47 protein-coding genes (1 of these 47 running past the window's edge) are annotated in these 56,804 nt (G+C 67.7%); 20 read left to right on the top strand and 27 right to left on the bottom strand.

What is annotated here, in order from left to right; genetic code table 11:
• Positions 1–205: 205 nt before the first annotated feature.
• From gshB to AC5I49_RS12660, 7 genes are all read right to left on the bottom strand, one after another.
• Complete coding sequence (gene gshB, locus AC5I49_RS12630; protein WP_074921134.1) at positions 206–1,156, bottom strand: glutathione synthase; 951 nt, start codon at positions 1,154–1,156, stop codon at positions 206–208.
• A gap of 79 nt (positions 1,157–1,235) precedes the next feature.
• Positions 1,236–2,417, bottom strand: a complete 1,182-nt coding sequence (locus tag AC5I49_RS12635; RefSeq protein ID WP_017404050.1) for a benzoate/H(+) symporter BenE family transporter — start codon at positions 2,415–2,417, stop codon at positions 1,236–1,238.
• Positions 2,418–2,467: 50 nt separating this feature from the next.
• On the bottom strand, positions 2,468–4,336 hold the full coding sequence (locus AC5I49_RS12640) for a potassium transporter Kup (protein WP_026062036.1): 1,869 nt from the start codon (positions 4,334–4,336) through the stop codon (positions 2,468–2,470).
• Between the two features lie 97 nt (positions 4,337–4,433).
• Positions 4,434–5,729 (bottom strand): glutamate--cysteine ligase, encoded by a 1,296-nt coding sequence (gene gshA / locus AC5I49_RS12645; protein ID WP_012207794.1) that lies wholly within the window; start codon positions 5,727–5,729, stop codon positions 4,434–4,436.
• Between the two features lie 81 nt (positions 5,730–5,810).
• Positions 5,811–7,277: a TrkH family potassium uptake protein gene (locus AC5I49_RS12650; protein ID WP_046238748.1), complete on the bottom strand. Its 1,467-nt coding sequence runs from the start codon at positions 7,275–7,277 to the stop codon at positions 5,811–5,813.
• Positions 7,278–7,286: 9 nt separating this feature from the next.
• A complete protein-coding gene (gene trkA / locus AC5I49_RS12655) occupies positions 7,287–8,744 on the bottom strand; it encodes a Trk system potassium transporter TrkA (protein WP_016454226.1) in 1,458 nt (485 codons plus the stop codon).
• Between the two features lie 59 nt (positions 8,745–8,803).
• On the bottom strand, positions 8,804–10,084 hold the full coding sequence (locus AC5I49_RS12660; protein ID WP_016454225.1) for a glutamate-5-semialdehyde dehydrogenase: 1,281 nt from the start codon (positions 10,082–10,084) through the stop codon (positions 8,804–8,806).
• 178 nt (positions 10,085–10,262) lie between these two features.
• Here AC5I49_RS12660 and AC5I49_RS12665 point away from each other — a divergent pair, with 178 nt between their 5' ends.
• Positions 10,263–10,565: a hypothetical protein gene (locus AC5I49_RS12665; protein ID WP_016454224.1), complete on the top strand. Its 303-nt coding sequence runs from the start codon at positions 10,263–10,265 to the stop codon at positions 10,563–10,565.
• A gap of 10 nt (positions 10,566–10,575) precedes the next feature.
• Here AC5I49_RS12665 and holA read toward each other — a convergent pair whose 3' ends face one another.
• From holA to leuS, 3 genes are all read right to left on the bottom strand, one after another.
• Positions 10,576–11,628, bottom strand: a complete 1,053-nt coding sequence (holA, locus tag AC5I49_RS12670) for a DNA polymerase III subunit delta (protein WP_495789454.1) — start codon at positions 11,626–11,628, stop codon at positions 10,576–10,578.
• Positions 11,629–11,633: 5 nt separating this feature from the next.
• Positions 11,634–12,140, bottom strand: a complete 507-nt coding sequence (locus tag AC5I49_RS12675) for an LPS-assembly lipoprotein LptE (RefSeq protein ID WP_016447206.1) — start codon at positions 12,138–12,140, stop codon at positions 11,634–11,636.
• Between the two features lie 157 nt (positions 12,141–12,297).
• A complete protein-coding gene (gene leuS, locus AC5I49_RS12680) occupies positions 12,298–15,033 on the bottom strand; it encodes a leucine--tRNA ligase (RefSeq protein ID WP_495789455.1) in 2,736 nt (911 codons plus the stop codon).
• 351 nt (positions 15,034–15,384) lie between these two features.
• On the opposite strand from leuS, the gene AC5I49_RS12685 reads away from it, so the two are divergent.
• Positions 15,385–16,599 (top strand): mechanosensitive ion channel family protein, encoded by a 1,215-nt coding sequence (locus tag AC5I49_RS12685; RefSeq protein ID WP_016447208.1) that lies wholly within the window; start codon positions 15,385–15,387, stop codon positions 16,597–16,599.
• A gap of 51 nt (positions 16,600–16,650) precedes the next feature.
• Here the strand turns inward: AC5I49_RS12685 and AC5I49_RS12690 are convergent, their stop codons facing one another.
• From AC5I49_RS12690 to AC5I49_RS12705, 4 genes are all read right to left on the bottom strand, one after another.
• Positions 16,651–17,130 (bottom strand): ExbD/TolR family protein, encoded by a 480-nt coding sequence (locus AC5I49_RS12690; RefSeq protein ID WP_016447209.1) that lies wholly within the window; start codon positions 17,128–17,130, stop codon positions 16,651–16,653.
• Positions 17,131–17,154: 24 nt separating this feature from the next.
• On the bottom strand, positions 17,155–17,886 hold the full coding sequence (locus tag AC5I49_RS12695; protein ID WP_495789456.1) for a MotA/TolQ/ExbB proton channel family protein: 732 nt from the start codon (positions 17,884–17,886) through the stop codon (positions 17,155–17,157).
• A 30-nt stretch (positions 17,887–17,916) separates the two neighbouring features.
• Positions 17,917–18,753, bottom strand: a complete 837-nt coding sequence (gene dapB, locus AC5I49_RS12700) for a 4-hydroxy-tetrahydrodipicolinate reductase (RefSeq protein ID WP_016454221.1) — start codon at positions 18,751–18,753, stop codon at positions 17,917–17,919.
• Between the two features lie 124 nt (positions 18,754–18,877).
• A complete protein-coding gene (locus AC5I49_RS12705) occupies positions 18,878–19,426 on the bottom strand; it encodes an outer membrane protein assembly factor BamE (protein ID WP_016447212.1) in 549 nt (182 codons plus the stop codon).
• Between the two features lie 156 nt (positions 19,427–19,582).
• Between AC5I49_RS12705 and fur the strand changes: the two genes are divergently transcribed.
• The 3 genes from fur (at position 19,583) to AC5I49_RS12720 (ending at position 22,959) form a co-directional block, all read left to right on the top strand.
• Complete coding sequence (fur, locus tag AC5I49_RS12710) at positions 19,583–20,008, top strand: ferric iron uptake transcriptional regulator (protein ID WP_013804774.1); 426 nt, start codon at positions 19,583–19,585, stop codon at positions 20,006–20,008.
• A 142-nt stretch (positions 20,009–20,150) separates the two neighbouring features.
• The gene (locus AC5I49_RS12715) at positions 20,151–21,728 is read left to right on the top strand and encodes a DUF1800 domain-containing protein (RefSeq protein WP_416820376.1); all 1,578 of its coding nucleotides are present in this window, start codon (positions 20,151–20,153) and stop codon (positions 21,726–21,728) included.
• A 16-nt stretch (positions 21,729–21,744) separates the two neighbouring features.
• Positions 21,745–22,959, top strand: a complete 1,215-nt coding sequence (locus AC5I49_RS12720; RefSeq protein ID WP_312841529.1) for a DUF1501 domain-containing protein — start codon at positions 21,745–21,747, stop codon at positions 22,957–22,959.
• Here the strand turns inward: AC5I49_RS12720 and sigJ are convergent, their stop codons facing one another.
• The 5 genes from sigJ to AC5I49_RS12745 all read right to left on the bottom strand — a co-directional run bounded on the left by sigJ (position 22,960) and on the right by AC5I49_RS12745 (position 29,971).
• The gene (sigJ, locus tag AC5I49_RS12725; RefSeq protein WP_016454217.1) at positions 22,960–23,883 is read right to left on the bottom strand and encodes an RNA polymerase sigma factor SigJ; all 924 of its coding nucleotides are present in this window, start codon (positions 23,881–23,883) and stop codon (positions 22,960–22,962) included.
• A 70-nt stretch (positions 23,884–23,953) separates the two neighbouring features.
• Entirely contained in the window at positions 23,954–24,454 is a 501-nt protein-coding gene (locus AC5I49_RS12730) for an NUDIX hydrolase (RefSeq protein ID WP_495789457.1), read from the bottom strand.
• Positions 24,455–24,566: 112 nt separating this feature from the next.
• On the bottom strand, positions 24,567–25,109 hold the full coding sequence (locus AC5I49_RS12735; RefSeq protein WP_026062867.1) for a GNAT family N-acetyltransferase: 543 nt from the start codon (positions 25,107–25,109) through the stop codon (positions 24,567–24,569).
• Between the two features lie 87 nt (positions 25,110–25,196).
• Entirely contained in the window at positions 25,197–26,198 is a 1,002-nt protein-coding gene (locus AC5I49_RS12740; RefSeq protein WP_016447218.1) for an HD-GYP domain-containing protein, read from the bottom strand.
• Positions 26,195–29,971: a PAS domain S-box protein gene (locus AC5I49_RS12745; RefSeq protein ID WP_495789458.1), complete on the bottom strand. Its 3,777-nt coding sequence runs from the start codon at positions 29,969–29,971 to the stop codon at positions 26,195–26,197. The genes AC5I49_RS12740 and AC5I49_RS12745 overlap by 4 nt, the downstream gene beginning before the upstream one ends.
• 138 nt (positions 29,972–30,109) lie before the next feature.
• Here AC5I49_RS12745 and AC5I49_RS12750 point away from each other — a divergent pair, with 138 nt between their 5' ends.
• Positions 30,110–30,382: a DUF2061 domain-containing protein gene (locus AC5I49_RS12750; protein WP_046238009.1), complete on the top strand. Its 273-nt coding sequence runs from the start codon at positions 30,110–30,112 to the stop codon at positions 30,380–30,382.
• 410 nt (positions 30,383–30,792) lie between these two features.
• Here the strand turns inward: AC5I49_RS12750 and AC5I49_RS12755 are convergent, their stop codons facing one another.
• Positions 30,793–31,761: a LysR family transcriptional regulator gene (locus AC5I49_RS12755; protein ID WP_046238008.1), complete on the bottom strand. Its 969-nt coding sequence runs from the start codon at positions 31,759–31,761 to the stop codon at positions 30,793–30,795.
• Between the two features lie 246 nt (positions 31,762–32,007).
• On the opposite strand from AC5I49_RS12755, the gene aptA reads away from it, so the two are divergent.
• A complete protein-coding gene (gene aptA, locus AC5I49_RS12760) occupies positions 32,008–33,366 on the top strand; it encodes an omega-aminotransferase AptA (protein WP_203400182.1) in 1,359 nt (452 codons plus the stop codon).
• Between the two features lie 79 nt (positions 33,367–33,445).
• Here the strand turns inward: aptA and AC5I49_RS12765 are convergent, their stop codons facing one another.
• Both AC5I49_RS12765 and AC5I49_RS12770 read right to left on the bottom strand, forming a co-directional pair.
• Positions 33,446–34,474, bottom strand: coding sequence for a Bug family tripartite tricarboxylate transporter substrate binding protein (locus tag AC5I49_RS12765; protein ID WP_495789459.1), 1,029 nt, complete (start codon positions 34,472–34,474; stop codon positions 33,446–33,448).
• A gap of 109 nt (positions 34,475–34,583) precedes the next feature.
• On the bottom strand, positions 34,584–35,600 hold the full coding sequence (locus AC5I49_RS12770) for a FadR/GntR family transcriptional regulator (protein WP_209670365.1): 1,017 nt from the start codon (positions 35,598–35,600) through the stop codon (positions 34,584–34,586).
• A gap of 244 nt (positions 35,601–35,844) precedes the next feature.
• On the opposite strand from AC5I49_RS12770, the gene AC5I49_RS12775 reads away from it, so the two are divergent.
• The 10 genes from AC5I49_RS12775 (at position 35,845) to AC5I49_RS12820 (ending at position 47,183) form a co-directional block, all read left to right on the top strand.
• The gene (locus tag AC5I49_RS12775; RefSeq protein WP_026062102.1) at positions 35,845–37,050 is read left to right on the top strand and encodes an ABC transporter substrate-binding protein; all 1,206 of its coding nucleotides are present in this window, start codon (positions 35,845–35,847) and stop codon (positions 37,048–37,050) included.
• A 172-nt stretch (positions 37,051–37,222) separates the two neighbouring features.
• Positions 37,223–38,083 carry a branched-chain amino acid ABC transporter permease gene (locus AC5I49_RS12780; protein ID WP_016447227.1) on the top strand — a complete coding sequence of 287 codons (861 nt, stop codon included), beginning with the start codon at positions 37,223–37,225 and terminating at the stop codon, positions 38,081–38,083.
• A 5-nt stretch (positions 38,084–38,088) separates the two neighbouring features.
• A complete protein-coding gene (locus AC5I49_RS12785; RefSeq protein ID WP_026062103.1) occupies positions 38,089–39,081 on the top strand; it encodes a branched-chain amino acid ABC transporter permease in 993 nt (330 codons plus the stop codon).
• Entirely contained in the window at positions 39,078–39,857 is a 780-nt protein-coding gene (locus AC5I49_RS12790; RefSeq protein WP_012207823.1) for an ABC transporter ATP-binding protein, read from the top strand. The genes AC5I49_RS12785 and AC5I49_RS12790 overlap by 4 nt, the downstream gene beginning before the upstream one ends.
• Entirely contained in the window at positions 39,854–40,564 is a 711-nt protein-coding gene (locus AC5I49_RS12795; protein ID WP_017404300.1) for an ABC transporter ATP-binding protein, read from the top strand. Before AC5I49_RS12790 ends, AC5I49_RS12795 begins: the two co-directional genes overlap by 4 nt.
• Before the next feature lie 32 nt (positions 40,565–40,596).
• Positions 40,597–41,892: a Zn-dependent hydrolase gene (locus AC5I49_RS12800; protein WP_495789460.1), complete on the top strand. Its 1,296-nt coding sequence runs from the start codon at positions 40,597–40,599 to the stop codon at positions 41,890–41,892.
• Positions 41,889–43,355, top strand: coding sequence for a M81 family metallopeptidase (locus AC5I49_RS12805; RefSeq protein ID WP_495789461.1), 1,467 nt, complete (start codon positions 41,889–41,891; stop codon positions 43,353–43,355). Before AC5I49_RS12800 ends, AC5I49_RS12805 begins: the two co-directional genes overlap by 4 nt.
• A 208-nt stretch (positions 43,356–43,563) precedes the next feature.
• Positions 43,564–45,873, top strand: coding sequence for an NADP-dependent malic enzyme (locus tag AC5I49_RS12810; RefSeq protein ID WP_016447231.1), 2,310 nt, complete (start codon positions 43,564–43,566; stop codon positions 45,871–45,873).
• Positions 45,874–46,188: 315 nt separating this feature from the next.
• Positions 46,189–46,608, top strand: a complete 420-nt coding sequence (locus AC5I49_RS12815; protein ID WP_047219257.1) for a guanyl-specific ribonuclease — start codon at positions 46,189–46,191, stop codon at positions 46,606–46,608.
• Between the two features lie 149 nt (positions 46,609–46,757).
• A complete protein-coding gene (locus tag AC5I49_RS12820) occupies positions 46,758–47,183 on the top strand; it encodes a barstar family protein (RefSeq protein ID WP_013804792.1) in 426 nt (141 codons plus the stop codon).
• Positions 47,184–47,269: 86 nt separating this feature from the next.
• Here the strand turns inward: AC5I49_RS12820 and rsmA are convergent, their stop codons facing one another.
• The 3 genes from rsmA to AC5I49_RS12835 form a co-directional block, all read right to left on the bottom strand.
• Positions 47,270–48,037, bottom strand: a complete 768-nt coding sequence (gene rsmA / locus AC5I49_RS12825; RefSeq protein WP_495789462.1) for a 16S rRNA (adenine(1518)-N(6)/adenine(1519)-N(6))-dimethyltransferase RsmA — start codon at positions 48,035–48,037, stop codon at positions 47,270–47,272.
• A gap of 76 nt (positions 48,038–48,113) precedes the next feature.
• The gene (locus AC5I49_RS12830; protein WP_016447234.1) at positions 48,114–49,541 is read right to left on the bottom strand and encodes a peptidylprolyl isomerase; all 1,428 of its coding nucleotides are present in this window, start codon (positions 49,539–49,541) and stop codon (positions 48,114–48,116) included.
• A gap of 41 nt (positions 49,542–49,582) precedes the next feature.
• Positions 49,583–52,018: an LPS-assembly protein LptD gene (locus AC5I49_RS12835; protein WP_424293379.1), complete on the bottom strand. Its 2,436-nt coding sequence runs from the start codon at positions 52,016–52,018 to the stop codon at positions 49,583–49,585.
• A 92-nt stretch (positions 52,019–52,110) separates the two neighbouring features.
• On the opposite strand from AC5I49_RS12835, the gene AC5I49_RS12840 reads away from it, so the two are divergent.
• Positions 52,111–53,208 carry an aminoglycoside phosphotransferase family protein gene (locus tag AC5I49_RS12840; protein ID WP_016447236.1) on the top strand — a complete coding sequence of 366 codons (1,098 nt, stop codon included), beginning with the start codon at positions 52,111–52,113 and terminating at the stop codon, positions 53,206–53,208.
• 13 nt (positions 53,209–53,221) lie between these two features.
• Positions 53,222–53,974: a 16S rRNA (uracil(1498)-N(3))-methyltransferase gene (locus AC5I49_RS12845; protein ID WP_016447237.1), complete on the top strand. Its 753-nt coding sequence runs from the start codon at positions 53,222–53,224 to the stop codon at positions 53,972–53,974.
• On the opposite strand, the gene AC5I49_RS12850 is transcribed toward AC5I49_RS12845, so the two are convergent.
• Both AC5I49_RS12850 and AC5I49_RS12855 read right to left on the bottom strand, forming a co-directional pair.
• Positions 53,961–54,827, bottom strand: a complete 867-nt coding sequence (locus AC5I49_RS12850) for an alpha/beta hydrolase (RefSeq protein ID WP_046241499.1) — start codon at positions 54,825–54,827, stop codon at positions 53,961–53,963. The genes AC5I49_RS12845 and AC5I49_RS12850 overlap by 14 nt on opposite strands.
• A complete protein-coding gene (locus AC5I49_RS12855) occupies positions 54,827–56,341 on the bottom strand; it encodes a M20 family metallopeptidase (protein ID WP_212645613.1) in 1,515 nt (504 codons plus the stop codon). The genes AC5I49_RS12850 and AC5I49_RS12855 overlap by 1 nt, the downstream gene beginning before the upstream one ends.
• 123 nt (positions 56,342–56,464) lie before the next feature.
• On the opposite strand from AC5I49_RS12855, the gene AC5I49_RS12860 reads away from it, so the two are divergent.
• Positions 56,465–56,804: the 5' portion of a MerR family transcriptional regulator gene (locus AC5I49_RS12860; protein ID WP_016447240.1), read on the top strand. Its footprint extends 50 nt past the window's final position; 340 of the gene's 390 nt are visible here — the first part of the coding sequence; the start codon lies at positions 56,465–56,467; its stop codon lies beyond the right edge, outside the window.

The raw sequence follows: 56,804 nt of genomic DNA on the forward strand, positions 1-56,804 counted from the left end.
CGTTGCAATCAAATTTCTTCGATTTTTTCAACACCAGCGATCTGCATCGCTCTCTTCAGCAGAGCCTTGCATTGTAGCACGTTTTTTAACGGTCTTGCAAAACTCTGGAAGCTTCACTTTTCAGACATTTGCGTGTCATCGAGTGCAGGGGCGCAATTCTAGCACCAAAACTTGGCGGATGACTGGCGTCATCCGCCAAGTTTTTTCAAGCCGCCGCCAAGGCCTGTTCCAGAGCGTCGATGAAGAGGCTGGCCACGTCGCAGCCGGTCTGGTCATGGATCTCCTGGAAGCAGGTGGGGCTGGTCACATTGATCTCGGTGATGCACTGGCCGATGACATCGACACCGGCCAGCAGCAGTCCACGCTCCATGAGGAGGGGACCGATCTCTTCGGCCATGGCCTTGTCGTGCTGGCTCAGAGGCTGGGCCACGCCCTTGCCGCCCGCTGCCAGGTTGCCGCGCACTTCGTTGCCCTGGGGAATGCGTGCCAGGCAATAGGGAACAGGTTTGCCGCCGATGACGAGCACACGCTTGTCGCCCTCGGTGATCTCGGGCAGGAATTTCTGCACCATGACGCTGCTGGCACCGCCCTGGTTCAGGGTTTCGATGATGCTGCCCAGGTTGCGGCCGTCGGCGCCCACGCGGAAGATGCCCATGCCGCCCATGCCGTCCAGCGGCTTGAGGATGATGTCCTGATGCTCTTCATGGAAGGCGCGGATGTCCTGCGCGCTGCGCGTGACCAGGGTCGGGCCGATGAATTGCGGGAATTCGAGGATGGCCAGCTTTTCCGGATGGTCTCGCAACGCCCTGGGCTTGTTGAAGACCTTTGCGCCTTCGCGCTCGGCCTGTTCCAGCAGGTGCGTGGAGTAGAAGTATTCGGAATCGAAGGGCGGGTCCTTGCGCATGAGGATGGCGTCGAAGCCCGCCAGCTCCTCCAGGCCTTCCTTGGAGATTTCAAACCACTGCCGGGCATCTCCCGTGAGCTGGATGTGCCGCACCTGGGCGACGACCTTGCCGCCGCGCTGCCAGGAAAGCTGCCTGGGTTCGCAGGCCACGATGGAGTGGCCGCGCCGCTGCGCCTCGCGCATCATGGCGAAGGTGGTGTCCTTGTAGGTCTGGAACGATTCGAGCGGATCGGCGACGAAGAGGATTTGCATGGGTTGTGTGCAGAAGGCGGCGGCCCGTGCCTCGCCTGTATAGGAGGCGGAAGTGGGGTGCCCGGGCCTGGGCCGCGTATCAGTCAGCCCGTGCACGTCGGTAATGTTGCACAAATAGCGCCAGGCTGCCCGCGACCACGCCCCAAAACGCCGAGCCGACTCCGGCTATCACCACGCCGCTGAGCGTCACCAGAAAGGTGATCAACGCAGCCTCCCTGTGTTCCTCCCCCTTGAGAGCTGTCGCCAGGCCGCTGCCTATGGAGCCCAGCAGGGCCAGTCCCGCTATGCAGACCACCAGTTCCTTGGGGAAGGCGGTGAGCAGTCCCGTGACCACGGCGCCGAAGATGCCGATGACTATATAGAAGAGGCCACAGATCGCCGCCGCCGTGTAGCGGCGGGATTTGTCCTCATGGGCCTCGGGGCCCATGCAGATGGCAGCGGTGATGGCACTGAGGTTGAGCGCGTAGCCACCGAAGGGGGCCAGCACCAGGGTGGCGATGCCCGTCATGCTGATGATGCGGGAGATGGGCAGGTCGTAGCCGGTGGCACGGATGACGGCCACGCCGGGCAGGTTCTGCGAGGCCATGGTGACGACGAACAGGGGCAAGGCCAGGCTCACCAGGGCGGGCACCGAGAACTGCGGCATGGTGAAGACTGGCCAGGCAAGGCCTGCATGCACGGCGGACCATTGCATTTGCCCGTTGAGCGCCACCCAGGCGATGGAGGCCACCAGCGTGGCGATGACCGCATAGCGCGGTGCCAGGCGGCGCGACAGCAGATAGGTCAGCAGCATGACCAGCACCAGGGGCAGCGCATCCCTGGCGGCGGCAAAGGCCTGCATGCCGAAGTTGGCCAGTACGCCCGCCAGGAGGGCGGCAGCGATTTCCATGGGGATGCGGTTCATGACGCGCTCGAACCAGCCTGTGGCTCCCACCAGGATGATCAGCCCCGCGCTGATGATGAAGGCGCCAACGGCCTCGCCCATGGAAAAGCCCCCGGCAAGCCCTGCCGTGGCAAGGACGGCTGCGCCTGGCGTGGACCAGGCGACCATGACCGGCATGCGCAGTATCAGCGAGGGCAGCAGAGAGCACAGGCCCATGCCCAGTCCCAGCGCCCAGATCCAGGACGTGATCTGCTCGGGCGTGGCATGGAAGGCCTGGGCGGCCTGAAAGACCAGGGCCACCGAGCTGGTGAAGCCCACGAGCACGGCCACGAAGCCGGCTGCGAAGGCAGAGGGACTCAAGTCACGGAAAAAGCGCATCGCGCGATTCTGTCACCACAGCCGCCGACCGTGCGATGCGCTGGCGACGCCTACAGCTCGATCTTGGAGCCCAGCTCCACCACGGAGTTGCTGGGCAGGTGCAGGAAGTCGGAGACACGGCTGGCGTTGCGGTGCATCTGGGCGAACAGCTTTTCGCGCCAGGGCGCCATGCGGTGGCTGATGCGCGGGATGATGACATCGCGCGACAGGAAGTAGCTGGTCTCCATGGCGTCGAGCTGGCAACCCCGGGGACGCAGCAGGGACAGTGCCGCCGGCACGTCCGGTTCGTTCTTGAAGCCGTAGTTGATGATGACCTGCCAGCAGTCGCTGCCCAGCGCCTCGATCTCGGTGCGCTTGTCCAGGCCCACCCAGGGAATTTCATGGTTGCGCACCGTGACGAAGATGTTCTGGTTGTGCAGCACCTTGTTGTGCTTGAGGTTGTGCAGCAGGGCGTTGGGTACGGTGCCCGGTTCGCCGGACAGGAAGACGGCCGTGCCCGTCACGCGCGCCGGCGGATGGCGCCAGACCGATTCGAGGAAGCTCTTGAGGTCGATGGCATCGGCCTGCAGCTTTTCGTGCAGCAGCTCGCGGCCCTTGCGCCAGGTCATCATCAGCGAGAACACCGTGCCGCCGATCAGCAGCGGGAACCAGCCGCCGTCGAACAGCTTGAGCAGGTTGGACGAGAAGAAGGCCAGGTCCACCAGGAAAAAGAATCCGGTGGCCGCGATGCACAGGGCCAGCGGGTAGTTCCAGCGGTAGCGGATCACGAAGAAGGTCAGCGTGGTGGTGATCAGCATGTCCAGCGTGACCGCAATGCCGTAGGCGGCCGCCAGGTTGCCGCTGGAGCGGAACAGCACCACGGCCAGCGCAATCGCCACGAACAGGCTCCAGTTGACCAGGGGCATGTAGATCTGGCCGGTCTCGCGCACGCTGGTGTGGCGCACTTCCAGGCGCGGCAGATAGCCCAGCTGTATGACCTGGCGCGTGACGCTGAAGGCGCCCGTGATCAGGGCCTGCGAAGCGATGACCGTGGCCATGGTGGCCATCAGCACCAGGGGCAGCAGCGCCCAGGCCGGGGCCATCATGTAGAAGGGATTCTTGACGGCGGCCGGGTTGGCCAGCAGCAGCGCACCCTGGCCGAAGTAATTGAGCGTGAGGGCAGGCATGGCCACGGAGAACCAGGCCAGGCGGATGGGCTTCTTGCCGAAGTGGCCCAGGTCGGCATAGAGCGCCTCCGCCCCGGTCACGCACAGCACGACGGCGCCCAGGATGATGAAGCTGGTGCCGGGGTTGTCCCAGATGAAGCGCACCGCGAAGTGCGGGCTGATGGCCGCCAGGATTTCGGGATGGCCCGCGATCTGGTGCACGCCCAGCGCTGCGATGGTGGCAAACCAGACCAGGGTGATGGGGCCGAAAAACCGACCGATCCCCGCCGTGCCGTGCTTCTGGAACCAGAAAAGCAGGAAGAGGATCACCAGGGTGAGCGGGATCACGGCCTTGGTGAAGTGCGGAGAGACCACTTCCAGGCCTTCGACGGCCGAGAGCACGGAGATGGCCGGCGTGATCACGCCATCACCATAGAACAGCGAAGTGCCGAAGATGCCGATGAGCAGCAGCACGTTGCGCAGGCGGGGCTTGTCCTTGACGGTCTGCGAGGCCAGGGCCAGCATGGCGACCAGGCCGCCTTCGCCGTTGTTGTCGGCACGCAGCACCAGGACCACGTACTTGAGCGAGACGATGACCGTCAGGGTCCAGAACAGCAGCGACAGGACGCCGTAGATGTTCTCCTGGGTGAACGGCACATGGCCGGAGCCGAAGACCTCCTTGACCGAATACAGCACGCTGGTGCCGATATCGCCATAGACCACGCCGATGGCGCCCAGGGTGAGCGCGGCCAACGAAGATTTGGTTTTCTGCACAGGTCTATGCGCCATCCCGTGGGGAGATGGCTTCAGTCAATTGAAATGCCGGCATTGTCCGCTGTCCTGATGACGAGCGCATCGGACAGCACCCCGATCAGTCGTAGATTTCCGCGTTGGGGTTGGTCGCCTCCAGCTCATAGCTGGCCGCCAGCATGGCGACCCGGGCCACCACGCCATACATGTAGAAGCGGTTGGGCATGCTGGCACCCGGGCGCGCGCCGATCTGGGGCAGCTGGGTGCTGTGCTGGAAGGCCAGCGGCACGAAGCCGGCTCCGGGCGCGTTGAGGTTTTCGTCCACATCGCGCTCGGGGTGCATGCGGTAGAAGCCGCCGACCACGTAGCGGTCCATCATGTAGACCACGGGCTCGGCCACGGCGTTGTTCATGCGCTCCTGGGTGAGCACGCCTTCCTGGATGATCACGTCGTGCACGGTCTGGCCGTCCTTGATCATGCCCATCTTGTTGCGGCTCTTGCGCGGCAGCTCGGCCAGCTCCTTGGCATCGCGCACGGTCATCACGCCCATGCCATAGGTGCCGTTGTCGGCCTTGACGATGGCAAACGGCTTTTCCTTGATGCCGTACTCCTTGTACTTGCGGCGCACCTTGGCCAGCAGCACATCGACCTGTTCGGCCAGGCCTTCCATGCCCACGCCATTGGCGAAGTCGATGCCTTCGCTGCGCCCGAACAGCGGGTTGATCAGCCAGGGATCGATGCCCAGCAGCTTGCCGAAGCGCTTGGCCACTTCCTCATAGCTCTGGAAATGGCGGCTCTTGCGGCGCACGCTCCAGCCTGCATGCAGGGGCGGCAGCAGGTATTGCTCGTACAGCTCCTCGACGATGCCCGGGACGCCGGACGACAGGTCGTTGTTGAGCAAGATGGTGCAGGGATCGAAATCCTTGAGACCGATGCGGCGCTTGCTGCGGATCACCGGCTCCAGCGTCACCGTGTCGCCATGCGGCAGGGTGACGGTGGTGGTCTTCTTCACATCGGGGCTGATGGAGCCGATGCGCACGTTCAGACCGGCCATGTTGAAGATGCGCTTGAGCTGCACCACGTTGGCCAAGTAGTGCGTGTTGCGCGTGTGGTTCTCGGGAATGATGAGCAGATTGCGCGCTTCGGGGCAGATCTTCTCGATCGCCGCCATGGCCGCCTGTACGGCCAGCGGCAGCATTTCGTCGGTCAGGTTGTTCCAGCCCCCGGGGAAGAGGTTGGTGTCCACGGGTGCGAGCTTGAAACCGGCGTTGCGGATGTCCACCGAGCAATAGAAAGGCGGCGTGTGTTCCATCCATTCGAGCCGGAACCAGCGCTCGATCGCCGGCATGGAGTCGAGGATGCGCTGCTCAAGCTCGTTGATCGGGCCGGTCAGGGCCGTGATGAGATGTGGAACCATAAAGACCCTCTGGGTACGACGGTGGGGGGCAATTGTAGAGATTGGACCATGGTCTAGGTGTTTTCCCCAGTCTTTGCAGCGTCAGCGGCGCCAGAAAGCCGGCGAAAGCAAGGCCATGAAGCTGAGGATTTCCAGGCGTCCCAGCAGCATGGCCAGGGTGCAGACCCAGGTCTGGAATTCGGTGAGCACAGCATAGTTGGAGGACGGGCCCACCGCGCCCAGGCCCGGCCCCATGCAGTGCACGCTGGCCAGCACGGCGGAGAAGGCGGTCACCGGGTCCAGGTCGGTGAGCAGCAGCACCATGCTGAGTGTGATCACGGTGGCGCCATAGACCAGCATGAAGGCCAGCACCGAGAAGATCATGCGGTTGTCCACCACGCCGGTGCCCAGCCGCACGGGCTGCAAGGCGCGCGGATGCGCGAGCCGCGTGAGTTCACGCCGCGCCTGCTTGAGCAGGATGAGCATGCGCACCATCTTGATGCCGCCGCCCGTGGAGCCCGCACTGGTGGCCACACCCGACATCAGCAGCATGAGCACGGGCGCAAAGACGGGCCAGGTCAGGTAGTCCACCGTGGTGAAGCCGGTCGTCGTGGCCACCGAGACCACATGGAAGAGACCGTAGCGCAGGGCCTCCACGGGCCCGTACACGCCCTTGGCCCATAGCAGCAGCGCCACGATCAGCCCGCCTCCCAGCAGCACGGCCAGCGTGGCGCGCATTTCCGGATCGCGCCAGAAGCCGTCCCAGCGGCCCTTGCGCATGGCCACGAAGTACAGCGCGAAGTTGCAGCTGGCCAGCAGCATGAAGACCAGGGCAGTCAGTTCGATCAACGGCGAGTCGAAATACGCAAAGCTGGCGTCATGCGAGGACAGGCCACCGAGGCTGACGGTGGCGAACATGTGCATCAGCGCATCCAGCGGCGACATGCCTGCCGCCCAGAAGGCCAGCAGACAGGCCAGCGAGAACACGCCGTACACGCCCCACAGGCCCTTGGCGGTCTCGGTCACGCGCGGCGTCAGCTTGGTGTCCTTGATGGGGCCAGCGGCTTCGGCACGGAACAGCTGGGCGCCCCCCACGCCCAGCAGGGGCAGGATGGCCACGGCCAGGATCAGGATGCCCATGCCGCCCAACCATTGCAGGAAGGTGCGCCAGACATTGATGGACACGGGCAGCGCATCCAGCCCCGTGAGCACGGTGGCGCCGGTGGTCGTCAGGCCCGAGACGGCCTCGAAATAGGCATGGGTGAAGCTGATGCTCAGCCCCACATGGCCCATGCCCAGCACCAGAGGGAGCATGGCGCACAGCGGCAAAACCACCCAGACCAGGGTGACGAGGATGACGCCGTGGCGCGGCTGCAGCTCGCGCCGGAAGTGGTCCAGGCCTATCCACAGCGACAGCCCCGCAGCCGCCGTGATGCCGATGGCCCAGGGGTAGATGCGCCAGATGCCGTCGTCAGTGAACCAGGACACTGCAAAGGGCAGCAGCATGGACAGCGCAAACATGACCATGAGCATGCCAAGCACGCGCAGGACGGGTAACAGGTCGCGCATGGTGTCGGCTCAGAAGAAGGTGGCGCTGACGCGAAACAGGTTCTCCACGTCCCGTACCAGCCGCTTGTGGGGCAGGAAGAAGATCACGTGGTCGCCGCTCTCGATCACGGTGGTGCTGCGCGGGATGATGACCTCGGGCTCGGCACCGGCCGCGATTTCGTCGGCCGGCACGCCTTCGGGTATGCCGCGCACGATGAGGCCGATGTGGGCATCCTCGGGCACGCGCAGGTCCTCGACCTTGCGGCCGACCACGCGCGAGCTTTTGCGGTCGCCGCGCGCCACGATCTCCAGCGCCTCGGCCACGCCCCGGCGCAGGCTGTGCACGGCCTGCACGTCGCCGCGGCGCACATAGGCCAGCAGTTCGCCAAGCATGGCCTGGGCCGGCGACAGCGCAATGTCGATCTGCGTGCCGTGCATCAGGTCGGCGTAGGCACGCCGCGTGATCAGCGACAGCACGCGCCGCGCGCCCATGCGTTTGCCCAGCAGGCTGGCCATGATGTTGTTCTCATCGTCGTCGGTCAGGGCCAGGAACAGGTCCACGTCCTCCACGCTTTCATCGGCCAGCAGGTCCTCGTCGGTGGCATCGCCGTGCAGCACCAGCACCTCGGCCGGCAGCAGCGAGGCCAGGTCCTGGCAGCGCTGCTCGTCGGGCTCGATGATCTTGATGTGGAAGCGGCCCGGCACGCGCGACAGCTGCAGCGCCAGGCGCTGGCTGACCTGGTCACCGCCGGCGACCATGATGCGGTAGACCGGGCGCGAAGGCCGGCCGGCAGGCTGGTGGATGGCACGCAGCACCTCGGCCACATGCTCGCGCGCGGCCAGGATGAAGACCTCGTCGCCGGGCTCGATGCGCGTGTTGCCGTCGCAGCGGACGAAGCGGTCGGGCTCGTCCAGGAAACGCCGGTAGATGGCCACGATGCGCATGGCCAGCTCGGGCATGCAGTCGCGCAGCTCGCCGATGTGCTTGCCGACGGCGGGGGCGCCGTCGCGCGCGCGCACCGAGGCCAGTGCGGCCCGCCCGCCCGCGAAGGCACGCACCTGCATGGCTTCGGGAAACTCGATGAGCTTGCTGATGTAGTTGGTCAGCGATTCCTCGGGGCAGATGATGCGGTCGACGCCAAAGCCTTCCTTGCCCAGCAGCGCCTCGTCCTCGCCAAAGCCCGAGGAGCGCACGCGCGCGATGCGTGTGGGAATCTCGAACAGGACCTGGGCCAGCTTGCAGCACACAAGGTTGGTTTCGTCGAGCGCGGCGCAGGCGATCAGCAGGTCCGTGTCCTTGGCACCGGCCTCGGCCAGCACATGGGGATCGATGCCGCTGCCCACGACGCCACGCAGGTCGAAGCGCGACTCCAGCTCGCGCAGGCGCCGTGCGTCGGTGTCGATCACCGTGATGTCGTTGCGTTCGGACACCAGGCTTTCTGCCACGCTGTAGCCCACACGGCCGGCGCCAAGAATGATGATTTTCATGGATTCATTGCAGTGCTGCGGTGCCGGCGCGGGGCATTCCGGCGCGCAGCACGGCTCGGTCAGGTGCGGACTTCGCCTTCACCCAGCACCACGTATTTGAGCGAGGTCAGACCTTCGATGCCCACAGGACCGCGCGCATGGAACTTGTCGGTGCTGATGCCGATTTCCGCGCCCAGGCCGTACTCGAAGCCATCGGCAAAGCGCGTGCTGGCATTGACCATGACGCTGGCCGAGTCCACTTCGCGCAGAAAGCGCTGGGCGTGCATATGGTCGCGCGTCAGGATGGCGTCCGTGTGGTGGCTGGAGTAGCGGTTGATGTGGGCGATGGCCTCGTCCACGCCGGACACGATCTTGACGCTGATGATGGGCGCCAGGTATTCCTCGCTCCAGTCCTGCTCGGTGGCCTCGGCCAGTTGAGCGCCGGCCACAGACTTCAGGATGGCCAGCGATTCGGGGCAGCCGCGCATCTCCACGCCCTTGGCGGCGTAGATGGCGCCGATCTTCGGCAGGAATTCGGCGGCCACGCCGCGCGCCACCAGCAGGCTTTCACTGGCATTGCAGGGGCTGTACTTGTTGGTCTTGGCGTTGTCGGCCACCTTGACGGCCATGGCGATGTCGCAGGGATCATCGACATAGGTGTGGCAATTGCCGTCCAGGTGCTTGATGACGGGCACCTTGGCCTCGCGGCTGATGCGCTCGATCAGGCCCTTGCCGCCGCGCGGGATGATGACGTCCACGTAGTCGGGCATGGCGATGAGCTGGCCCACGGCCTCGCGGTCCGTGGTCTGCACCAGCTGCACGCCGTGCTCGGGCAGGCCGGCTTCGGCCAGCGCCCTGGCGACGAGGGCAGCCAGCGCCTTGTTGGAGTCGATGGCCTCGGAGCCGCCGCGCAGGATGCAGGCGTTGCCGCTCTTGATGCTGAGGCTGGCCGCCTCGATGGTCACGTTGGGGCGGCTTTCGTAGATCATGCCGAACACGCCGATCGGCACACGCATCTGGCCTACGCGGATGCCGCTGGGCATTTGCTTCATGCCGATGATCTCGCCGATCACATCGGCCATGGAGGCCAGCTGCTCACATCCCTGGGCACAGGTTTCCAGCACCTTGGGCGTCAGGCGCAGGCGGTCCACCATGGGAGCGGACAGGCCGTTGGCCACGGCGCGGTCGAGGTCACGGGCGTTGTCGGTCTGCAACGGCTCCACGTTCTCCCGCAGCAGGCGCGCCAGCGCCAGCAGGGCGCGGCTTTTGACGGCAGCCGAGGCTCGGGCCATCTGGGCGGAGGCCACTTTGGCCTGAACGCCCAGGTTGTGGGTGTATTCGACGATATTGAGCGCGTTCATTCCGAGATTCTCGCCGAGTTGCGCCCATTTGCGCACCGAGAGCGGGCATGCCCCGCGCCAACATGCGGCTGGGATGCGTCCTCGCAGGGCCACTAGAGGGCAAACCCCGCGTTCCGGCGGCCGGCAGGATGTCGCGGCCACCCTACACTGCTGCCCAGTACGCAGAGGTTTTCCCGCCATGTCCACCAGCCACGACACTCTTCTCGCCGCCCAGCAGCTCGCACAGTTGCGCGCGGGCTTCGCCCAACTGGCACAGCAGCAGCTGCCGGCCGCCGTGCTCGGGCAGCAGGCCAGGGCTTCCTCGGAGTTGCTGCAGGCCCTGCCGCCGCGCTACGGCGAAGTGCTGCTCAATCTGCTGGACCGATTGGAGTCCAGCGCGCTGTTCAGCGAGGAAAGCTGCTCCTTCAGCCAGAAGGACCTGCTGGACAACCTGGAGACCTGGGCCACCAAGGCCCAGGCGCAGCTGGAAAAGACGCGCTAGGAACGGTACGTCAGCCTTTGGCGCCGGCCTGGGCCAGGTCCATGGCCAGGCGGCGCAGGGCCTGCCAGCCGTCGCGGGGCCAGCCCTCGAAGGCCAGGCCCTTGACGATGCCGTCCACCGCGTGGGCCGATTGCAGCAGGCGCGCGGCCTGGACGTCGGTGATGCGCGGCAGCAGGCGCTCGAACAAACGCTCCTTGACGCCCCAGACGCGCTGGGCGCGCAGGGCCATGGGCAGGGGCTGACCTGCGGCCATGGCTTCCTTGACGCGGCAGATGGAGCGGATGTCCTCGGCCAGGGTCCAATGCACCAGCACCTCGGCCGTGCCCTCGGCCTGCAGGCCGTCGAGCATGCGCGAGACGCGCGCCAACTGGCCGGACAGCACGGCCTCGGACAGCTTGAACACGTCGTAGCGCGCCACATTGAGCACTGCCTGCTCCACCTGCGCCTGGCTCAGCTCGCCGGCGGGGTGCAGCAGGGCCAGTTTCTGGATCTCCTGGTGTGCGGCCAGCAGGTTGCCCTCGACGCGGTCGGCAAAGAACTGCAGCGTGCGCTGGCCTTCCTCGCCGGGTGCCACGCGCTGGCCCTGGGCTGCCAGGCGCTGGGCAATCCAGGCCGGCAGCTGGCCGCGCTCTATGGGATCGATCTGCAGCGTCATGCCCTGGGCTTCCAGCGCGCTGAACCAGGCGCCGGTCCTGGTGGCCTTGTCCAGGCGCGGCAGCATGACCAGGGTGAGCGTGCTGTCATTGCCGCGCGCCGCCTCGGCGATCTGCTGCAGCGCGGCGCCGCCGTCCTTGCCGGGCTTGCCCGAGGGAATGCGGATCTCGATGATCTGCCGATCGGCAAACAGCGACAGCGAGCCACCCGCCGCCAGCACGGCGCTCCAGTCGAAATGGGCGCCGGCCACGGTGTAGCTGCTGCGCTCGGTGTAGCCCGCGGCGCGCGCGGCGGCACGGATGGCGTCGGCAGCCTCCTGCTGCTGCAGCGGCTCGTCGCCGTGCAGCACGTAGAGCGAGCGCAATCCCTTGGCCAGATGGCCGCCGAGCTGGTTCAGGGCAAGCTGCATGGGGCTCAGGTCAGGCTCTTGACGGCCGACAGGCGGCGCAGCAACTGCTGGACGATGTCGGTACGCATGTCCTTGTAGAGCATGGCCTCCTCGGCCTCCTTGGACAGCGCATTGGTTTCGTTGTACGTCACGTCGCGCTGCTGCAGGATCTCGGTCTCGGGGATCGGCTCGTCTCCATTGGGCGTGCGCAGCTTGAAGCGCACGCGCAGGCGCAGCTGCAACTCGCGCACCTGGCCCAGCGCGTTCATGCCGACGATGACCCGCTCCTGCCGCTCGCTGATGATCTGGAAGATCGCATCCGCATCGTCGGGCGATGCCGGATCGCGCAGCACGGTCAGCTTGTCGCTGGCACTGGCCAGGTTGCGCGACAGCTCCCGCGCCACCGGAGAGCCCCGGCCCGCCTGGATGTAGAGCGAGCGGAACACGAAGGTCGGCACCCCCCGCAGGCGAAAGCCGCAGGCCCCCAGCAGCGGAGCCAGGGCCAGGGCGGTGAGCAGGGTACGTTTTTGCATATCAGTTCTCCAAGGCGCTTGCGCCACTCACAGCCCTTGCAACGGTCGCGCCCAAAGCGAGGGACACCGAGCAAGGGCCGCCCCGCAGCGAGGGTGTCGTCCCCCCCGCGAAGCGAGAGGGGGAAGGCGCGCAGCGCCTCAGGGGGCATGCCATGGCCTAGACCACGACGTTGACCAGGCGGCCCGGCACCACGATCACCTTCTTGGGCGCCGCGCCATTGGTGAACTTCTGGCATTCCTCGTTGGCCAGGGCAATGCGCTCGATCTCGGCCTTGTCGGCCGTCGAGGACACGAGGATGGCCCCGCGCAGCTTGCCATTGACCTGCAGCACCAGAGAGATCTCGTCCTGCACCAGGGCCAGGAGATCGACCTGGGGCCAGGGCGCGTCCAGCACATCGCCCAGGTGGGCGGCGTAGCCCAGTTCGCTCCACAGCACATGGGCCAGGTGGGGCGTTGCCGGGTAGAGCACGCGCAGCAGGATGCCGAAGCCTTCGATCAGCGCCACCTGGGCGCCCGCGTCGTCGTGGGACTTGAAGTCCTCCAGCGCGTTGATCATCTTCATGGCGCCCGAAACCACGGTGTTGTACTGCATGCGCTGGTAGTCGTACTCCACCTGCTTGAGCACGGTGTGGATCTCCAGGCGCAGGGCCTTGGCGGCCTTGCCGAATGCCACGTCGTCCAGCGACTTGGCGCCGGCCACGCTCTGCACGGCGCCGGCCATGTCCATCTGCGACAGTTTGGCGCCGAAGTTGTAGACGCGGCGCAGGAAGCGGTAGCTGCCTTCGACGGCGGCATCGTTCCACTCCAGCGTCAGCTCGGGCGGCGCGGTGAACATGGTGTACAGGCGCGCGGTGTCGGCGCCGTACTTCTCGATCAGCTCCTGCGGATCGATGCCGTTGTTCTTGGACTTGGACATGGTGCCCACGCCCTCGTAGTCGATATCCGTGCCCACGGGCAGCAGGCCGTCGGCGCTGTCCACCTCGGCCTTGAGCCTGGCGCCCACGATCTTGCCGGTCTCGTCGAACACATGCTCGACATCCTTGGGCCAGAAGTACTCCTTGGCACCCTTGGCCGTGCGGCGGCTGTAGATGTGGTTGAGCACCATGCCCTGGGTCAGCAGCTTGGTGAAGGGCTCATCGACCTTGACCAGGCCCAGGTCGCGCATGACCTTGGTCCAGAAGCGCGCGTACAGCAGGTGCAGGATGGCGTGCTCGATGCCGCCGATGTACTGGTCCATGCCGCTGCCGCCGGTGGCGGCATGCTGGTCCCGCATCCAGTAGTCCGTGCCCTTGCCCACCATCTGCTCGCTGTTCCTGGCGTCGCAATAGCGCATGAAGTACCAGGACGAGTCCACGAAGGTGTCCATGGTGTCGGTCTCGCGGCGCGCGCTCTTGCCGCAGCAGGGGCAGACCACGCCGGCGTGGAAGGCTTCGCTCTTGACCAGGGGGTTGCCCGAGCCATCGGGCACCAGGTCCTGGGGCAGGACCACGGGCAGGTCCTTGGCAGGCACGGGCTGGGCGCCGCAGTCCTCGCAGTGGATGATGGGAATCGGCGTGCCCCAGTAGCGCTGGCGGCTGACGCCCCAGTCGCGCAGGCGCCAGGTGGTTTTCTTCTCGCCAAGGCCCTTGGCGGCCAGCAGTTCGGCCACCTTGTCCACGGCAGCCCCATGGGGCAGGCCGTCGAGTTCGCCGGATTCGATGCAGACAGCGCGCTGCTTGTCGCCGTACCAGTCGGCCCATGCCTCGGTGCTGAAGGTCTCGCCCTCGACCGCGATGACCTGGCGGATGGCGATGCCGTACTTCTTCGCAAAGGCGAAGTCGCGCTCGTCATGCGCGGGCACGCCCATGACGGCGCCGTCGCCGTAGCTCATGAGCACGTAGTTGCCGACCCAGACCTCGACCTGGGCCCCCGTCAGCGGATGGGTGACGAACAGGCCCGTGGGCAGGCCTTCCTTTTCCTTGAGCGCGAGTTCGGCCTCGGTGGTGCCGCCCTTCTTGCATTCTTCGATGAAGGCCGCGAGCTTGGGCTGCGATGCCGCGGCATGCTGGGCCAGCGGGTGCTCGGGCGCCACGGCGCAGAAGGTCACGCCCATGATGGTGTCGGCACGCGTGGTGAACACGTACAGGCGGCCGTCCTGGATGGGCTGGCCGTCGGCGCCACGGATGTCGTGGGTGAAGGCGAAGCGCACGCCGGAGCTCTTGCCGATCCAGTTTTCCTGCATCAGGCGGACTTTTTCAGGCCAGCCGGTCAGCGTGGCCTTGTCGCCACCCACCTGGACATGGTCCAGCAGCTCCTGGGCGTAGTCGGTGATCTTCAGGTAGTAGCCGGGGATTTCGCGCTTTTCGACCGGCGCGCCCGTGCGCCAGCCGCGGCCGTCGATGACCTGCTCGTTGGCCAGCACGGTCTGGTCCACCGGGTCCCAGTTCACGACCTGGGTCTTGCGGTAGGCAATGCCCTTTTCCAGCATCTGCAGGAACAGCCACTGGTTCCACTTGTAGTAGTCGGGATCGCAGGTGGCCACTTCGCGGCTCCAGTCGATGGCCAGACCCATCGCCTGCATCTGCTTTTTCATGTAGGCGATGTTGTCGTAGGTCCACTGCGCAGGCGGCACCTTGTTCTTGAGCGCCGCGTTCTCGGCCGGCAGGCCGAAGGCATCCCAGCCCATGGGCATGAGGACGTTGTAGCCCTTCATGCGCAGCTGGCGCGCCAGCATGTCGTTGATGGTGTAGTTGCGCACATGGCCCATGTGCAACTTGCCGCTGGGGTAGGGCAGCATGGAGCAGGCGTAGAACTTGGGCTTGGCCTGGTCTTCGGTCACGCGGTAGGCGTCGCGGGCGGACCAGTGGTCTTGCGCTGCGCGCTCAACGTCGATGTGGTTGTATTTCTCTTGCATGGTGCTGCGGCCCCAAGGGCCGGACAAGGTGGCCGGACGAGCCGGATGGCCGGAATCAACCGACGATTTTAGGGCCCCGGCCCGCCGGTGCCGCAAGCAGCCCACAAGCCCGCAGGCGGTACTGCGCCATCGGCACCCGGTTGCCCGGCCGCCGCGCGGGGAAAAGCCGCGCTGCGTATGCTTGGCACCCTCTGTGGCAGTGCGCCGCAGACGTTCCGCCATCGCCAGCCCGGACTTGCGCAGGAACGGATACGGACATCCCGGGCATGCCGCCATCGCGCGGCAGGTTTTTCCGCGCCCTGGAGTTTTCTCTTGCTGAACTGGTCTTTGATTTCCGGCTGGGATCCCGTCATGCAGGCCCTGGCTGCGCTGTGCGCGCTGGTGCTGCTGGCCCGCTCCGCGGGTTTTGTCGTGCAATGGCTGCTGTTGCGCGTGCTGCCACGCATGCGCAGCACGCTGGTGGAGATGGAGTGGGCCCAGGTGCTGCTGCACGACAGCGTGCTGCAGCGGCTGGCCAAGGCCGTGCCTTCGCTGGTCATGCAGTCCGGCGTGCAGGCCATACCGCAGCTGCAGCCGCAGTGGGCCACCCTGATCCTGAATCTGGCCATCGCCTGCACCATCTACCACGTGGCCCGCGTGATCAGCGCCCTGCTCAATGCCATGAACGAGGCGCACGACCTCAAGGAAGAGCGCAAGGCCACGCAGGCGCACTCGATCAAGAGCTATGTGCAGCTGGGCAAGCTGCTGGTGTTCCTGATCGCCATCGTGCTCATCGTCGCCACCCTGGTGGACCGCTCGCCGCTGCTGCTGCTGTCCGGCCTGGGCGCGGCCTCGGCCGTGCTGATGCTGATCTTCAAGGACACCATCATGTCCTTCGTGGCCGGCGTGCAGCTGGGCTCCAACGACATGCTGCGCGTGGGCGACTGGATCGAGATGCCCCAGGTCGGCGCCGACGGCTTCGTGATCGACATCGCGCTGCACACGGTCAAGGTGCAGAACTGGGACAAGACCATCACCACCATTCCGACCTGGCGGCTGATGAGCGACAGCTACAAGAACTGGCGCGGCATGTTCGAGTCGGGCGGGCGCCGCATCCGCCGCTCGCTGCACATAGACGCCCACACCATCCGCCTGCTGACGGCAGAGCAGCGGCAGAAATTGTCATTGCTCGAGCCCCTCAAGGACTATTGGAGCAGTGATGGCGGCCTGCGCATGGCCGATGCGCCGGCGGGCAGCGAGATGGCAGCGCAGCATCTGAGCAATCTGGCCGCGTTCAAGGCCTATGCATACGCCTACCTGCTGCGCCATCCGCACATCCACAAGACACCGAACATGTTCCTGCTGGTGCGCACCATGGAGCCTTCTCCCATGGGGGTGCCGCTGGAGCTGTTTTGCTACACCAGCACCACGGTCTGGGTGGAGTACGAGGCCATACAGGGCGCGATCTTCGATCACCTGATCGGCATGCTGCCGCTGTTCGGGCTCAGTCTGTACCAGCGCTCCTCGGACCATGGCCAGCATCTGCGGCTGGCGGGCAACGAGCGCTGGCCCGAAGGACAGGACTAGGTTCGCGGGCGCAGGCCCGGCGGCGCTTGAGCGCTTGAGCGCCTGATCGCTTCAGCGCCCGGCGCCGGTGGGACCCAGGACGGCTGCGGGTTTTCCATCCTGGTTTCGCGCCGGCTCGGCCACGAAGCCTATGCGCGTCAGCCCTGCCGCGTGGGCCCAGCCCATGAGTTCGGCCACGCGGCCATAGGGCACGGCCTGGTCGGCACGCAGTTGCAGTTCTGCCTGGGGGTTGCGCGCGCCGAGCTGAGCGAGGCGCTCACGCAGCGCATCCGCCGTGGCGGGCTGGCCCTGCATCCAGAGCGCGCCCTTCGCATCGACCTCCAGCAGCAGCGCATCGTCCTCGCCCGCGGCGGCCATGGGCTGGGTGCCCTGGGCCTGGGGCAATTGCACGCGCAGCGAGGCGGCCAGCATGGGTGCCGCGAGGATGAAGATGACGACGAGCACCAGCATCACATCCACCAGCGGGGTGACGTTGATGGCGTGCATGGGCTGGGAGGAGCTTTCCTTGCCGCTCAGTCGTCCAAAGGCCATGTGCGCTCCTGGCGAGCCGCCCCGTCAGGGCGCTTCCATGGGGCCGGCCGGCAGGCCGGCGACGGCCATGCCGTCATCGTGCTGCGCCTGCTCGGCCGGCTGGGTGCCGAACATGGCCTGCAGGTCATGGGCAAAGCCTTCCAGCAGGGCCTCCATCTGGGCCGCAGCCCGGCCCAGCAGGTTGTAGGCCAGCACGGCCGGCAGGGCCACGGCCAGTCCGGCCGCCGTCATCACCAGGGCCTCGCCCACCGGGCCGGCCAGTTGTTCGATGCCGATCTGCCCGCTGCCCGCCAGCGTGGCCAGCGCGTGGTGAATGCCCCAGACGGTGCCCAGCAGGCCGACAAAAGGTGCCGTGGCGCCCACCGTGGCCAACAGGGTCTGGCCCCATTGCAGCTGGTGGCTGGCCGATTGCAGCGCCTGGCGAAGCTCCCGCGTCAGGCGGACGGAATGCGCCGCGCGTCCCGCAAGCGCCAGGCCGCTGCCCATGGGTGCCAGCGCCTGTGTCACGGCCTCGGCCATGGGTGCCACCAGTTGCTGGCGATCCCCCTCGCCCATGCGGGCCTGGCCCGAGGCCAGGTCCGGCGCGCTCCAGAAGGCCGCAATGGCCTGGGGAACGCGGCGCCGGCTGGCGGCCATGAACCAGACCTTCCAGACGATGACCACCCAGCTGGCCACCGACAGCGCCAGCAGCAGCAGCGCCGTGCCGCGCGCGACGGCATCGCCTTGCTGCCACCAGAGCCAGAGTGGACCGCTCATGGTCTTACCTTGCCCGTGCTGCGAGCCTCGTCACAGGCCCAATACGGCGTACATGTCGTACTGGCCGCTGGTCTTGTCCGCCAGGAAGCGCGCGGCACGCAGGCTGCCCTGGGCATAGCCGGCACGGCTGCTGGACTTGTGCGAGATCTCGATGCGCTCGCCCGTGCCCGCAAACAGCACCGTGTGGTCGCCGATGATGTCGCCACCGCGCACGGTGGCAAAGCCGATGGTGTTGTCCTCGCGCGCACCGGTGTGGCCGAAGCGCTCGTAGACGGCGCGGTCGGCCAGCTTCGTGCCCTGGGCTTCGGCGATGACCTCGCCCATCTTGAGGGCGGTGCCCGAAGGCGCATCCACCTTGTGGCGGTGGTGGGCCTCGACGATCTCGATGTCGTAGCCGCTGGACAGGGCCTTGGCCGCCATCTCCAGCAGCTTGAAGGTCACGTTCACGCCCACGCTCATGTTGGGCGACAGCACCACGGCCGTGCGCTGGGCGTACTCGGCGATGCGCGCCTTTTGCTCGTCGCTGAAGCCCGTGGTGCCGATGACCAGCCTGACGCCCAGTTCGGCGCAGATGGCCAGGTGCTCCAACGTGCCCTCGGGGCGCGTGAAGTCGATCAGGCAGTCGGCCTTGGACAGCGCGGCGCGCACATCGCTTTCGATGACGATGCCGCTGGCCAGGCCCAGGAAGGCCGAGGGATCGGTGCCCAGCGCAGGGCTGTCGGGACGGTCCAGCGCGGCGGTCAGCGCAAGGTCATCGCTTTGCGCGATGGCCTCGATCAGCATGCGGCCCATGCGGCCGGAGGCGCCGGCCACGGCCACGCGCAGGCGCTGGTTGTTGCTGGAGGAAGTGGCGGTCGTGGCGTTCATGTCGGGAAAGAGATGCAAAGGCTCAATGCGTGGAAAGTGGACTGCCCGGGCGCACGGCAGGCACCGCGGCAGCCGCCATCCACGGAAAAACGCCCGCATGCCTTGCGGCGCGCGGGCGGCGATATCAGCGGGCGCCGGGCTCCAGTGGCGGATAGCTGGCCGCCGCGGGCGGCGGCTCGGCGGCCACGGGCTCTTCGACCGGCTTGGCAGCGGGGAACTTGGACAGTTGCTCCTCGCTGGCTTCCAGCTGAGGAATCTTGCCCAGCTTCTTCTTGGAGCCCAGGCTGGCGACGAATTCGGCCTCGGTGGGCATCTCGTCGCCTTCGGAGCGGGCGAACAGGTCGCCGTTGAAGAAGACGGTCAGCTTGCGCACCTGGGAATCGACGCCGGGACGCTTGATGGTGAACACATATTCCCAGCGGTCGGCGTGGAATACGCTGGTGACCAGCGGCGTGCCGAGGATGTCACGCACCTGCTGGCGGCTCATGCCGGGCTGCAGGGCCTCGACCTGTTCGCGGGAGACGAAGTTGCCTTGGACGACCTCGACCTTGTAGGGAGTGACGACATTGGCGACTCGGTGCGCGGCGCCATCGAGGCTGCTGCAGCCTGCCAGCGCCACCCCGATCAACAGCATCAGGGCCGCACTGGCGCGGCAACGGGCTTGAACATGCATTGGTATCAGCATAGGGATATGATCGTGGATCATTGTAGCGGCTGGTCCCCGGGGCTTGCGATCATGCGACGCCCCTGGCACCAGGGCCATTTTGTTCGCCGTCCCGCACCTGCCGTGGTGGCAGCCCAGCGGGCAGTCTCTGCCAAAGACCCAGACATGAAGAACATCGACGAACTCAAGAGTACCGGCCTGAAGGCCACGCTGCCCCGCCTGAAGATCCTGGAGATCTTCCAGACGGGTGCGCAACGCCACATGACGGCCGAAGACGTGTTCCGCGTGCTGCTGGACGAGCGTTCGGACATCGGCCTGGCCACGGTCTACCGCGTGCTCACGCAGTTCGAGCAGGCAGGCATCCTCATCCGCAGCAATTTCGAGAGCGGCAAGGCCGTCTACGAGCTCAATGAAGGCCAGCACCACGACCACTTTGTCTGCACCAGCTGCGGCAAGGTCGAGGAGTTCTACGATCCCGATATCGAAAAGCGCCAGAACCTGATCGCCAAGGCCAAGGGCTGGGTGATCCAGGACCATTCGATGGCCCTGTACGGACAGTGCGCTGAATGCGCGAGCCGGCCCAGCAAATAAGGCCGGGTCCCTCAGAAAAAGCGGAGTGTGAAGCACTCCGTTTTTTTTGCCTTTTACTTTTTGCTACCGGCGCTTTACAGGGCGAAGCACATGGGTGGAGGATGCTGGCGTCCAATGGATGCCCCCTACCCACCGAGACACCATGCGCCGCACTTCGCCGTTCGCCATCGCTCTCACTTTCTCCGCCATCGTCCTGGCCACAGGCTGTGCGCCCTTGCAGGCCCCGCCGTCGTCCGCAGCGGCCGCGCTGCAGGGAGTGGCCGAGGCACCGCTCACCGCCGCGCAGCGCCAGCAATGGCTGGACCGCGTCACCTGGGGCGCCACCGACAGCGAGGATGCGCAGCTGCAGCGCCTGGGCCTCAAGGCCTGGCTGGCCCGGCAACTGCAGCCGGGGCCTCAGCCGCTGCCTGCGCAGGCGCAGCAGCGCATTGATGGGCTGGGCATCAGCCAGCGCCCCATGGACCAGGTGCTGCTGGAGCTGGGCGACCAGCGCAAGGCCGTGCAGGAAGCCGCATCGGCCGATGAAAAGGCCGCGCGGCAGCAGGCCTACCAGCGCACGCTGAACAAGCTGGGCAGCGATGCCCAGAAGCGCTTCGTGATCCGCGCGCTGTACTCGCCGGCACAGCTGCAAGAGCAGATGACCTGGTTCTGGATGAACCATTTCAGCGTCAGCCTGCGCAAGGCCGATATCCGCGCCTGGGTGGGCGACTACGAGGAGCAGGCCATACGCCCGCATGCGCTGGGCAGTTTCCGCAGCCTGCTGGAGGCCTCGCTGCGCCACCCGGCCATGCTGCGCTACCTGGACAACGCCAGCAATGCGGCGGGCCGCATCAACGAAAACTACGCGCGCGAGCTGCTGGAGCTGCACACCATGGGCGTGGGCAGCGGCTACACCCAGGCCGACGTGCAGGAGATGGCGCGCATCCTGACAGGCGTGGGCATCAATCTGCAGCCGGCCGGCACGCCGCCGCCGCGCATGCGCGGCGGGCGCCAGGGCGACTACCTGCGCTCGGGATTCTTCGAGTTCAATCCCAACCGGCACGACTACGGAGCCAAGACCTTCCTGGGCCAGCCCCTGCACGCGCGCGGCATGGCCGAGGTCCAGGAGGCGCTGGACCGCATCGTCGCCGCGCCGGCCACGGCGCAGTTCATCGCGCACAAGCTGGCTGTGTTCTTCATTGCCGACGATCCGCCGCCGGCCCTGGTGCAGCGCACGGCACAGGCCTTCACGCGCAGCCGGGGCGACATCGCAGCCACCGTGGCGGCGCTGCTGACCGATCCGGAGGCCGCGCGCTTTGGCCGCAAGTTCCGCGATCCGCTGCACTACGTGCTGGCCGCCACGCGGCTGTCGGTGGACCAGCGCGTGGCGGCCGACGTGGCGCCCGTGCTGGGCTGGATCAACCGGCTGGGCCAGAACCTCTACGCGCATGAGACGCCGGACGGCTATCCGCAGATGCAGTCCGACTGGGCCAGTTCGGGCCAGATGGCGGCACGCTTCGAGGTGGCGCGCCAGATCGCCACGCGCAGCGCCGTGCTGTTTCGCGCCGACCCCAAGGAGGCGCTGGAGAAGCCGCCCTACCCCATGCTGTCGGAACGGGCCAGCGTGCGCCAGCGCCTGCCCCAGTGGAGCCAGGCCACGCAGGCGGCACTGGCCCAGGCCCGCAATCCGGCGGACTGGAATACCTACTTCCTGTCCGCACCCGAGATGATGTTCCGCTGAACCCCGGAGACTTTCCATGCAGCGACGCCACTTCCTGACCATGGCATCGGCCCTGCCCTTTGCCGCCCACCTGGGCCGGCTGCAGGCGGCCGCCCTCCAGCCAGCCACGCCGCGCCTGCTGCTGGTGTTTCTGCGCGGTGCCTATGACTGCAACAGTCTGCTGGTGCCCACGCACAGCGACTTCTACTACGAGGCCCGTCCCAGCATTGCCATCCCCCGTCCCGGCGAGGCCGGCGGCGCGCTGGCGCTGGATGGCCGCTGGGGCCTGCACCCGATGCTGGAGGACAGCATCCATCCGCTGTTCCAGGCCGGCCAGGCCTGCTTCGTGCCCTTTGCAGGCACGCACGACCTGTCGCGCAGCCATTTCGAGACACAGGACTCCATCGAACTGGGCCAGGGCCTGGACGGGCGCCGCAGCTACCAGTCGGGCTTTCTGAACCGGCTGGCCCAGGTGCTGGGGCAGGACGGGCGGGGCCCGGTGTCGCCCATGTCGTTCACGCCCCAGTTGCCACTGCTGCTGCGTGGCAGCCTGCCGTCCGCCAACATGGCCCTGGCGTCCGTGGGCAAGGGCGGGCTGGACGATAGACGCAGCCAGGCCATTGCCGCCATGTACGCAGGCACTGCCCTGGCCACGGCCGTGCAGGAGGGCTTTGCCGTGCGCGATGCAGTGCAGCGCAGCGTGCAGGAAGAGATGGACCAGGCCGGGCGCGACGCCATCAGCGCGCGGGGCTTTGCGCTGGTGGCGCAGCGCATGGCGGCCCTGATGCGCGATCGCTTCGACCTGGGCTTTGTGGATGTGGGCGGCTGGGACACGCATGTGGCCCAGGGCGGCGCCACAGGCGCGCTGGCCGGACGGCTGGACGAGCTGGGCCGGGGCCTGGCCGGTTTTGCCCAGGAGATAGGTCCCGAGGCCTGGCGCCATACGGTGGTGGTGGTGATCAGCGAATTCGGCCGCACCTTCCGCGAGAACGGCAACAAGGGCACGGACCACGGCCACGGCACGACCTACTGGCTGCTGGGCGGCGGGCTGTCCGTGCGCGCGGGCGGTCGCATCGTGGGAGAGCAGGTCGAGGTCAACCAGAAAAACCTGTTCCAGAACCGCGACCATCCCGTGCTCAACGAGTACCGCGCCGTACTGGGCGGCCTGTTCCAGCGCATGTATGGACTGAGCCCCGCCCAGCTGCAGCGTGTCTTCGAAGGCGCGACGCCCCGCGACCTGCAACTCGTCTGACTACGGCAGCGCCTGCGGCGGCACTGGCACGCCGGACAGCTTGTCGGGATTGCGCAGCGTGTAGATGCGGCGGATCAGGCCGTCTTCGACCAGCAGCGTCTGCACGGATTCCAGCTCGCCGTCGATGCAGCGCAGCAGGCCCGGCAAGCCGTTGACGCGCGCCAGGTGCAGGGTCTGGCGCTGGCCGTTGCGCCGCATGCGGCGCGTGGTGGCGAAGTACAGCAGGGCCAGGCGCCGGCCGGTCTCCAGCACGCGGCCGAACGAGGGCACCTTGCCGCCGCCGTCGCTGATGAGTTCGGCATCGGGCGCGAACAGCGCCTGGATCTGCGCAAAGTCCCCACCCTGCACGGCCTGCGCAAAGCGCTGCAGCAGCGCGGCATGGGCCTCGGGCGGCGCCGCAAAGCGCGGGCGGCCGGCCTGCACATGGCTGCGGGCGCGGTGCACGAGCTGGCGGCAGGCAGCCTCGCTGCGGCCCAGGGCCTGGGCGACCTCGGCATAGTCGGCATCGAAGACCTCGCGCAGCAAAAAGGCGGCGCGCTCGTCGGGCGTGAGCTGCTCGAGCACGAACATCAGCGCCGTGGACACGTCGTGGGCACGCTCCAGCAGGTCTTCGGCCGAGGGGGCGGACTCCTCGGCCCAGGGCTGGACCAGGGGCTCGGGCAGCCAGAAGCCCTGGTAGTGCTCGCGCTCGGCGCGCAGGCGGCGCAGCCGGTCTATGGCCAGGCGCGTGGTCACGGAGACCAGCCAGGCCTCGGGCTGCTCTATGCCGGCGCGCTCGGCGCCATGCCAGCGCAGCCAGGCCTCCTGGACCAGGTCTTCGGCATCGGCGCGCTGGCCGAGCATGCGGTAGGCCAGGCCGAACAGGCGCGGGCGGTGGCGCTCGAACAGGGCCAGGGGATCGTCGGTGGCGGAGGAGGTCTGCATGCCATCAAGACGCGGGAGCGTGGCGTTGTGTGACAGACAGGGCCGGCATGGTGCTCGGTGCCTTGGTGACTCAGTGGGGCTGCGGAGCCTGCAGCACGCTGGGATCGGTGTGGATCAGCTCCAGCGGGTAGCGGCGGCCGGCCAGGTAGTCCTCTATGCTTTGCATCACCAGCGGACTGCGGTGCTGGGCGGTGCAGGCCTTGAGTTCGTCCAGCGTCATCCAGACCGTGCGGATGATGCCGTCGTCCAGCGGCTGGCTGGCCCGGAAGTCACCCAGCTCGCCCGTGAAGGCAAAGCGCAGATAGGTGATGTCGGAGCCGGTGCGCGTGCGCACGAAGCGGTTCAGGTAGACGCCGACCAGGGCCGTGGGCACGAAGTCGTGCGCCGTCTCCTCATCGACCTCGCGCACACAGGCGGTGATGGGCGACTCGGCAGGGTCGAGATGGCCGGCGGGGGTGTTGTAGCGCACGCCATCGGCCGTGTCTTCTTCCACCAGCAGAAAACGGCCATCGCGCTCAATGATGGCCGCCACAGTGACATTGGGTTTCCAGCGATCGGGCATGGCGCGCATTATGACCAGAGGCGGCCGGCCCGTCCCCGGCCAAAAACCCCATCACCGCGCCTTGCAGACCACCACGCGACACGGCGCCCTGTAGCGCCCTGTAGCGCCCCGTAGCACCGCCCTACAGCGGCCGGGCCATGTACAGCGCACCGTCGCCGTAGCTCACCAGGCGCTGCTGCTGCAGCGGGTCGGTCAACGCCTGCACGGCATAGCCATGGCGCTCCCAGTAGCCGCGCGAGCCCTGCACCGACACCAGGGCCGTGTGGCGCAGGCCCTCGGCGCGCGCCCGCTCCCACAGCGGCGCCAGCAGCGCACGGGCCAGGCCCTGGCCTGCGGCCTCGGGGTGCACGGCCATGTCGTGCAGGTACAGTGTGTCGGCCTGCTCGACGGCCTCGAAGTCACCGTGCAGCGGCGTGATCTTGGCCATGAGGCTGCGGTAGGCCGCGAGATAGGCGCGCACCCGGCCGCCCTGCTCCAGTGCCAGCGAGCAATGGGCCGTGCCGGCCAGGCGCCGCGCAAAGACCTCGCCGCTCTCGGCATAGTCCTCGCCATAGCAGGCCCGCTGGATGTCCAGCAGACCGGGCAGGTCGGCGGCGGTCAGTGCGCGGACATGGAAGCGGTCAGCGGCAGGCAAGGAAGAGGATGGAGAAGGCGAACAAGACATGGGCAGGACAGGCAGGTGCCGGAGACAGGCCGCCCAGGGTAAGCGATTGCCAAAGCCCCGGCGCACCCTGCCGGAATCGGTTCCCCGTCAATCCTTCCAGCGCTCGCGTATGTCTTCCAGCTGCGGGCGCAGGCCGATGAACAGCGGCACCAGGCGCGGGTCGAAGTGGGCGCCGGCCTGCTGCTCTATGTGATCCATGGCGTCGTCCACCGTCCACGCGTGTTTGTAGGGGCGTTCCGTGGTGAGGGCATCGAACACGTCGGCCACGGCCACGATGCGCGAGGCCAGCGGTATGTCCTCGCCCGCCAGGCCCTGCGGATAGCCCGTGCCGTCCCATTTCTCGTGGTGGGTCAGCGCGATGCTGTAGGCCATCTGCAGCACCTGGGAATCGTGCTCGCCGATGATCTCGGCGCCGATCTGCGGATGGCGGCGCATGACCGTCCATTCCTCGGCCGTCAGCGGGCCGTTCTTGAGCAGGATGGCATCGGGGATGCCGATCTTGCCCACATCGTGCATGGGCGCGGCGTTGAGCAGGTCGTCCGCCCATTCGTCGGTGCAGCCGGCCGCCAAGGCCAGTGTCTTGGCGTAGTGGCTCATGCGGATCACGTGCATGCCGGTCTCGTTGTCGCGGTACTCGGCCGCGCGGCCCAGGCGCTGCACGATCTGCAGCCGCGTGCTGCGCAGCTCGTCGAGCTTGACCAGCGACAGGTGGTTGCGCACCCGCGCCCGCACCACGGGCGCGCGCACGGGCTTGACGATGTAGTCCACCGCGCCCGAGGCAAAGCCCAGGGCCTCGTCCTGTCCGTCAGACAGGGCGGTGATGAAGATCACCGGGATGCGGGCCGTGTCGGCCTGCGCCTTGAGCTGGCGGCACACGGCGTAGCCGTCCAGCTCGGGCATCATGATGTCCAGCAGGATCAGGTCCGGCTGGTGCTGGGCCAGCTGCAGAGCCTTGCGCCCGTCCGTGGCGAACGAGAGCCGGTAATCCTCGCCCAGGATCTGGCGCAGCACATGCAGGTTGGTCGGGTCGTCATCGACCAGCAGCAGGCGCGGGCGCTTGTCCGTTGCCAATAGATTGGGCGCATTCATGCTCTGTCTCCATCGTTCGAGGGCAGTTGCTGCTGCAACTGCTGGGCGCATTCCTGCGCGCGCTCGAAGTCGAAATTATCCAGTGCCTGCTGCAGCGGCTGAAGCTGTTCGGCCGTCAGCATGCGCACGAGGGCCTGCATGGCCTGCCCGTCCAGCTCCCCGCTGTGCAAGGCGGCCACGATGCGCTCCAGCCAGGGCCGGGCATCGGCAGGCAGGGCGGGTGCGCCCGCCTGGGGCGCCGCATCGCCCTCGGCCTGCGCCCACGCATGGCCCGGCGCCTCGCCCGATGCCGCCCCCTGTGCCTCGGCCATCGGCATGGCGGCCGGGTGGCGCTGGCGCAGCTCGCGCGCGACGGCATCCAGCGCCTGGTGCAGCTGGTCGATGAGGGCAAGCAGCTGCGGCTGCCCGGCGCCCTCCTGCGCCAGGCCTTCCAGGCGCGATGCCAGCCGGTACACGGCCTGCAGGCCCAGGTTGCCGGCCGCGCCGCGCACGCGGTGCGCCAGGCCGATCAAGGCCTCGGGTCCGGGGCGCTGCAGGGCACGGCGCAGGCGGTCGGCCAGGTCCAGCTGTTCGTTGAGGAAACGCCGAATGGCGGCCACCAGCGGATCGACCCGGCCCCACAGCGCAATGCCCGAGGCCCAGTCCACCGTGACATCAGGCAGCCCCGGCTGGGCGCTGGCGGGCGCGGGCGGCCTGGCCTCCTTGAGCGCCACCTGCAGCGACAGCAGGCGTGCGATCTCGGCCTGCAGCCGCGCCATGTCCAGCGGCTTGGAGGCAAAGCCGTCCATGCCGGCGGCGGTGGCGTCGCTGCGGTCCTTCTCCAGCACGCTGGCCGACAGCGCGACGATGGGCACGGGCCGGCGCTGCAGCTGCCGCTCCCAGACACGGATGGCGCGCGCCGCCGCCAGGCCGTCCATGCCCGGCATCTGCAGGTCCATCAGCACCACGTCGAAAGGCGGCTCCTGCGCCTGCACGCAGCGCAGCGCCTCGGCACCGTCGTGGGCCAGCACCATCTGGTGGTTCTGGCTGGAGAAGTTGATCTGCAGCAGCTCCAGGTTCTCGGGCACATCGTCCACGGCCAGGATGTGCAGCGGCGGCAGGCCGCGGCTGGCCGCCCCGCGCTCGGACAGCGGGCTCTCGCCGACCGGCAGGGGCAGGCGCACCTCGAACACCGTGCCCACGCCCACCGTGCTGTGCAGCTGGATGCTGCCGCCCATGAGTTCGGCCAGCTGGCGCGAGATGGTCGTGCCCAGGCCCGTGCCGCCGAAACGCCGCGTGGTCGAGGCGTCGGCCTGGGCAAAGGGGTCGAAGATGCGGTGGATCTTCTCGGCCGCGATGCCTATGCCCGTGTCATGCACATCGAGCTGGAGCACGCCCTGCTCGTAGCGCACGCGCAGCAGCACATGGCCGCGTTCGGTGAACTTCACGGCATTGCCCAGCAGGTTCACCAGGATCTGCTGCACACGCATGCCGTCGCCGCGCAGCGCGGCCGGCGTGTGCGGGTCGTAGTCCAGGCGCAGGTCCAGGCCCTTGCGATCGGCCGTGATGCGCAGCGATGCCAGGATCTGCTGGCACAGCTCGCGCACCGAGAAGTCCTCTATCTCCAGCTCCACCGCGCCCTTGTCGAGCTTGGCCGTGTCCAGGATGTCGTTGAGCAGGCGCAGCATGGAGCGCGCCGCGTAGTGCACCGTGTCCAGGTAGCGCGCCTGCGTGGGCTGCAGCGCGGTTTCGCGCAACGCCTCGGTGAAGCCGATGATGGCGTTCATGGGCGTGCGGATCTCGTGGCTCATGTTGGCCAGGAAGGTGCTGCGCGCGGCGGCCGCGGCTTCGGCATGCTCCTTGGCCAGCACCAGCTCCTGGGCCAGCTTGCGCTGGGCGCTGATGTCGGTGAGCAGCTTGACGATTTTGTAGGGCCGGCCGTCGGCACCGCGTATGGGGTTGTAGGTGGCCTGCACCCAGATGCGCCGCCCCTCGTGCCCGCAGCGCAGGAACTCGCCGGCCTGGAACTCGCCCTCGGCCAGGCGGCGCCAGAACTGCACATGCTCGGGCGAATGCGCATAGCCGGGCTCGCAGAACATGCCGTGGTGGCGGCCCGCGACCTCGTCGAGCCGGTAGCCGAACAGGTCCAGGAAATTGCGGTTGGCGCGCAGCACATGGCCGCGCAGGTCGTACTCGATGGTGGCCAGCGACAGGTCGATGGCGCGCACCGTGCCCTCGAACTCGGCATTGCGCGCGCGCGCCGCCGTCTGGTCCATGATCACGCCGTCGATCCAGGTCAGTTCGTCCTGTTCGTTGAAGACGCCGCGCCCGGTCTCGGACACCCAGCGCGTGCTGCCGTCGCGGTGCAGCAGGCGGTAGTCGGCGTTGTAGGTCTGGCGCCGCGCCAGAGAATGCGCCACCGCAGCCTCCAGCCGGTCGCGGTCCTCGGCGTGGATGAGCCGGTCCCAGCCCGTGAGGCCATCGGTGAAATCCTGCTCGGTCCAGCCCGTCAACTCCTCGATGGAGCGGCTGAGCAGCAGCGGCGTCCATTTGCCGTCGTACAGGCAGCGGAACGTGGTGCCGGGCACGTTGTTGATGAGGGTGCGGTACTGCTCCTCGCTGCGGCGCAGCGACTGCAGCATCTGGCGGCGCTCGCGGATATCGGTCACAAAGCCCACGTACAGCGGATCGCCGGCAATCGCCACCCGCCCCACGGCCAGGCGCACGGCGATCTGCGTGCCGTCCTTGTGCATGGCGTTGATATCGCGGCTGGAGCCCAGCAGGCCCGCAAAGCCCGTGGCCAGATGCTTTTGCAGCGAGCCGCCATCGCCATCGCAGCCCGACGCGGGCATGAGCAGGCTGGCGCTGCGGCCCACCACCTCCTGCGCCGTCCAGCCCAGCAGCCGCTCGGCCGCGCCGTTGAACGAAACGATGCTGCCGCGCCCGTTGATCATCACGATGCCGTCCACTGCCGTCTCCACCACGGCGCGCAGGCGCGATTCGCTGCGCTGCACCTGGCGATAGATCTGGCGGTAGCGCAGCGTCATGTTGACCGCGAACACCAGACCGAAGATCAGCACCACCATGCCGACGATGGAGAACACCAGCAGCGCATGCGTGGGCGACTCCACCTGCGCCAGCACATCGATCTCAGGCTTGAGGCGCAGTGCATACAGGCCCGCATAGTGCATGCAGGAAATGGCCAGGCCCATGACGATGCCGGCCACCAGCGTGGGCCACAGCCGGCCCGTGTTGCCCAGCCTGAAGCGCACCCACAGCGACAGCATGGCCATGCCTGCCGCCACGATCACCGACAGCAGCACGCCCCAGGGGTCGTAGAGCATCGAGGTCCAGGTCTGGGCCGCCGCCATGCCGATGTAGTGCATGGAGCCAATGCCCAGCCCCATGAGCACGCCGCCGCCCACCAGCGCCTGCGTGGACAGCTGCGGCCGCACCATCAGCGTCAGCGCCAGCCAGGACGCCAGCATGCTGGGCAGCATGGACAGCGTGGTGATCCAGGGGTCGTAGTCGCCAAAGGTGCAGGGCACGAAGGCCAGCATGCCGATGAAGTGCATGGCCCAGATGCCCGCGCCCAGGCAGAAGGCGCCCGTGAGCACGCCCACGCGGCGTATGCGCGGCGACGCGGCATCGCGCGCCAGCCCGGCAATCTGCATGGCCATCACCGACGTGGCCACGGCCACCAGCACCGACAGCGTCACCAGGCCCGGATGCAGCCACTGGAACCACTGCGGATGCGGCGCCCAGCCGAGCACGAAAATCTGGTCCCAGCTCATGGCGCGCCCCCGGCATGGCACAAGGCCGCAGCACGCAACAGCCGGCCATCTATAGTGTTTATAACTTTGATGATCATTTTCGATTGGCCATAACTATTTCGCACACCTAGCATGGAGTCTCATCCCGAGGAGAGCCCCATGAGCCGCATCCGCCAGACCCTTCACCACCACCGCCGCACGCTGTTGAAGACTGCCAGCTACTACGTCATTCATGTCACCGTGGCAGCGGCCGTGGCCTATGCCGTGACCCGCAATCTCTGGGCCGCGCTGACGCTCAGCCTGCTGGAGCCCACGGTGCAGGCCGTGGCCTTCTTCTTCCATGAAAAGCTGTGGGAGCGCGGCCTGCGCCGCCGTGCCGACGCGGGCGCCGGCATGGCGTCGCCTGCAGCAGCCACTGCGGCTGCGGCCTGAACCCGCCAGGAGCACGAACATGCCCAAGCCCCTGCGGTCCTTCAGCGCGGACGCCTCATTCGGCAATTGGCTGACCGAAACCCTGGCAAGGATGGTCGATGGCGGCACGGGCTGAAACCCGGCCCTGCCGTGGCGGCAAGAGAGGTGGACATGGCGGCGCATGGTGCAAGAACCCGGGAAATGCGAAATCGTTGGTATCAAGGCGCTGCCCGTGCGGCCCATGGCCGGCACGGAATCCATACATGCCTTTCGACCGCATCGGGGCGGACTGAAGCCCCGGCGCCGGTCACAATGCCAAACATTGTCAAGCGCATACGCTGGAAAATATGTGCACAAGCTGTGCCAAAAACTGTGCATAACCTCTTCGCAAACCTGTGATTTTCCTCTTGCCAAGGCTGTGGCAAAGCCGTTCATTCACGGTGCACGCCCAGCAGCGCGTCGATGAACACACGGGCTGCACGCCCAGGCACCACGGCACTGCGCCAGACCGCGAAGAAATCACAGAGATAGAAGAACCGGTGGGGGGCCACGGCCTGCAGCAGACCCTGGCCCTCCATGGCCTGTGCATAGTGGTCGGGCAGAAATCCCAGGTAGCGGCCCGAGCGCACCAGCATGGCAATGGCCTCCTGGTCAAAACCCGTGGCCTGGCGCTGCAGGCCGGCCTGGTGGCTGAGCGCCATATTGGGTGACTGGTAGCCCAGGCCTGCAAAGGCATGTGCGCCCAGGCTGTCCCAGTCCAGCCCGCCATGGTCGGCGCCATGCAGCGGATGGCCGGGAGCGCAGTACAGCTGCATGCGCTCGCCGAACAACCGGGCACTGTCCAGCGCGCCCGAACTGGGTGCAGAGGGCAGCACGCCCACCTGCCAGCGCCCCTCCATCAGTCCGCGCTCGATGGCCTGTATCGAGGCCACGTGCAGCCGCAGGTGCAGTTGCGGCGCCTGATCGTGCAGCAGGCCTATCGCCTCGGGAATGCGTGACTGCGGATTGCCCACGGTCTTGTCGAACAGCGCCACGTCCAGCGTGCCGGCCAGCCGGCCATGGATGTCGTCCACCTGGCCCAGAAACCCCTCCACGCCGCCCAGCAGCTGCAGCGTGGCCTCGTAGATGCGGTGGCCTTCGGGCGTGAGTGCGAAGCCGGCGCGCCCGCGCCGGCACAGCGTCAGGCCCAGGCGCTCTTCCAGGTCCTTCATGTGGCGGCTCAGCGTGGAGCTGCCGATGTTCAGCTCCAGCTCGGCAGCCGACATGCCGCCGCACTCGACCACGGCCTTGAACACGCGCAGCAGGCGCAGATCCATGTCGCCCAGCTGGCCCAGCGCCGCACGCGCACGGCCATCGCGTGCCCGGCGGCTCGCAGGTGTATCCAGAGAAAATTCCGCCATCGCCATTCGCCTCCCGGTGTGCTTGCCGGACATGGCCACCGCTACAGGGGAGCCACTATAGGGGAGCCACGGGGCGGCAGTGGCGACGGATTCCCCCAATGCGCGCACGCCATGCCGCGACCGGCAGGCGCTTGGTCACTTGCAGAAATATGCAAGTAAACCTCGATATCGTGCTCTTCGCGAAATCAAACAGCGCGCTCACAATGGGCCGATCCACATTTCTTCCCTAGGCTCGAGGAGATCGCCATGACCCTGGTTCCCACCGAACAAAGCGCCGCCCCCGCCACGCGCACCGATGCCGCCTGGCTCGAGGCCCACTGGATGCCCTTCACCGGCAACCGCGAGTTCAAGGCGCGCCCGCGCATGATCACCAGCGCCCAGGGCGCCTACTACACCGATTCCGACGGCCGCAAGATCTTCGACGGCCTGTCGGGCCTGTGGTGCTCGGGCCTGGGCCATGGCCGCCGCGAGATCGCCGAAGCCATCGGCCGCGCGGCCCAGCAGCTGGACTATGCGCCGGCCTTCCAGTTCGGCCACCCGGCCTCGTTCGCGCTGGCCAACAAGATCAAGGAGCTGACGCCCGCAGGTCTGGACCATGTGTTCTTCACGGGCTCGGGCTCGGAAGCCGCCGACACGGCGCTGAAGATGGCACGCGCCTACTGGCGCGCCAAGGGCCAGGGCGGCAAGACCCGGCTGATCGGGCGCGAGAAGGGCTACCACGGCGTGAACTTCGGCGGCATCTCGGTCGGCGGCATGGTGGGCAACCGCAAGACCTTCGGCCAGGGCGTGGAGGCCGACCACCTGCCGCACACGCAGCCGGCGCTGGGGTCCTTCCACAAAGGCATGCCCACCACCGATGGCCGCGCGCTGGCCGACCGGCTGCTGGACCTGATCGCCCTGCATGACGCCAGCAACATCGCGGCCGTCATCGTCGAGCCCTTCTCGGGCTCGGCCGGCGTGGTGATTCCGCCGGCCGGCTACCTGCAGCGCCTGCGCGAGATCTGCACGCAGAACAACATCCTGCTGATCTTCGACGAGGTCATCACGGGCTTCGGCCGCTGCGGCGCCATGACGGGGGCGGAGGCCTTCGGCGTCACGCCCGACATCATGAACATCGCCAAGCAGGTGACCAATGGCGCCCAGCCCCTGGGCGCCGTGGTGGCCAGCAAGGAGATCTACGACACCTTCATGGCAGCGGGCGGCCCCGAGTACATGCTGGAGTTCCCGCACGGCTATACCTACTCGGCCCACCCCATTGCCTGCGCGGCGGGCGTGGCCGCGCTGGACCTGCTGCAGCGCGAGGACGGCCCGGGCCGCGTGCGCGCGCTGGCCCCGTTCTTCGAGCAGGCCGTGCACAGCCTCAAGGGAGCAAAGCATGTGGCCGACATCCGCAACTTCGGCCTGGCTGCGGGCTTCACCATCGAGTCGCTGCCCGGCGAGCCGGCACGCCGTCCCTACGAGATCGCCATGAAGTGCTGGGACAAGGGCTTTTACGTGCGCTACGGCGGCGACACCATCCAGATCGCGCCGCCCTTCATCAGCGAGAAGGCCGAGATCGAGCGGCTGGTCAGCGCCCTGGGCGATGCCCTGACCGAAACGAACTGAGCATCTCCGGCACATGAGAAAAGCCCCTGGGCCGTGAGGCCGCAGGGGCTTTTTGCATGGCAACGGCAAGGCTGCGAAATCAGTCCAGCGTAATGCCCGCGTTCTTGATCACATCGCGCCACTTGTCCACTTCCACGCGCAGGAACTGGGCCGAGGCATCGGGCTTGAGGCCCGAGGGCAGCACGCCCATGGCGTCCAGCTTTTCCTTGACCTCGGGCGCGGGCAGGGCCTTGGCGATCTCGGCGTAGAGCCGGTCCACGATGGGCTTGGGCGTGCCTGCGGGCACGGCCGCGAGGAACCAGGCATCGGCCGTGAAGTCCTTGAGGCCTGCCTCCGACATGGTGGGCACGTCGGGCATGGACTGCAGGCGTTCGTTGTGGGCCACGGCCAGCGCGCGCACCTTGCCGGCCTTGAGCTGCGCGGCAATGGTCACGGCCGTGAGAAAGCCGAAGTCGGTCTCGCCGGCGGCCAGCGACACCACCGAAGGCGCGCTGCCCTTGTAGGGCACGTGGCCGATCTTGACCTTGGCCTGCATGGCATACAGCTCGGCGCCCAGATGGTTGGGTCCGCCCGTGCCCGACGAGGGGTAGTTGAGCTTGCCGGGCTGGGCCTGGGCCGCCGCCGTCAGCTCCTTGAGCGAGTGGAACGGGCTTTGCGCGCCCACGGTGAGCACCAGCGGGCTGCGCGCCACCAGGCTGATGGGCGCGAAGTCGCGCAGCGGGTCATAGGGCAGCTTGGTGTACAGGCCCTTGGCCATGGCCATGCAGCCCACGTCGCCCAGCACCACGGTGTAGCCGTCGGCCGGCGCCTTGGCCACCAGGTCGCAGCCGATGGTGCCGTTGGCACCGGGCTTGTTGTCCACCACCACCGTGGTGTGCATGCTCTCGCCCAGCTTTTGCGCCAGCAGGCGGCCCAGGATGTCGGTGGAGCCACCGGGTGCGAAGGGCACGACCAGGCGAATGGTCTTGGACGGATAGCTGCCTGCGCCCTGGGCATGGGCAAGGGGCGCCGCCAGCGTGGCCGCCAGCGCAAGGCCGCCGGCCAGGGCGTGCCACAGGGCTGCGCGGCGCACCGAGGTGCGGGAGGATGCGAAAGGGGTTTGTCTCATGCTGTTGTCTCGTGAGGGGAATGCGTGAAGGCCAAGCGCGCGGCAGCATACCAGCAGCGGGCAGCGCGAAACGCGTGGCGTGGGGCGCCGATGACCGGTGCGGGACAGCTCAGGAGGCCGCGCGCTTGCGTGCGGCAGCGGGACGCGCGGACGTGGCCTTTGCAGGCGACTTTGCCGGAGCCTTCGCAGCCGTCTTTGCGGAGGCCTTTGGGATGGTTTTTGCGGGGGCCTTTGCCGGGGCCTTCGCGGTGGTCCTTGCGCTCGCCCTTGCCGTTGTTTTTGACGCAGTCCCTGGCGCTGTCGCTGCGGCCTTTTCCACCGGCTGCACGGCGCGTCGCGGACGCGGGCTGCGCAGGCTGTCGGCATCGAGGATGAGCCGGCCCTGGATGCGGCCCTTCATGCGCTTGACGCTGCTGGCCGCATCGCGCATGTGCTCCTGCATCAATGCGCGCACCTTCGCAGCATCGCGCTCGCGCGCGGCCTGCACGATGCTGCGGTGGAACTGCGCATTGGCCTCGCCGAAGCGCCGGTGCTCGGCCTGCGGAGTACGGTTGGCGAAGACGATGAGCTGGCGGATCATCTCGTTGATCAGCTCGCAGGTGAAGCGCAGGAACGGGTTGGGGTTGGCGGCCGCCAGGATGTCGTGGAAGTTCACGTCCTCGCGCCGCTGGCTCACCAGGTCGTCGCTGCTTTGCGTGGGATCGCAGCAGGCGATGCTGTGCTCCAGGGCCTCGAAATCGGCCTCGGTCAGATGGGGCACGGCGCCTGCCGCCAGCTCGGGCTCCAGCATCTGGCGCACCGTGTAGATGTCGTCGATGGTCACCTCCTGGAAGAACAGGTAGTTCTGCATGAACTGCAGCGTGCGGTCCAGCGGCACCTCGACGACCGTGCCACCGCCCGAAGGGCCGGTGGAGATGGTGATCAGCCCCTGCACTTCCAGCGACTTGAGGGCCTCGCGGATCGTTCCCTTGCTGACCTGGAACTGGGCCTGCAGCTCGCTTTCGCGCGGCAGGCGGTCGCCGGGGCTGAGGTTCTTTTCGGTGATCAGACGCTTGATCTCCTGGGCCACCAGATCCGGGCGCTTGAGTTGCCGGATCGCCAGGGGGGCCGACTTGGGTGTAGCCATTGTTGTGTTCTCCGGAAGGGCACCGGATCGTGTCCGCGCCCAGTCTGCATACGGGTTTGGTGCAGTATGCACCGCCATGGCGCGTGGGCGTTTGCGCCTAGGGTTAGCACGCGCCCTATTCCTTGTATTTATCACTATAAATATGAATCAAGGAGCCTGCACGCACCCGTTTCGACTGGCATGCAACTTGCTCTGAAAAGCGTACCCGGGCCGCAGCGCCTTCAGTCCCCATCACGGAGATCCCATGCAACGTCGTCACCTCCTGCAACTCTCGGCACTGGGCGCATTGCCCGCATCGCTGGGCCTGGGCCGCAGCGTCTGGGCGCAGTCCAAGGACAGCATCCAGTTCGCCTGCCCCGTGCCCATGTCGGGCGCCTTCGCGGCCAACGGCAAGTACGCGGACCTGGGCATGAAGCTGGCCATAGAGCAATACGGCAAGGCGCTGGGCCGCCCGCTGGCCTACACCGTGCTGGACACCGAGGGCAAGCCCGCCACGGCCGTGCGCAAGCTGCAGGAGTCTTCGCAGCAGCAGGGCACGCGCTTTTTCGCAGGCGGCATCCTGTCGTCGGAGGCGCTGGCCATGGGCAAGGAGGCCGAGAAGGCCGGCGGCATCTTCATCACCACCGCAGGCGCAGACGAGATCACGGGCAAGGACTGCAACAGCGCCACCTTCCGCTGGTCGGCACCCACCTTCGGCGCCATCGAGCAGACCGTGCGCCCGCTGATCGAATCCCTGCCCAAGGCCAAGCGCTGGTACACCATCACGCCGCAGTACGTGTTCGGCGACGGCCTGCTTACGGCGGCCAAGAACATCTTCAAGGAAAAGGGCATCGAGCATGTGGGCAACAGCTACCACTCGCTGACCGAAAAGGAGTTCAGCGGCTACCTGACCAATGCCGTGGCCGCCAAGCCCGACGTGCTGCTGCTGCTGAACTTCGGCGCCCAGTCCTCGGACACGCTGCGCCAGGCCATCAGCTTCGGCATGAACAAGAACATGACCATCCTGATCGCCTGGGCCTCGGGGCTGGAGCAGTTCGAGTCGCTGGGCGCCGACCTGTGCGACGGCGTGTACTTCGGCGCCCAGTACTGGCACACGGTGGACACGCCGCTCAACCGTGATCTGGTGCAGCGCTGCAACGACAAGTTCAAGGCCAATCCCAACTACAGCCTGGCCGGCCACTACATCTGCACCAAGCTGATGATCGATGCCATCGTCAAGGCCGGCACGGTCGACCCCAAGGCCGTGGTCGCCGCGCTGGAAGGTATGAAGTACCAGGGCCTGACGGGCGAGGAAGAGGTGCGCAAGGCAGACCACCAGGTGCTCAAGAACTACTACCTGCTCAAGGGCAAGGCCAAGTCCAAGATGAAGAACAAGGACGACTACGTGGATGTGGTCAGCTCCGGCAAGTCCTTCCTGCCCGTAGACCAGACCGGCTGCAAATTGGCTTGAAAGCCCCCTGAGCGGCTACGCCGCTTCCCCCTCTCGCGTCGCGGGGGGGACGGCACCCTCGCGGCGGGGCGGCCCTTGCTCGGTGCCCCTCGCCTGGGCCTCGCCAGTTTCATGGCGAACCGCGCATCAAGGCCGCCACGGCGCCTCCTTCGTCCATCGTTTCGGACCCTGTATGAGCATCTATCTGCTTCAGACCATCAACGGGATCGGCATAGGCATGCTGTATTTCCTGTTGGCCGTGGGCCTGTCCATCGTTTTCGGCCTGCTGCGTTTCGTGAATTTCGCGCACGGTGCCTTCTACCTGCTGGGCGCCTATTTCTGCTACCAGATGACGCGCTGGGGCATGAGCTTCTGGCTGTCCCTGATCGTGGTGCCGCTGGCCGTGGGCGCGCTGGGCTGGCTGGTGGAAAAGCTCATGCTGCGCCATGTGTATGCCAAGGCGCATGAGTTCCACATCATCGTCACCGTGGGCCTGGCCCTGGTGGTGCAGGAGCTGGTGATCGTGCAATGGGGCCCGCTGGGCGACAGCGTGGCCGTGCCCGATCTGCTGCAGGGCGTGGTGATGTGGGGCAGCTTCGTCTATCCCAAGTACCGGCTGTTCGTGATCGGCTTCACCGCCGTGCTGGCCGTGCTGCTGTGGTGGCTGCTGGAAGGCACGCGGCTGGGCAGCGCGGTGCGCGCGGGCAGCGAATCGACCGAGATGGTGTCCCTGCTGGGCGTGAACGTGCTGCGCATCTTCAGCCTGGTGTTCGCGCTGGGCGCCGCCACGGCGGCGCTGGCCGGCGTGCTGGCCGCGCCCATACGCGGCGCCGAGCCCTTCATGGGCGTGGAGGCGCTGGGCGTGGCCTTCGTGATCGTGGTCGTGGGCGGGCTGGGCAGCTTCGGCGGCGCACTGGTCGGCGGCCTGCTGATCGGCATCGTGCAAAGCGTGATGAGCACGCTGTGGCCCGAGGGCGCGCGCCTGATGATCTACGTGGCCATGGCCGCCGTGCTGCTGCTGCGACCCCATGGCCTGCTGGGCCGCAAAGGATGAAGACCATGACCAGGCATTCCCATCTCCTTCTCGCGCTGGCCATCGTGGTGGCCATGCCGCTGTGCATGCAGTCGGGCTCGCTGGCCAGCGAAGTGCTGATCTTCGGCCTCGCGGCCATGGGCTGCAATCTGCTGCTGGGCTACACGGGGCTGCTGTCCTTCGGGCAGGGCATCTTCTTCGGGCTGGGCAGCTACACCATCGCCCTGCTGCTGACACGCTGGCCCCTGCCCATGCCGCTGGCCCTGCTGGCCGCCACCGCCATGGGCGCCGTGGGCGCGGCCATCGTCGGCTGGGTGGCCATACGCCAGCGCGGCACCTATTTCGTGATGCTCACCCTGGCGTTTGCGCAGATGTTCTACTTCATCGCCTACTCGGCCACGGACATCACCGGCGGCGACAACGGCCTGCTCGATGTGCCCCGCCCCGCCCTCGCGGTGGCCGGCCAGACGCTGTGGCCGCTGGCCACGCCCTGGCAGTACTACGGCTTTGTGGCCGTGCTCTTTCTGGTGGTGTTCTGGCTGCTGCGCCGCGTCTGCGACTCCATGTTCGGCCGCACGCTGCTGGCCGTGCGCGACAACGAGGAGCGCGCCGCCGCCGTGGGCTACGACCTGAGGCTGCTGAAGCTGCAGGCCTTCGTGATCTCGGGCGCAGTCACGGGCCTGGCCGGCGCGCTGCACGCCATGATGACGGGCATCGCCCCGCTGTCCAATGCCGAGTACCACACCAGCGAAATGATTCTGGTGATGACCGTGATCGGCGGCACGGGCAACCTGCTGGCCTCGGTGCTGGGCGCGGCCTTCTATGTGCTGCTGGGCGACTGGCTGTCCACGCTGTGGCCGCGCTGGCTGCTGCTGCTGGGCGTGGTGCTGATGATCGTGAGCCTGGGCCTGCAGCGCGGCCTGTGGGGCCTGGGCGAGAGCCTGTGGGCCCTGGTGCGCCGCAAAGGGCCGGCAGATGCCGCGGCGGCCGCTGCAGAAACCAAAGGAGGCCAGGCATGAGCGCCGCAGCATCTCCCATCCTGCTCGAGGCCGTGGGCGTCGAGAAGCGCTATGACAAGTTCGTCGCCCTGGGCGGCGTGGACCTCAAGGTGCGCGCCCATACCGTGCACTCGGTGATCGGCCCCAACGGCGCGGGCAAGACCACCCTGTTCCACATGCTCACGGGCACCAAGAGCGTGAGCGGCGGGCGCATCGTGTTCGACGGCCACGACGTGACGCGCGAGCCCGACCACCGCCGCGTGCGGCGTGGCATGGCACGGTCCTTTCAGGTCACCAGCCTGTTCCTGACCCTGCCCGTGCGCGAGAACCTGCGCCTGGCCGCCCAGGGCGTGGCGCCCGCCAGGGCGCTGGACTGCTGGAACGCGCCCGTGGGTGCTCGCGCCCTGGCCGACACCGTGGCCAGCGTGCTCTCGCGCCTGGGCCTGGAGCGCCATGCGGACACGCCGGCCGGCAACCTCTCGCACGGCCAGCAGCGGCGGCTGGAGGTGGGCATGGCCCTGGCCGCGCGGCCCAAGGCCATCTTCCTGGACGAGCCGACCTCGGGCATGGGCATCGATGACCTGGACGAGATGAAGCGCCTGATCCAGGGCCTCAGGGATGAGCACACCGTGGTGCTCATCGAGCACAACATGAACATCGTCATGGACATCTCCGACACCATCACCGTCATGCAGCAGGGCCGTGTGCTGGCCGAAGGCCTGCCCCACGAGATCCGCGCCGACGAGCGTGTGCGCAGCGCCTATCTGGGCAACATGATCACGGGAGGAAAGGCATGAGCGGTCCCCTGCTTTCGGTCGAGGGCATACACGCCCACTACGGCAAGAGCCATGTGCTGCAGGGCGTGTCGCTGCAGGTGCAGGACGGCGAGCTGGTCACGCTGCTGGGCCGCAACGGCGCGGGCAAGACCACCACACTCAAGTCCATCGCAGGCGTGATGCAGCCCTCGCAGGGGCAGATCCGCTTCGGCGGCGAGCCCGTGCACCGGCTGGCCACGCACCAGGTGGCCCAGCGCGGCATCTGCCTGGTGCCCGAGCACCGCGGCATCTTCAAGCTGCTCACGGTGGAGGAGAACCTGATGCTGGGCCAGCGCAAACGCTCGCCCTGGCAGCTGGCCGACATCTACCGCATCTTCCCGCGCCTCAAGGAGCGGCGCGGCAACGGCGGCGGGCAGCTGTCGGGTGGCGAGCAGCAGATGCTGGCCATAGGCCGCGCCCTGATGAACGCGCCGCGCCTGCTCATGCTGGACGAGCCCGTCGAGGGCCTGGCGCCCGTGATCGTGGAGGAGATCGTGGCCCAGCTCAAGACCATCAAGGCCGCTGGCGTGGCGATCTTGCTGGTGGAGCAGAACCTGGAGGTCTGCACCCAGCTGGCCGACCGCCACTACATCATCGAACAGGGTGCGATTGCGCACGAGGCAGGCAATGCCGCTTTCCTGGCCGATGACGCCATCAAGGACCGGTATCTCGGTGTAGGGATCGCCTGATCCACCGCCTTTCGCATTCCCAGGAGTCATTCATGGATCTCAGTACCCCTCTTGCAGCCGCCGCCGTTGCGGCCGGGCTGCGCACCGACGGCGCCCGCCTGTGGCAATCGCTGATGGACCTGGCGCGCATAGGCGCCACACCCAAGGGCGGCGTGTGCCGCCTGGCGCTGACGGACCTGGACCGCCAGGGGCGCGATCTCTTCGTGCAGTGGGCGCGCGAGACCGGCTGCAGCATCCGCGTCGATGCCATCGGCAACATCTTCGCGCGGCGCGCGGGCCTGGACGATGCGCTGCCGCCCGTGATGACGGGCAGCCACATCGACACCCAGCCCACGGGCGGCAAGTTCGACGGCAACTACGGCGTGCTGGCCGGGCTGGAGGTGCTGCGCACGCTCAACGATGGCGGGGTGCGCACGCGTGCCCCGGTGGAAGTGGCCGTGTGGACCAACGAGGAAGGCTCGCGCTTCGTGCCCGTGATGATGGGCTCGGGCGTGTTCGTCAATGCCTTCACGCTGGAGCATGCGCTGGCCCAGCGCGATGCCCAGGGCGTGAGCGTGGACGAGGCGCTGCGCGCCATCGGCTATGCCGGGCCGGCCGGCCCGGCGCCTGCGGTGGGCGCGTATTTCGAGGCCCATATCGAACAGGGCCCGGTGCTGGAAAACCATGAACGCGTGATCGGCGTGGTCAGCGCCGCGCTGGGCCAGCGCTGGTACGACGTCAGCGTGCAGGGCATGGAGGCCCATGCCGGCCCCACGCCCATGGAGCTGCGCCGCGACGCCCTGCTGGCCGCCAGCTGCATCGTGGCCGAGGTCAACCGCATCGCCCTGGACCGCCTGCCGCATGCGCGCGGCACCGTGGGATCGCTGGAGGTGTTTCCCAACTCGCGCAACGTGATCCCGGGCGGCGTCAAGCTCAGCGTGGACCTGCGCGCGCCGGACGACGGCCAGTTGCTGGACATGGACGCCGCACTGCGCGCGGCCTGCGAGCGCATTGCGGCCGCGCATGGCGTGACCGTTGGCCTGGAGCAGGTCGTCTACTTCCCGCCCCAGCCGTTCACGCCACACCTGGTGGAGGCCGTGCGCGCCAATGCCGCCGACCTGGGCTACAGCGCCATGGACGTGGTCAGCGGCGCGGGCCACGATGCCGTCTACCTGGCGCGCGTGGCGCCTGCCGCCATGATCTTCGTGCCCTGCGCCGACGGCATCAGCCACAACGAGATCGAGGATGCCGAGCCCGCCCACCTGGAGGCCGGCTGCAACGTGCTGCTGCGCGCCATGCTGGCGGCCGCGGGCGTGGTGCAGGCAGCGGACGGCGGGGTGCCGGCATGAAGATCCTGATCGCCCGGCTCAACCACGAGACCAATACCTTCTCGCCCGTGCCCACGCCCATCGAGGCGTTTGCGCCCACCTATGGCGAGGCGGCCTATTCGGCCAACAAGGGCATGCGCACGGCCATGGCCGCCTTCATCGACCTGGCCGAGGCGGCGGGCGCCACCCTGGTCACGCCGGTATCGGCCACCTCCAATCCCAGCGGCCCCGTGCATGCGGCCGCCTATGACGAACTCACGCACCGCATCGTGGCGGCCGCGCCGGGCTGCGATGCCATCTTGCTGGACCTGCACGGCGCCATGGTGGCCGAGAACAGCGCCGACGGCGAAGGCGACCTGCTCGAACGCGTGCGCGCCGCCGCGCCCGGCGTGCCCGTTGGCTTGGCGCTGGACCTGCACGGCAACATCACCGAAAAAATGGTGGGCAATGCCGATGTGATGGTGGGCTTCAAGACCTATCCGCACATCGACATGTACGAGACCGGCGAGCACGCGGGCCGGCTGCTGCTGGACATGCTGGCCGGCCGCGCGCGCTACGCCGTGTGCTGGCACCGCCTGCCCCTGATGAGCCACACGCTGCGCAGCACCACGCTGGACGGCCCCATGCTGGACGCCGTGAACGCAGCGCGCGCCCTGGAAGCGGAGGGCCTGCCCGCGGTCTCGGTGTTCGGCGGCTTCTCGCTGGCCGACATCGCCGCGCCCTGCGTGAGCGTGGTCGCCACCTGCAGGACCGACGAGCGCGCGGCCACCCAGGCGAGCGTGGACGCGCTGGCCGCCCGGATCTGGCAGCGCCGCGCCGACTTCGTCTACCGCAGCGAGCCGCTGGCCGATTCGCTGCGCCGCGCCCAGGCCCTGGCCGACGGCGCCGACCGCCCCGTGCTGCTGCTCGACCATGGCGACAACTGCATGTCCGGCGGCACCTGCGACACCATGGACGTGCTGCAGACCGCGCTGGAGCTGGGCCTGTCAGGCATTGCCGTGGGCCCGCTGTGCGACCCCGAAGCGGTTGCCTCGCTCACGGCGGCCGGCGAAGGAGCCGAGGTGGAGATCGCGCTGGGCAACAAGGTCTCGCTGGAACGCATCGGCCTGCACAAGCAGCCGCTGCGGCTGCGCGGCACGGTGCGCGCCGTCAGCGACGGCGCCTACACGGTCAGCGGCCCCATCTACACCGGCCAGCGCTGCCACATGGGCCGCACGGTCTGCCTGGACACGGGCGCAGCGCAGATCGTGATCACCGAGCAGACGCACGAGCCCTGGGACCTGGGCGTGTTCCACTGCGTGGGCATGGACCCGACGCGCTTTCGCTTCGTGCTGCTCAAGTCGCGCATGTACTGCCGGCCCGTCTTCGTGCCGCTGTCGGCCGGCCTGGTCGAGTGCGACAGCCCCGGCGTGACCACCTCGGACTATTCGCGCTTTCCGTTCGCCCGGGTCAGCCGCCCGGTGTTTCCGCTGGACGCCATCTGATGGACGCCATCTGATTGCCCGGCTTTGCGGCGCCGCGCAAGCAAAGACCGCCGCCGCCGCAGGACATTGGGCAACCAGGCATCACAACAGTTTCACAGCAGGGCCCGGCTATTGCCTGTCGGCCTACAATCGGTTCCCCCCTACCTCGGCCGACGGCACGCGGGCTGATCCGCGCGTGCGTTGGCCATGCCTTCGCTGGAGACGCTTGATGTCCGACAACACGGCCCCGACCCCTTCCGATAAACGTGCCCAGCTGCGCCGTGCCGCACTCGAATACCACGAGTTTCCCAAGCCCGGCAAGTTGACCATCGTGCCGACCAAGCCCATGGCCAACCAGCATGACCTGGCCCTGGCCTACTCGCCCGGCGTGGCAGCGCCCTGCGAAGAGATCGTCAAGGACCCGGCCGCCGCCTTCAAGTACACGGCGCGCGGCAACCTGGTGGCCGTGATCTCCAACGGCACGGCCGTGCTGGGACTGGGCGACATCGGCGCGCTGGCCTCCAAGCCGGTGATGGAAGGCAAGGCCGTCCTGTTCAAGAAGTTCGCGGGCGTGGACGTCTTCGACATCGAGATCAACGAGAAGGACCCGCAAAAGCTGGTCGACGTGATCGCCGCGCTGGAGCCCACCTTCGGCGCCATCAACCTGGAAGACATCAAGGCGCCCGAGTGCTTCTTCGTGGAGCGCGAACTGCGCCGCCGCCTGAAGATCCCCGTCTTCCACGATGACCAGCACGGCACGGCCATCACCGTGGCTGCGGCCATGGTCAACGCGCTCAAGGTCGCGGGCAAGAAGATCGAGGAGGTCCGGCTCGTCGCCTCGGGCGCGGGCGCCGCTGCCCTGGCCTGCCTGAACCTGCTGCTCAAGGTCGGCCTGCGCCGGGAGAACGTGTTCGTCACCGACCTGGCCGGCGTGGTCTACGAAGGCCGCACCGAACTGATGGACGAGGACAAGGCCCAGTTCGCACGCGCCACCGAGCTGCGCACCCTGGGCCAGGTCATCGAAGGCGCCGACGTCTTCCTGGGCCTGTCCGCTGGCGGCGTGCTCAAGCAGGACATGGTGGTCAAGATGGCCGCGCGCCCGGTGATCTTCGCGCTGGCCAATCCCAACCCCGAAATCGTTCCCGAAGACGTCAAGGCCGTGCGCAGCGACGCCATCATCGCCACGGGCCGCTCGGACTATCCCAACCAGGTCAACAACGTCCTGTGTTTCCCGTACATCTTCCGCGGTGCGCTGGACTGCGGCGCGACCACCATCACCACCGAGATGGAAATCGCCACCGTCCACGCCATCGCCGAACTGGCCCAGGCCGAGCAGAGCGAGGAAGTGGCGGCAGCCTACGTGGGCGAGCAGCTGAGCTTCGGTCCTGAGTACCTGATCCCCAAGCCCTTCGATCCGCGCCTGATGATGAAGATCGCCTCGGCCGTGGCCCAGGCTGCCGCCGAATGCGGCGTGGCCCAGCGCCCGATCCAGGACATGGATGCCTACCGCGCCCATCTGCAGACCTTCGTCTACGCCTCGGGCACGATGATGAAGCCGCTGTTCGCCACGGCCAAGAAGGCCACCAAGAAGCGCGTGGCCTATGCCGAAGGCGAGGAAGAGCGCATCCTGCGCGCCGCGCAGATCGTGGTGGACGAGCGCATTGCGCGCCCCACGCTGATCGGTCGCCCGGCCATCATTGCCCAGCGCATCGAGAAGTTCGGCCTGCGCCTGAAGGAGGGCCAGGACTACGACGTGGTCAACGTCGAGCACGACGAGCGCTACCGCGACTTCTGGCAGACCTACCACCGCATGACCGAGCGCAAGGGCATCACCGTGCCCATCGCCAGGATCGAGATGCGCCGCCGCCTGACCCTGATCGGCTCCATGCTGCTGCACAAGGGCGAAGTGGACGGCCTGATCACCGGCACCTGGGGCCAGACATCGCACCACCTGCAGTACGTGGACCAGGTGATCGGCCGCCGCGCCGGCGTGCAGACCTATGCCTGCATGAACGGCCTGCTGCTGCCCGACCGCCAGGTCTTCCTGGTGGACACCCACGTCAACTACGACCCCACGGCCGAGCAGCTGGCCGAGATCACCATCATGGCCGCCGAGGAAATGATGCGCTTCGGCGTCAAGCCCAAGGCCGCCCTGCTGTCGCACTCCAACTACGGCTCCAGCAACCAGCCCAGCGCCGTCAAGATGCGCCAGACCCTGGAGCTGCTGCGCGAGCAGGCCCCCTGGCTGGAAGTGGACGGCGAGATGCACGGCGACGTGGCCCTGGACGGCAAGGCCCGCGCCCAGCTCATGCCCAACAGCACGCTGCTGGGCAATGCCAACCTGCTGGTCATGCCCAACATCGACGCGGCCAACATCAGCTACAACCTGCTCAAGCAGGCCGCTGGCGGCGGCATTGCCATCGGCCCCGTGCTGCTGGGCGCCGCCCGTCCCGTGCACATCCTCACGCCGAGCACGACGGTGCGCCGTATCGTCAACATGACGGCGCTGACGGTGGCGGACGCTAACGCTAACCGTTAAGAGCGGCTTCGCCGCTTCCCCCGTGTGCACGGCGCCCTCTCTCGCTTCGCGGGAGGGGGACGACACCCTCGCTGCGGGGCGGCCCTTGCTCGGTGTCCCTCGTTTTGGCCGCGCGCGTTTTTGAGACAACGGGCGGCATTTGCATTGAATGGAAGGCAACTCAGGCGCAGAGTTGCCTTCTCACTGTTCAATCCCCAGACATTTCCTCGGTCAAGCTGCCTGTTTTTTAGGCAGAACTTGCATTTTGAGGGGGGTTCCGTCACACTAGCGGGTCGAGATTTCAGGGCTTCCCTGGATTTCTGAAAGGTGTAGTTGATGCTGAAGGCAGCCGCCGCCAAGGCGTACCAGTCCGGTCTAGCGCTCATCGTCGGGGCCGCCTTTGTGCTGTCGCCCTCGCTCGCTGATGCGCGCCGCTCGGCGCCCGAGAGCGCGGATTCGACGGCGGCCATGGCCACCGTCACCCTGTCAGAGCTGCCGCGCGAAGGCCGTTCCACCTATACGCTGATCCTGCGCGGCGGGCCTTTTGCCCACGACAAGGACGGCACGGTGTTCGGCAACCGCGAGCGCATCCTGCCGCGCCAGTCGCGCGGCTACTACCGTGAGTACACGGTGCGCACCCCCGGCTCGCGTGACCGCGGAGCCCGCCGCATCGTCTGCGGCGGAGAGCCACGGCAGCCCGATGCCTGCTACTACACCAGCGACCACTACAGCAGCTTTCGCAAGATCATCGAATGACCTCGACCCAGTCTTTGCAGCCAGTTCGACCCTCCGCGTCCGACGCAGTGCGCTGGCAGGGGTCTGCATTTCATCCACAGCCCGGGGACGCCGCAGGCCACGTGCCCGTACCCGCAGGCCACATCCACGTTAGAGAAAGAGCCACGGAGATGGATGCACCACTTCGTAAGATCCCGGACACCCCTTTGCGGAACGTGCGCGCCAACATCGTGCAGTCCATCCGCGCCTACAGGGTGGAGGATCTGCAACAGGCGGCCGAGACGCTGGGGTGCCATTTTCTGTATGCCAACCTGGCCCATGCGCAGACCAAGGCCGACATCCTGGAACTGCTGGCCACGCAGTTCTTCTTCCCCGCGCATTTCGGCAAGAACTTCGACGCGCTCTACGACTGCCTGACCGACCCCATCCACAAGGCCGGCCCGCAGCCGGGCTTTGTGCTCGTGCTCGACCAGATCCCGACCACGCCCAAGTTCGACAAGGAAGTGCGCGAGCAGCTGCTGGACAGCTTCCGCGACGCGGCCGAGTACTGGGCCGAGCGCAAGATTCCGTTCCGCTGCTTCTACTCGTTCCTGTAAGCGCAGGACATTGATGGCCCAGAGCGCACAGCGCCCAATCGGGTGCTGTGCGCTCTGTCGGCGCTGCAGTCGCTGGGCGCCTGTGCCTAGGCGCGCGTGAACCGGGCGGCGAGTGCCTCGTATTCGGACACCGGCACTTCCTCGGCGCGGCGCTGCAGGTCGAATTCCCCGTCAAAGCCCTTGGCTTCCAGCCAGCGCCCCAGCGTGTTGCGCAGGATCTTGCGCCGCTGGCTGAAGGCCACCTGCACCATCTCCTCCAGCAGCTTCGCATCCAGGGCCGCCGGCGCCTCGCGCGGGACCATGCGCACGACGGCGCTGTCCACCTTGGGCGGCGGATTGAAGCTCTCGGGCGGCACGTACAGCACGCTCTCCATCGCATAGCGCCACTGCAGCATGACCGTCAGCCGCCCATAGGCGGCTGTGGAGGGCGACGCCACCATGCGGTCGATGACCTCCTTTTGCAGCATGAAATGCTGGTCCTCGACCACGTCCACCTGCTCGAGCAGGTGAAAGAGGATGGGGCTGGAGATGTTGTAGGGCAGGTTGCCCGCAATGCGCAGCTTGGGCACGCCCAGACGCGCAGCGATGGCGCGAAAGTCCACCTTGAGCACGTCGGACTCGACCACGTCGAGCTGCTCGTGCAGGCGCAGGCGCACGGCCAGGTCGCGGTCCAGTTCGATCACGGTGAGCCGGCCCAGGCGCTCGACCAGGGGCTGGGTCAGGGCCATCAGGCCCGGACCGATCTCGACCATGGACTGGCCCGGCCGGGGATCGATGGCACGCACGATGCCGTCGATGATGCCGCCATCGGTCAGGAAGTTCTGGCCGAAGCGTTTGCGAGGAATGTGTTTCATAGAAAAAGCAAGGCGGTGCGCCATGGCACCGCCTTCCATTGTGGACTGCCGCAGCCATGGCTGCTTGGGGGGTGTCTTATTGCGGGGGCTCGCGGTACTCGACGTAGGCGCGGCCACGCAGCTCCTGCAGCCAGGTCTGGTAGTCGGTTTCGAGCTTGCGCTCGCGCACCACGTTGCGCACCATGTCGCGCTGCTCGCGCGGCGTCAGCGCGGCCTGGCGACGCTCGATGAGCTGGATCAGGTGCACACCGAAGCGCGAGACCAGCGGGTCGCTGACCTGCCCGGGCTGCAGCGCATTGAGCACCTGCTCGAACTCGGGCACGAACTGGCCGGGCGAGGCCCAGCCCAGATCGCCGCCGTTGCGCGCGCTGCCGTCCTGCGAGAACTCGCGGGCCAGCGATTCGAAGCTGGCCTGGCCGCTGTCCACGCGGCGCTTGTAGTCGGCCAGGCGCTTGGCGGCATCGGCCTCGGTCATCTGGTCGCCGATGCGCAGCAGGATGTGGCGCGCATGGTTTTGCGTGACCACGGAAGGCATGCCGGCCTGCGACTTCTCCAGCACCTTGAGCACGTGAAAGCCCGCGCCCGAACGGAAGGGGCCGACGATGCCGCCCTGCGGCGTCTGGCCCACGGCCTTGGTGAACAGTTCGGGGTAGCGGTCCAGCGGGCGCATGCCCATGGCGCCGCCGCCCTGGCCGTCGGGCACATCGGAGAACTCCTTGACCACGGCCAGGAAGTCGCCTTGCGTGCGGGCCGCCTCGGCAGCCTGCTTGGCGCGGGCTTCGCGCTCGGCCACTTCGGCGGGGCTGGCATCCTCGCGCACGGCGATCAGGATGTGGCCCAGGTTCACGGCCGCCGGCGCCTTGTCGGCGCCGCCGCTGCGCTGCTCGGCCAGGTAGCGGTCGATGTCGGCTTCGGTCACGCGCACGCGGCCGTCCACATCGCGCTCGCGCAGGCGCTGCAGCGTGATCTGGCGGCGCAGTTCTTCGCGGAACTGCTTTTCGTTCACGCCCTCGGCCCGCAGGCGTGACTGCAGGCCGGCCTTGTCCAGGCCGTTTTGCCGCGCCACATTCGTCAGCGCCTGGTCCACGGCGTAGTCATCCACGCGCAGGCCCGTGTCCTTGGCTTCCTGCAGCTGGGCCTTTTCCACGATCAGCCGCTCCAGCACCTCGCGGGCCAGCAGCGCCTCGGGCGGCATCTGGCCGCCCTGCTCGGCAATGTTCTGCGCCACGCGCGCCATGCGGGCCCGCACCTCGTTGTTGGTCACGGGCTCGGAGTTGACCACGGCCACGATGTAGTCGGCCGAGCGCACGCCGGCATTGCTGCCGCGATCACGCGACAAGGGCTGGTTGGTGGCGTCCAGCGCGCGCGAGACGGAGGCATCGCCTGCCTGGGGCGCCCTGGACTGGCCCGGAACACGCAGGCCTTGCGCCTGGGCTGTGGTGGCCAGCAAGGCCAGCGCCACAGCGGCCGCTGCGCAGCAATGGGTCTGGGAAAGAAAACGCATGGGAGAGATGCCTTGCAAAAAGCGTGTTTGGAGCCTTGGCTCTAATCGTAATTGGTGAAGCGGCTGGGCGGCGTCACCGACTCGCGCAGGTACTGGTAGCGCGGCACATTCTGCTTGAGGCTGCGCTGCGGGTCGGCACCCAGGCTCAGCCGCGAGAAGCCTACGAACTCGATCTGGAACAGCAGCCGGGTGTTGGACTGGGTGATGGAGCTTTGCAGGCGCTCCAGCACCACGCGGCCAATCCAGCAGCAGCCGTCGTACTCCAGCCCGACCACGGTATCGACGAGCTTGCGGTCCTTCAGGCTGTAGTTCAGCCGGCCCACCGTGTACCAGCGGCCGCCGCCCTGGCCACGGCCGGCACCCAGGTCACGGCCCTTGTCGCCCCAGAGGTCGTTGATGGGCCATTGCCAGCCCACATCGACCAGCTTGCTGGCATCGGTGCGTGCCACGGTGTCGTACTGGGTACGGTAGGCCACGTTCACCGTGCGGTAGGAGCTGGGGCTGTAGCGCGCGCCGAAGGTGGTGCGCACCGGGCGGTTCAGGTCGCGGTTGTACTGGGTCGTGCCTTCGGTGGACCAGGCATCGGTCCAGTTGATGGCCGCACCCAGCAGCACGTCGGACAGCCGGCTGGTGGCAGGCACCTCGCCGGGCAGGATGACCTTCTGGTCGGAGAAACGCACGCGCTGCGCAATGCCGAAGCGCGCCTTTTCCGCGCCCGTGGCCCCGTCGATCAGGCGTGTGGTCGCGCCCAGGGTCAGCAGGTGGTTGTCGGCAATGCGGTCCTGGCCGTTGTAGTCGTTTTCGGAGTAGATGCTAGCGAAGTTGAAGTCGTTGCGCGCCGTGTCGTACAGCGGCAGAAAGCTCTGGTCGCGGTAGGGCGTGTAGGTGTAGAAGGCGCGCGGCTCGAAGGTCTGCAGCAGCTGGCGGCCGAACAGCGTGGTGTCGCGCTCGAACACCAAGCCGCTGTCCACACTGACCGTGGGCAGCGTGCGCGAGGCATTGCGGCTGCCGTTGCTCATCAGGCGGTCCACCTGGTAGTTGCTGGTGTGCAACTGGATCCTGGGCGTGATGAAGGCGCCCGGCGACAGGAAGGGACGGCTCAGCTGCGCCTGCATGTAGCTGCGCTGGCCGTTGTTGTAGGTCATGCCGGCCAGGGGCTTGTCGATCTCGAAGCGCGTGGTGTCGGCCACGAAGCTGAAGTCCAGGCCGTGCGGCAGGTCCAGCGGCGTGTAGCGCCATTGCAGTTGCGGCTTCATGCCGTAGGGCGGGGCAATGGGCGCCGATGCGTCCTGCATGGTCTGCCAGTACAGGGTGCGCAGGGTCAGCACCCCGTCGCCACGCGCCCAGGACAGGTTCACGTCGTTGGGCAGCAGGCGCTCGCGCAAGGAACGGGCGGCCAGCGGGAAATCACGCCAGTAGTTGTCGTCGCTGACGCGGTTGAGGTTCATGTTCAACCCCAGGCCGCCGATGGGCGAGCTGATGACGCCCCGGTGCTGCAGCGAGTAGGCCCAGCGGTCACGGTCGCGCTGGCGGTCGCCCGGCATGTAGGCCGCGTAGGCCTCGCCCGAATAGGTGGGCTCCAGATAGCGGAACTGGGCGCCCAGGTTGACGCCGCGCTTGCTCATGACCGAGGGATACAGGGTCATGTCGCGGTTGGGCGCGAGGTTCCAGTAGTAGGGCTGCGTGTATTCGATGCCGCTGAGCTTGTCCAGGCCCATGGTGGGAGGCAGCAGGCCCGACTTGCGCTTGTCCGACAGCGGAAAGCTCATGCGCGGCACGGGCAGCACGGTCACGCCCTTGAACTGCAGGGCCGCGCCTTCGGCCACGCCGACTTCCTCGGCCATGTCGATGTGCAAGGTCCGGGCGCGCAGCATCCAGGCCGGCTGCCAGGTGGCTTCGTCGTCGCGCTGGCAGGTGGTGTAGGTCGCGTCATGGACCACGGCATGGTCGCGGTCGATGAAGTCCACGCGCGAGGATTTGCCGTAGGCCCCGTTGGCCAGGAAGCGGTAGCCGGCGTTGTCGAAAAAGCCCTTGAAGGCATCGACCTGCAGGTCCAGCTGCGAGCCTTCGTAGACATTGCCGGCCTGGTTGATGTGCACGGCGCCCGAGGCATTGACGCGGTCGTCGGGCACCTGGTATTCGAGCCGGTCGGCGCGGATCATGGTGTCGCCGCGGCGCAGTTCGGCATTGCCCTCGATCACCGCATTGATGTCCGGCTGGCCGCTGAGCGCGTCACCGCGCACGTAGACGGGCTGCTGGGAGCGGACCGCCTCAGGGTAGGTTTCCTGCATCAGCGTGCTGGGGCGCAGCGGGCGCACCTGCTGCAGCCGGCCTTCATCGGCCGCAGCGGGCTGGGCCTGGGCCAGCGTCGAGCCACCGGCCCATACGAGAGCCACAAGCCAGGCCAGCGGGCGTACAGCGGGGCGCGCGGGCGCGCGGGCAGCCAGCGGATCGGGGAGCGGCGGTCGGAGGTACACGGTGGTCAACAGCGGCGGGTGGACAAAGGCGCAAGCCTAGCATCACCGCCGGGCATTCGCCGGGGTGGCGGTTTGTAGAATCGCGATTATCCATGAGCCATCCAAACACCCCCACGGCCGGCGTTGTCTGGGCCGACCCCGCCCGCCATGCCGCCTTCGACGCCTGGCTGGCCCCGCTGTCCGCCCGCCACGCGCTGCGCCCCGAAACCCTGCGCCCGGCATCGGCCGATGCCAGCTTTCGCCGCTATCTGCGCCTGGACACCGCCGCCGGCGCCAGCCTCATCGTCATGGATGCACCGCCGGACAAGGAAGACTGCGCGCCCTTCGCCAAGGTGCAGGCACTGATGGCCTCGGCCGGCCTGGCTGTGCCGCAGATCCTGGACTGGGACGCCGTGCACGGCTTCATGCTGCTGTCCGACCTGGGCGGCCACACCGTCATCGAGGCGCTGGACCCGGAAAAGCCCCAGGACGCGGAAGCCTGGTACCGCTCGGCGCTGGAGGTGCTGCTGGCCTGGCAGACCGCCTCGCGCCCCGACGTGCTGCCCGCCTATGACGACGCCCTGCTGCGCCGCGAACTGCAACTGTTCCCCGACTGGTACATCGCGCGCCACCGCGAGACCGTGCTCGACGACAGGCAGCAGGCCACGCTGGCCAAGGCCTTCGACCAGATCGTGGCCCACAACCTGGCGGCACCCAGCGTCTTCGTGCACCGCGACTTCATGACGCGCAATCTCATGCAGCCCGTGACCGCCAGCGGCCCGCTGGGCGTGCTGGACTTCCAGGATGCGGTCTACGGCCCGGTGACCTATGACATCGCCAGCCTGCTGCGCGATGCCTTCATCAGCTGGGAAGAGGACTTTGTCATCGACATTACCGTGCGTTACTGGGAAAAGGCACGCAAGTCGGGATTGGTGGGCGCGCGCAGCCAAAGCGGCTGGGGCGACGATTTCGGCGAGTTCTACCGTGGCGTGGAGTGGATGGGGCTGCAGCGCCACCTCAAGGTGGCCGGCATCTTTGCACGGCTGACATTGCGAGACGGCAAGCCCCGCTACCTGGCGGATACGCCGCGCTTCATCCACTACATCCGCGCCACCTGCAGCCGCTACCGCGAACTGACGCCGCTGCTGCGCCTGGTGGACCAGATCGAGAACATTCAGCCCCAGGTGGGCTGGGCCTACGGGCGCGTTTGAGGACAGGTACGCCATGCCACGCTTTCACTGCCCCATCGCGCTGCGCAGCGGCGACGACATCGAACTGCCGCCCGGTGCGGCGCGCCATGTGCAGGTGCTGCGCCTGCAGCCCGGCGACGGCATCACCCTCTTTCAGGGCCGTGCCGGCGAGGGCTTCAGCGGCGGCGAGTTCGAGGCCACGGTCCTGCGCATGGGCCGCAGCGACGTGGCCGTGCGCATAGGCGCGCACCACGCCGTGGAACGCGAACCGCTGCGCCCCGTGCACCTGCTGGCAGGCATCACGGCCAACGAACGCATGGACTGGCTGGTGGAGAAGGCCGCCGAGCTGGGCGCCGCCAGCATCACGCCGCTGGTGGCCGAGCGCAGCGTGCTCAAGCTCAAGGGCGAGCGCGCCGAGAAAAAGCTGGCGCACTGGCAGGCCGTGGCCGTGTCGGCCTGCGAGCAGTGCACACGCAACCGCGTGCCGCCGCTGCATGCGCCCACCGACCTGCAAGACTGGCTGGAGGGCGGCGCGAAACAGCTGCCGCCCGGCACGCTGCGGCTGCTGCTGTCGCTGGGCGAGGGAACCCGGCCGCTGGGCGAGATCGTGGACGCCATGGCCGAGGATGCGCCCGTGGTCTTTCTATCGGGCCCCGAAGGGGGCCTCTCTCCGGCCGAAGAGGCCCTGGCCCGCGCCCAGGGTTTCGTGCCCGTCACGCTGGGTCCACGCGTTCTGCGCGCGGAAACCGCGCCCTTGGCCGCGCTGGCGGCGCTCACGCTGGACTGAACCGGCCCAGCCACTGCCGCAGCCTTGCGAACACGGGCGCGGCGAAGGCATCGCTTTCGTTGAACAGCTCGTGGTAGGCGCCGTCAAAGCACTGCGCCTGCACCACGGCCGGCGGCGCACGGTCGGAAAAGGCCTGGCTGCCGGCCGGCGCCACCAGCCTGTCGTCCCCTGCCCACAGCAACAGGCTGGGCACACTCCAGCTGCCCGCACGGGCCAGCACCTGCGGGCCGCCCTGCGCCAGAAAGCGCGCCAGCCGTGCGCTGATGCGGTCGTGGCACAGCGGATCGGCGCGGTAGGCATCGCAGACCGCCACGTCGTGCGAGAGATACGGAATCTGCAGGCCGTTGGACACGCGCAGATCGGGCAGCAGGTGCGGCAGCGTGCCAACGAGCAATTTCTGGATCGGCGACAGACCCACATCGAGGGCTGGCGAGGACAGCACCAGCGCATCGACAGGCCGGATGGCCCGGGCCACGAACAGCGCCGCCACCAGACCGCCCAGGCTGTGGCCCAACAGCACCAGCGGCTGGCCGGCCGGTTGCCGGGCGCGCGTGTCATCCACCACGGCCGCCAGGTCGTCCAGAAGCCGGTTGTCGCCCGTCAGGCCACCGCGCGGCCCTGCCGAGCGTCCGTGGCCATATTGGTCGTAGCCGCGTACGGCATAGCCCCAGGCATTGAGCCGCTGGGCCAGTGCCGCATAGCGGCCGATGTGCTCGCCCAGGCCGTGCACCAGCAGCACGGTGGCGCGCGCCGGGCCCTCGCCGGCAGGCCAATCGCACAGTGACAGCTCGGCGCCGTCGCCGGATGCCAGGCGTGTGACCTGGCCTTCCGGCGCGGGGGCAGACGCTGCCATTACGCCACGCCGGCAGTGCCGGCACCGGCTTCGGAAGCTGCCTGCGTCACGGCCATGGCGGCGATCACCTGGGCCACGGCGGCCGTGAGCTTCTTGGCATAGGGCACGTGCAGGAATTCATTGGGGCCGTGGGCGTTGCTCTTGGGGCCGAGCACGCCGCAGACCATCATCTGGGCCTTGGGAAAGCCCTGGCTGAGCATGTTCATCAGCGGAATCGTGCCGCCCTGCCCGATGTAGCCGCAGGAGGCGCCGAAATGCGCCTGGCTGGCGGCGTTGAGCGCGTCCTCGAACCAGCCGTCCATGGCTGGCGCATTCCAGCCGCTGGCACCCGACAGCCCTTGCCAGGTCACACGGGCCTGGTAGGGCGCGTTGTCCTCCAGCAGCGCCTTCATCTCCTGCACGCACGCGGCGGCATCGACCAGGGGCGGCAGGCGCAGGCTGAGCTTGAAGGCCGTGTAGGGCCGCAGCACGTTGCCGGCATCCTGCAGCGCGGGCAGGCCCTCTGCGCCTGTGACACTCAGCGTGGGCTCCCAGGTGCGCTTGACCAGCGCCTGCACCGGGTCGGTGGTGGTGGGCAGGGCAAACAGCGTGGAGCCGCCGCAGTCGTAGTGCGCCCAGGGAAAGCGCGCATAGGTCTCCTCGCCGAGGATGGCCGCCGTGGCGCGCATCTGGGCCATGCGGTCGGCCGGGACCTCGCAGTGGAAGCTGGCGGGCAGCAGGCGCCCGGTCTTGCTGTCCTCCAGACGGTCCAGCACCTGGCGCAGGATGCGGAAGGACGACGGCACGACGCCCGAGGCATCGCCCGAGTGCACGCCCTCCGTGAGGATCTCCACCTTCAGCGTGCCGCTGGCCATGCCGCGCAGGCTGGTGGTCAGCCACAGCTGGTCGTAGTTGCCGGCGCCGCTGTCCAGGCAGATCACCAGGCCCACATCGCCCAGGCGCGGACGCAGGGCATCGACATAGGGCAACAGGTCGCGCGAGCCGCTTTCCTCGCAGGTCTCGATCAGGCCCAGGATGCGCGGGTGCGGCACGCCCTGGCGCTTGAGCTCCTGCACGGCGGCAATGCTGGCGTAGACCGCGTAGCCATCATCGGCACCGCCGCGCCCGTACAGCTTTCCGTTCTCGTACTTGGGCGTCCACGGACCCAGGTCGCTGCGCCAGCCGTCGAACTCGGGCTGCTTGTCCAGATGGCCGTACATCAGCACCGTGGGGCTGGAGGCCGCCTTGTCCTGCGTGCCTTCCACCTCGAAGAACAGCACTGGCGTGCGGCCCGGCTGGCGCACGATCTCCAGCGTCAGGCCCGCCACCTTCTGCGCCTGCACCCAGTCGGCCGCATTGCGCAGCACGGTCTCCAGGTGGCCCTGCTGCTCCCAGTCGGGCGCGAACATGGGCGACTTGGCGGGAATGGCGATGTACTCGGTCAGCGCCGGGACGATGCGCTCGTCCCAGGAGCGGCTGATCCGGTCCAGCGCGGCTGCAGGCTGCAGCAGTTGTGAAGGAGTGCGTGCATTCATGGTGGGTCCTCGTGTCAGGGATGGGCGCACCGTTCGAGCGAAGCCAGCGCCGCGATCCGGTCATTGTGCGCCAACGCCATGCAGACCATGAGAGCCCGGCGCCAGCGACTACGATCACGCCCCATGTATATCGGAGAACTCGCCCGACGCGCCGGCTGCTCGCCCAAGGCCGTCAGGCTCTATGAATCACGGGGCCTGCTCGGTGCCGTGGCGCGGGCAGGCAGCTACCGCGTGTATGGACAGCAGGATCTGGTGCTGGTGCAGCGCATCCGCCAGGCGCTGGGGCTGGGCTTTCGACTCGACGAGCTGCATGGCCTGCAGCGCCTGGACCACGCCGACAGCTGGGACGCGCTGGCCCGGCTGCTGCGCGGCCGCCGCGAGCAGGTGCAGGCGCAGATGCAGCACCTTCAGGGACTGCAGACGCAGCTGGCCGCACTGGAGCGTGAGCTGCTCGAATGCCGCC

The organism is Delftia sp. (genome assembly GCF_059499305.1).

Coding starts and splice junctions, on each gene's coding strand:
- gshB (WP_074921134.1), bottom strand. CDS start 1,156: ATGCAAATCCTCTTCGTCGCCGATCCGCTCGAATCGTTCCAGACCTAC.
- AC5I49_RS12635 (WP_017404050.1), bottom strand. CDS start 2,417: ATGCGCTTTTTCCGTGACTTGAGTCCCTCTGCCTTCGCAGCCGGCTTC.
- gshA (WP_012207794.1), bottom strand. CDS start 5,729: ATGGTTCCACATCTCATCACGGCCCTGACCGGCCCGATCAACGAGCTT.
- AC5I49_RS12650 (WP_046238748.1), bottom strand. CDS start 7,277: ATGCGCGACCTGTTACCCGTCCTGCGCGTGCTTGGCATGCTCATGGTC.
- trkA (WP_016454226.1), bottom strand. CDS start 8,744: ATGAAAATCATCATTCTTGGCGCCGGCCGTGTGGGCTACAGCGTGGCA.
- AC5I49_RS12660 (WP_016454225.1), bottom strand. CDS start 10,084: ATGAACGCGCTCAATATCGTCGAATACACCCACAACCTGGGCGTTCAG.
- AC5I49_RS12665 (WP_016454224.1), top strand. CDS start 10,263: ATGTCCACCAGCCACGACACTCTTCTCGCCGCCCAGCAGCTCGCACAG.
- holA (WP_495789454.1), bottom strand. CDS start 11,628: ATGCAGCTTGCCCTGAACCAGCTCGGCGGCCATCTGGCCAAGGGATTG.
- AC5I49_RS12675 (WP_016447206.1), bottom strand. CDS start 12,140: ATGCAAAAACGTACCCTGCTCACCGCCCTGGCCCTGGCTCCGCTGCTG.
- leuS (WP_495789455.1), bottom strand. CDS start 15,033: ATGCAAGAGAAATACAACCACATCGACGTTGAGCGCGCAGCGCAAGAC.
- AC5I49_RS12685 (WP_016447208.1), top strand. CDS start 15,385: ATGCAGGCCCTGGCTGCGCTGTGCGCGCTGGTGCTGCTGGCCCGCTCC.
- AC5I49_RS12690 (WP_016447209.1), bottom strand. CDS start 17,130: ATGGCCTTTGGACGACTGAGCGGCAAGGAAAGCTCCTCCCAGCCCATG.
- AC5I49_RS12695 (WP_495789456.1), bottom strand. CDS start 17,886: ATGAGCGGTCCACTCTGGCTCTGGTGGCAGCAAGGCGATGCCGTCGCG.
- dapB (WP_016454221.1), bottom strand. CDS start 18,753: ATGAACGCCACGACCGCCACTTCCTCCAGCAACAACCAGCGCCTGCGC.
- AC5I49_RS12705 (WP_016447212.1), bottom strand. CDS start 19,426: ATGCATGTTCAAGCCCGTTGCCGCGCCAGTGCGGCCCTGATGCTGTTG.
- fur (WP_013804774.1), top strand. CDS start 19,583: ATGAAGAACATCGACGAACTCAAGAGTACCGGCCTGAAGGCCACGCTG.
- AC5I49_RS12715 (WP_416820376.1), top strand. CDS start 20,151: ATGCGCCGCACTTCGCCGTTCGCCATCGCTCTCACTTTCTCCGCCATC.
- AC5I49_RS12720 (WP_312841529.1), top strand. CDS start 21,745: ATGCAGCGACGCCACTTCCTGACCATGGCATCGGCCCTGCCCTTTGCC.
- sigJ (WP_016454217.1), bottom strand. CDS start 23,883: ATGCAGACCTCCTCCGCCACCGACGATCCCCTGGCCCTGTTCGAGCGC.
- AC5I49_RS12730 (WP_495789457.1), bottom strand. CDS start 24,454: ATGCGCGCCATGCCCGATCGCTGGAAACCCAATGTCACTGTGGCGGCC.
- AC5I49_RS12735 (WP_026062867.1), bottom strand. CDS start 25,109: ATGTCTTGTTCGCCTTCTCCATCCTCTTCCTTGCCTGCCGCTGACCGC.
- AC5I49_RS12740 (WP_016447218.1), bottom strand. CDS start 26,198: ATGAATGCGCCCAATCTATTGGCAACGGACAAGCGCCCGCGCCTGCTG.
- AC5I49_RS12745 (WP_495789458.1), bottom strand. CDS start 29,971: ATGAGCTGGGACCAGATTTTCGTGCTCGGCTGGGCGCCGCATCCGCAG.
- AC5I49_RS12750 (WP_046238009.1), top strand. CDS start 30,110: ATGAGCCGCATCCGCCAGACCCTTCACCACCACCGCCGCACGCTGTTG.
- AC5I49_RS12755 (WP_046238008.1), bottom strand. CDS start 31,761: ATGGCGGAATTTTCTCTGGATACACCTGCGAGCCGCCGGGCACGCGAT.
- aptA (WP_203400182.1), top strand. CDS start 32,008: ATGACCCTGGTTCCCACCGAACAAAGCGCCGCCCCCGCCACGCGCACC.
- AC5I49_RS12765 (WP_495789459.1), bottom strand. CDS start 34,474: ATGAGACAAACCCCTTTCGCATCCTCCCGCACCTCGGTGCGCCGCGCA.
- AC5I49_RS12770 (WP_209670365.1), bottom strand. CDS start 35,600: ATGGCTACACCCAAGTCGGCCCCCCTGGCGATCCGGCAACTCAAGCGC.
- AC5I49_RS12775 (WP_026062102.1), top strand. CDS start 35,845: ATGCAACGTCGTCACCTCCTGCAACTCTCGGCACTGGGCGCATTGCCC.
- AC5I49_RS12780 (WP_016447227.1), top strand. CDS start 37,223: ATGAGCATCTATCTGCTTCAGACCATCAACGGGATCGGCATAGGCATG.
- AC5I49_RS12785 (WP_026062103.1), top strand. CDS start 38,089: ATGACCAGGCATTCCCATCTCCTTCTCGCGCTGGCCATCGTGGTGGCC.
- AC5I49_RS12790 (WP_012207823.1), top strand. CDS start 39,078: ATGAGCGCCGCAGCATCTCCCATCCTGCTCGAGGCCGTGGGCGTCGAG.
- AC5I49_RS12795 (WP_017404300.1), top strand. CDS start 39,854: ATGAGCGGTCCCCTGCTTTCGGTCGAGGGCATACACGCCCACTACGGC.
- AC5I49_RS12800 (WP_495789460.1), top strand. CDS start 40,597: ATGGATCTCAGTACCCCTCTTGCAGCCGCCGCCGTTGCGGCCGGGCTG.
- AC5I49_RS12805 (WP_495789461.1), top strand. CDS start 41,889: ATGAAGATCCTGATCGCCCGGCTCAACCACGAGACCAATACCTTCTCG.
- AC5I49_RS12810 (WP_016447231.1), top strand. CDS start 43,564: ATGTCCGACAACACGGCCCCGACCCCTTCCGATAAACGTGCCCAGCTG.
- AC5I49_RS12815 (WP_047219257.1), top strand. CDS start 46,189: ATGCTGAAGGCAGCCGCCGCCAAGGCGTACCAGTCCGGTCTAGCGCTC.
- AC5I49_RS12820 (WP_013804792.1), top strand. CDS start 46,758: ATGGATGCACCACTTCGTAAGATCCCGGACACCCCTTTGCGGAACGTG.
- rsmA (WP_495789462.1), bottom strand. CDS start 48,037: ATGAAACACATTCCTCGCAAACGCTTCGGCCAGAACTTCCTGACCGAT.
- AC5I49_RS12830 (WP_016447234.1), bottom strand. CDS start 49,541: ATGCGTTTTCTTTCCCAGACCCATTGCTGCGCAGCGGCCGCTGTGGCG.
- AC5I49_RS12840 (WP_016447236.1), top strand. CDS start 52,111: ATGAGCCATCCAAACACCCCCACGGCCGGCGTTGTCTGGGCCGACCCC.
- AC5I49_RS12845 (WP_016447237.1), top strand. CDS start 53,222: ATGCCACGCTTTCACTGCCCCATCGCGCTGCGCAGCGGCGACGACATC.
- AC5I49_RS12850 (WP_046241499.1), bottom strand. CDS start 54,827: ATGGCAGCGTCTGCCCCCGCGCCGGAAGGCCAGGTCACACGCCTGGCA.
- AC5I49_RS12855 (WP_212645613.1), bottom strand. CDS start 56,341: ATGAATGCACGCACTCCTTCACAACTGCTGCAGCCTGCAGCCGCGCTG.